Raw genomic sequence first — 54,005 nt, 5'->3', positions numbered from 1 at the left:
GGGTCGTGCGGGCCCGCTCAGGTGCGTCGGTGTCGGCCGACCGGCGGACCGTCGGGCACGGAGTCCAGGCCGTGCCCGCCGTCGAACAGCCCGCCCTCGCCACCAGCACCGGCCCAGCCCTCGTCACCACTCCAGCCCCCAGGGCCAGCGGCCGTCATTCCGCCGCCGTGGGGCGCCGTGCCGCCGGAGAGAGCCATTCCGCTGCCCGGAAACGCCGTGCTGCCGGGGAAAGCCATTCCGCTTCCGGCGGGCGTCACTTCGCTGCCGGTAGGTGTCACCCCACTGCCGGTAGGTGCCACCCTGCTGCCCGTCGGTGCCGCCCCGCTGCCGGTGGATGTCACTCCGCCGCCGCGAGGTGCGAAGCCGTTCCCGCTCGGTGCCACCCCGCCGTGCGGTGTCGCCGGTGCTTCGATGGCCGCAGCCGCCCGGCTCGCAGCCCAGGCGGCACCGCTGCCGGCCGCCCCACCACTGCCCCGCCGGCCCGCGCCGCTGCTACTTTGGCCCGCGCCGCGCCGGGATGTGCGGGAGGACGCGGCCAGTCGGGGAGCCGCCCCGGCGGTGGCTGGACGGCGGCGCAGCCCCAGGACTGCGCCGATCTGGGCGCCGACGATGCTCGCCACGGCCAGCACTGCGGAGACCGCCAGTGGGCGGTTCACCCGATCGGCGGCACCAGCCCCGGCTGCACCGACCGTCACCGCTGGTGGTTGGCCCGCTGACTCCGTACCGCTGGGTGGTGCCGGGGCCACCCGCGGCGGTGCGGCCTGCTCGGGCGCCGGCCGGGGCGCGGGCGGCTTCGGTGCTGCGGGCCTGTCGACGAGTCGACCGGTGGCGTGCTGGCGGGCCCCCTGGTCCGCGGCCTCGGTGGGCAGTCGGAGCAGTTGGCCGGGGCGGATCCGGTCCGGGTCGTCGAGCTTGTTCAGCTTGGCGAGCTGTCGGTAGTCCCCGAACTCGTCCAGGTACCGCTCGGCCACCTCCCCGAGGTAGTCGCCCCGCGCCACCCGGTACACCGGCGCGGCCGTGTCCGGTGTCGTCGCGGCGCGGGTCGGCGCGGCCAGGGTGGTGACGGACGTTGCGCTCGGACTCGCGTACACCGGAGTTCCGTAGACCGCCGCGGCGCTGGCGGCGGCGGGGCTGGCGACCAGGATCAGCGCGACCGAGCCGACCAGCGCGGCGGCGGCCTTCTGCTGGCGGCCCATCCCGGGCAGCTTCGGCGCCGGCCGGTGCAGGGTCTGTGCGCCGAGCTCGACGAGGACGGAGAAGGCGAACGTAGCCCAGCCGAACCAACCGGCCATGGCCAACGCCCGCAGGAAGAGCTGACCGTCGTCCCGGCTGGTCAGCGCGGTGCCCACCTCGCTGATCGTGGGGAGGTGGTCAGGCAGCGGGTTACCGGCGAAGGCGAGCAGCGCGATCGGCGCGCCGACCAGCAGCACCAGTAGCACGGCCAGCGCGCCGATGCCGGTGAGGATCCGTCCGGTCCGCCGTACGACGGACCCACCCGATGCGGGCATGGCTGCCTTCCTTCCTACGGTGTTGCGGTGATGGCACGCGCGGTCGCCTCGCCGGTGACGGTGACCGTCTTCTCCTGGATGAACGGTCCGATCATCGAGCGGTGGTAGGTGATGGAGACGGTCACCCGGATCAGGGTTTCCCCGTCGACCTGGGGGAAGTCCACGGTGTGGCCGGCGGTGTCGACGGCGGCCAGGTAGCTGGCGACCGCATCACGCGCCTCCGGCTCGTCGATCCGCTTCGGCCCGCCCTCGATGGCGGTGGCCCGGTCGATGGCCTGACCACCGGCCCGGGCCGCCTCGGCGGCCAGGTTCTGGGCGTGTTGCAGGGTGCGGAGCTGCCCGGCGCCGTCGAAGGAGAGGCCGATGATGGCCAGTACGCCGACCATCGTCACCGCGAGGAAGATGCTCACCCGGCCGTGCTCATCTCCCGGCGAGGGCAGGGCAGCCGACGTGGTGACCGTCATTGCCGACCCCGGTAACGGTCGAGTGGGGAGGTGAACTGCGCGGAGACCAGCCGTTCACTCTCCATCCCGGGCAGGATGTCGAGGGTGATGTCCTTGAAGGACACGCGGCAGCTGATCGTCACCGTCACCGTGGCGTTCGTACCGACTGCGCTGCTGAAGGCCTCGTCAAAGTTGGACCCGTTGCCGGGCGACCTGCCGGTGAATGTCGGCTTCAGGTCGTTGGCGCAGGCCAGGCCATGCCAGTCCAGCTGGGCCTGGGCGGCCTCCACCGCCTTCTGCCGGGCGGTGTCGGAGTCCCGGGAAATCGAGGCTGCTCGGGCGGCGTCGTGCGCGGCCGCCTGGAGCGCCTCCGCTGCCACGGCGCTGCGCCCGACCACGCCGGCCAGCACCATCAACGCGATGAACGCGGGCGCGAGGACCGCCACCTCGATGGAGACCGAGCCCCGCTCGGCGGTACGGCTCATGGCGGGGTCACCCTCTCCACCGTTCCGTGGGCAGTCTGCTGTATTGCGAAGTCCACGCCCGGCACCACGGACAGGGACCGGCCGCTCACCGTGCAGGTCACGTCGGTCGTGGTGGTCACGCAGGTCGGGCCGGCCTTGTCCCAGCCCACCAGCCAACCGCCGGCTGCCCTCAGGAAGCGGGAGGCGCTGTCCACCCCGGCGCCGTTGCGCGCCTCGTACGTCCGTTGCGCGTTGACGCCACTCTGCGCGGCGTTCAACGCGGTCGAGCGGGCGAGGAAGACGGCCGCGACCTGGATCGAGGCGAAGAGCAGCACCAGGATCAGCGGCATCATCACGGCCAGTTCCACCGGGTTGGCGCCCCGCTCCCGGTCGCCGGCCGCGAGGCGGCGCCGGGTGGCGGTGACCGCCCGGCTCCACCTCGGGTACGCGGCTCGACGCATCCCGGCTACTTCGGGACCGTGTAGTCCGGGATGCCGTCCATCCAACCCTTGGCCTTGGTCAGGGCCAGTGCGGTGATGGCCATGGCGACGGCGACCAGGCCGGCGATGATCACCGCGGTGGGCACCGGGCTGTCGCCCCGTTCACCGTCCCGGCGCAGCTCGGCCAGGCGCGTCGTCACCACGACGTGCAGATAGCTGAGGATGGACATGGCGTTCTCCTTCGAGGGGGAGGGGTCAGACTCGGGCGATGAACGGATAGAGGACGAACCCGAGCAGCACGAAGACGAGCAGCGCGCCCGGGATGTCGAGCTTGCTGGTCACCCCTTCGGCGCGCGTCAGGTTGTCGGTGCGGATCTGGTCGCGCAGCGAGTCGGCCCGGCTGCGCAGCGTCTCGTGCACCTGCGCGCCCTCGCTGCCGGAGGAGCGCATGATGGCGCCGACGTCGCCCAGTTCCGGAATACCGATCTTGTCGGCCAGGTCGCGCAGCTCGTCCCAGGGCGCGTGCATCTGCATCTGGGCGATCCGCAGCGACTCCTGGAGCCGGTCGAACACCCAACCGTCGCAGACCGCCGCCGCCCGCTCCAGCGACTGCACCGGCCCGTGCGCCGCCGAGAGCTGCAACGCCACCAGGTCGAGGTAGGTGCAGACCGCCTGGCGGAACTCGTCGCGGGCGGCGTTGGCCTTGGTCAGCACGGCGCGGTGCGCCAGCAGGCCGGCCAGCAGCGCCAGGCCGAGACTGCCCAGCACCGGCACGACCAGCGGGAACGGGATGCCGAGCACCCACAGCACCACCCCGAGCAGTGTTGGTGTGGCCAACCCGATCAGCGCGGAGAGCAGCACCGACAACGCGTACTGCTCGGAGGTCTGACCGATCAGGGCGAGCTGCATCTGCGGCGGCCGCAACCAGCGGGACATCCCGGTCAGCCAGTCGAGCCGCCGGGACGCGGGCGTGGCCACCCGGCCGGTACCCGGCGGCTGATGCAGTCGGCGCAGCGCGGGCCCGAGCGCCGGTGTCGCCGGCACCAGCTCCCGGACCACCAGGAACACGCCCAGACCGACCCCGGCGCCACCGCAGACCGCGAGGGCGAACTGCCAGTTCACGATCACGGGAGCCGCCTTTCGCTCGCGACTGTGGGGCTCCGCTGCGCTGCACTCCTCGCGCTCACGCGATCACCTCGGCCGGGTTGGGCGCCGGCAGGAACCGGGCCGGCCGCTGCGGCTGGCTCATCGACCGCACCCAGGCCAGCAGGCCGATGAAGGCGGCGCCGAGGGCGGCCATCACCAGCTGACCCACCGGTGTGCCGTACGGCCTGATGTACTCGGTGTTGATCAGCCCGTAAGCCAGGGTTGCCAGCGTCATCCCGGTGAGGAAGCGGACCGCGAACCGGGGCTGGGTGCGCTTGGCCTCGATCTCCCGACGGGTCGCCACCTCCGCGGACGCCGCGCCGGCGATCGAACCGAGCACGTCACCAAGCCGCTCACCCCGGTCCGACAGGTGCAGGATCAGCGCCGCGACCACCTGGTCGCAGACCGGGTCGGCGATCTCGTCGGCGAACGCCAGCAGCGCGGAGCGGGCCATCCAGCCGGCCTGGAGACGGGCGGCGAGCAGCCGTACCTCGTCCTCGACGCCGGGTGGCACGCTGCCGATGGTGCCGATGATCGACTGCTGGAGGCCCTGCCCGGTGCCGGAGACGTCCTTGAGTCGGCGGGTCCACTCGCCGACCGCCTCGATCCGGGCGATCGCCCGCTGCTCGGCCTTGCCCACTCCGAACAGCCACGGGGTGCCGGGCACTGCCACCGCCACCAGCAGGCCCACCACCGGCAACCCGGTCAGCAGGAACGCCAGCGCGCCGCCGACCAGCGCGACGACCAGCAGCGCCTGGTAGCTCCGCTGCTCGGCCGGAGTGCTGCCCGGCCCGCGCCACAGTCGGCTCAGCCCCGGCCCGCTGCCCGGCTGCGGCCCGGGGGGTCGACGGGTGCCCACCAGCGCGACCACGGCCAGCAGCAGCCCGGCCACACAGGCGGCGCCGGAGACCACGGCGATCAACTCCAGGCTGTCGAGCATCAGATCACCGCCGGGCCAGTCGAGTCTGCCGAGGCCGCCGCCAGGCACCGGCACCGGCCTCGACCCACCGGGTCAGCAACCGTGCGTCGTAACCCACCCGCAGCAACTGGTCGCGGACCCGCTCCGGCAGGTGCCGGGGGACCGCACGACCGTCCGGGCCGGGCCCGAAGACAGTGGTGGTGGTGATCCGACCGGCTTCGCCGGCCCCGATCACCTCCTCCACCTGCGAGACGAACCGGTGCTTCCGCCCGCCGATCGCGGTCTCGTCCTCGATGGTGACGTAGACGATCAGGTCGAGCGCGTTGCCTGCCATCCGGCGGGCCTGGTCGACGGTCATCTCGCGGCCGTGCGCCAGGGCAAGCTCGACGATCCGTTCACCCACACCGGCGGCGGTACGGGCGTGGATGGTGCACATCGACCCCCGGCTGGTGGTCATCGCCTGGAGCATCGGCACGATCTCCCGGGACCGCACCTCGCCCACGATGATCCGCAGGACGCCCATCCGCAGCGACAGCGGGATCAGGTCGGCGATGGTCACCTCACCGGCTGGACGCCCGTCGAACCCGCGCTCGCCGTGGCCCTCCCGGGCCTCGAAGCTCATCACCGCCCGGTGCCGCTCCCGGCGGCGGGCCGGGAGCAGCTCCCGACTCTCCTCCAGCAGCACGTACGGCTCATCCTGCGGGATCTCGTTCATCAGTGCCCGGATGACAGTGGTCTTTCCAGCACCGGCCAACCCGGCGACCATGATGTTCAGACCGGCGCGCATCGCCGCGCGGAGGAAGTCGCGCAGCAGCGGGTCGATCATCTCGTCCAGGTCACCTCGGGCACCCGCGAGGTCGTCGAGGCTCACGTCCAGGGTGTTGTGCTTGCGGATCACCGCGTACGGGCGGTGGCTGACCAAAAACACAGCGGCCAGCCGGCTGCCGTCGGGCAGTTGCAGGTCGAGGGTGGGCTTCACTGTGGAGAGGGACCGCTCGGTCGCGCCCGCCCGGCGGGCCGCCGCCTGGAGGATCTCCACCAGCTCGGCGTCGCTGTCGGCGATCGGCTCGGCCCAGTCCACCCCACCGCCGTGCCGGGTGATGCGTACCTGGTCGCAGCCGAGGATGTGCACCTCCTCGATGGTGTCGTCGACCAGCAGCGTCTGTAGCCGGCCGAGCCCGACCAGCTCGGCGGTCACCTGGTCGAGCAGCAGGCGTTCATCGCCGGCGGCCATCGGCGTGCCGGCCCGGCGCACCGAGTCCGCGTACGCGGAGACCACAGTGACGGCGAGTCGGGCCCGCTCGGTGTCCTCCTCGTCGACTGTGAACTCCCGGCCGCGCTGCCAGAGGGTGAGCCGTTCGGTGAGTTCCCGGCGCAGCTCCCGGACCACCTGGAAGTCCATCCGGGCCCGGGGCGGCGCATCCGGCGGCGGGCTGGCCGCGGGCGTCGACTGCGGCAGCGGCCCGGCCTGGTGGTGCCGACCGTTCGGCACGGCCAGGGGCGGCGCGGTGGAGGTCACGCCCGGTGGCTGTTGGCGCGGGTCGGTGGAGACCGGCTCAAACCGCATCCGGCACCCCCTGCTGCACGGGCCACGCCAACCGGGCCCGCCGCCGCTCCAGCAGCGCCCCGACCGGCACCTCCAACGCGGCCGCCGCGCGCATCAGCGGCCGACCGGCCCGCACTGTCCCGCCCAGGGCGAGCACCCCGGCGGTACGCGGATCGTGCGGCAGCCGCGCGATGACCGGCAGTTTCAGGGCCCGGCTGATCTCGGACCGCCCGTGCCCGTCGCCGACCAGCAGCAGCCGCAGGGTGCCCGGGGGCACCCGGTGCTCGGCGAAGTCCCGTTCGATCGTGGTGACCACCGCGCGGGTGCCGGAGAGGTCCGGCAGGTTCGCCCGGGTCACCAACAGCACCACCGAGGCGGCCCGCAGCACCGGCCACGGAGGCCCGGTCACGTGCAGCCGACCGCAGTCGACCAGGACGTCGTAGCCGGGGGTGCCGCGGTCGAGGGCGTCGAAGTAGTCGGCGAAGCGCTGCCAGAGCGGGGTGACGCTGCCGCTCTGGGCCGGGTCGACGAGGCCGGGCAGCAGCAGCCGTTCCCGGCGGGGGGCGTCCAGGTCGACCAACTGGGACCAGAACGCGGTCTCCAGGTTGCCGTCGCGCAACTCGCCGACGGCCAGCTCTCCGATGCCGCGCGGGCCGTCCAGTTGGCCGCCGAGGTATCCGGCGAGGATCGAGCCGCCGGCCGGGTCACATTCGGCGACCACCAGCCGCCGGTGCCAGGCAAGAGCGCAGGCCAGCGCCGAGGTGGTGACGCCGGGCGAACCCTTCGCGGAGACCAGCGCGATGATCGCCATGCTCAGGCCGCTTCGGTCAGCACGACGGCGAGCCGTTCCTGTGCGGCGAGCGCCACCACAGCGGGCACGTCACGGATGAGCAGCGCCAGGTACAGGACCTTGTCGTCGGTGGCCGGGCTGACCATGTCGATGACTGTGGCCGCGAACCGGGTGCCGGCGGCGGCCGTGTCTCCGTCGGCGTTGTTGTCCGGGGTGCTGACCAGCAGCACCTTGTCGCCCGGGTGCAGTTCGCGGGCCGGCACCTGGGCGGTCTTCAGACCGAGCGCGATCTGCTGCTGGCCGGGGCCGAGCAGCGGGTCGTCGGTGACCTGTCCCAGGGTGAGCAGCGTGCCCGGAAGCAGCGCGACCGCAGCCCGTTTGCCGACCACCTCGTCGAGCCGTGCGGCGGGCACCGGGCGCAACCCCTGGCCGCCGGCGACCTGCACGGTGACCAGGTCGGCTGCGCTGATCTCCCGGCCTACCTCCACCGGTCGTGCCACCGCCAGATAGCTGCCGGTGGCCCGTACCGAGGTGACAGCGAAGGCCGCGCCCAGCCCGCCCAGCGCGATCAGGAGGACGGCGAGACCGAGCAGCCCGGGACGGACCCGGCGCTGGCGGACCACCGTGGGCGGGTTGACGGGTGCGTCCACCGGCGGGGTCCCGTTGCGCGTCGCGAGGCTCATCTGGTGACCACCTGGAGTTCGTTGATCTGGATCGGAACGATGCCGCTGTTACGGGTCACCAGGATTTCTCCGCTCTCGCCACCGCCGCGCCAGGTCACCGTCCAATGGGTGGTGGCGGTCACGTCGTAGGTGTCGGCCTCCGAGTAGCCCTCGTCGTAGCCGCAGTCGGGGGACGTGAGGCCGGCGCGACTGCCCTTCGGGTCGTACGGGGTGCCGGGACCGTCGCAGGTGACGTACTCGTCGTTGCCCATGTCCCAGACGATCCGGTCGACCTTCGCCTCGATGGAGACGGTCACGCCCCGGTCTGACGCGGACGCGGTCAGCGGGCCGAAGTAGCTGGGGGTCGGGGTCGCCCACATCCACACCGGCAGACCGACCAGGCCCGGACCGATGTCCTTGCGGGGGGCGACCTTCAGCCGCGCCGGCAGCAGACTGATCGACGCCAGGGCGCGGCGGGCCAACTCCTCCGGGTTGGGCGGCGCGCCGAAGCCGGCCGGCGGGTCGTCCAGCAGCACAACGGTCTGGTTGCCCACGTCGGCGCCGCCGTTGCACGTCTTGACGTACCACTGCTGACCCTCGGGTGCCACGCCCTGCGGCTCGGCCAACTTGTAGTAGCAGCCGTCGCTACTGCTGAACCAGCCCAACACCTCGTCGTAGCAGGGGACGGTTCGCCCGTTCCACCGACAGGTGCCGCTGCCACCCCCGCCGCCACCGTCGTCCCCACCGTCGTCCCCGCCGCCGCCGGGATCGCCCGGGTTGCCGGGTTCGTCGTCCCAGACGCTGCAGTCGGGCTGGGCGGGCGGGCAGCCGGCTCCCGGGTCGGCCCGTCGAGCGGCGGCGGCCGGCAGGGTCGCGCCGACCACCAGCAGGAGCGTGAGGCCGATTCCGGCGATCGCCCGTCGGGTTGTCGCGGCCCGGGTCAGCACGGCTGGTCCCGGTGCGTCGTACCGGAGTTGATCAGCCAGCGGCCGTCGGGGTAGCGGGTCGCGGTGGCGGTGGAGAGGTGTCTGCCGCCGCCACTGCCCGGGACGGGGCGTTTGTTCTTGGCGTAGACCAGCCGGTAACCGGTCGTGTCCAGGCAGTCCTGGATCTCGACGGTGGCCGGCTTCGTGTCCAGGCTGACGGCGGTCACGGTCGGGTCGGACTTCAACGTCCCGGTACGCATGGCGCCGTGCTCCTTTGCGTCGCGAATGGACAATTGGACCCGAGTGAGAAGTGGGTCAGCGAGGAATCGGGACAGTTCCGGCGCGCGCGGATCGCTGCGCAGGCCCGCCGTACGTGAGGCCGCGAGATACCCGGAGTACGCGTCAAGTGCCGCCTTCTCGGCAGCGCGCCGTTCGACGTCGGGATCGATCCGGGGTCCGTCGTCGCGGGCTGCCGTCGGCCGTTCGACCGTTTCCCGTCCGCTGGCGCAGGCGGTGACCGGCATCACCGCCACGACCGCCAGCAGGCAGATTGCCGCTCGTCTGAGCTGCCGTCCGCGCACCGTCGAGCCTCCTCGTGGTCGCCCGGGGCGGTGACGGTTCACCGCCGTCGGGCATGCGGAAGCGCGCCCGGATCAGCACATCCGGAGCCGTTCATTGCGCTTCCGCATTCACCGTTACGGATCTTTTACAAATTCGGGGTCCTGTGTCTTCCGATGGTGAAGGTGAGGCTTGCGTCACACCCAAGGGGCGAGCATAGGCTGACGCTCGCCGATGCAACAGAGGCAATTCAAGCGAACACTCTGTGTGATGACAGGTGGTGGTGATGGGTGTCCGCACCGCATCCCGAGCAATGGTGGAGCGAAAGGTCGTTATTGATGGGGCGTCACCGGCTCGGATGGCCTCACCGAAGTCTCGTCACCGGTCGCGGGAGTGGGACATCGCGGCCTCATCCCGGCATTCGAACGCCGTTGTCGGCCGACCGGCGGCCTCCTCGTTCGACGGGGTGCCCGACTCGGAGGCGGCCAAAGGCATCCTCGCGGGCATGGGTCGGCAGGTCGCTTTCTGCGCCATCCGCTACACCAGAGCGAGTGCTCAGTCACGATCCGTGTTCGCTATGACGGAACCCACCCGACGGGCAGCGCCCGCCCAGCGGGGCGAACGACCATCGGGGCTCGTCTCGGCGCTGGCGCGTACCCGGGTCTCGACGGTGTTCGCGATCCTCGCGATCGGTCCGCTGATGCGGTTGGCCGCGCTGCGCTACGCCGTACCCCCGGGTCTGCCCAGCCGGACCGGCTGCGACGCCTGCGGCGCGCCGGTCGGCCTGACCCACCCCTGGCCGGCGCTGGGCCCGGCGGCCCGGTGCGGTCAGTGCCGCGCCCGGGTCGGCCCACCGCCGGCCACCGTCGAGTTGGCCGTGCTCGCGGCGGCGGTGCTGCTGGCGCTCGCCGGTCCACCGGGCGGGGCGCTGCCGGCGCTGATCTGGTGGCTCGGCTGGACCATCCCGGCGATCCTCGTCGACCTGGCCGTGCACCGGTTGCCGGACCGGCTGACCCTGCCGGCGGCGGCCGGGACCTGGCTGCTGCTCGGCGTGGCCGCGCTCGACGCCGACCCGGGGCACTGGCTGCGGGCCGTCATCGGCGGCGCCGGGCTGGCGCTCTTCTTCGCCAGCACCGCCGTGCTGCTCGGCCGCCGCGGCTTCGGGCTGGGCGACGCCAAGCTGGCGCTCAGCGTCGGCGCGCTGCTCGGCTGGTACGGCTGGCCGGTGCTGCTGTTCGGGCTGGTGCTCACCTTCGGGCTCTCCGCCGTGGTGAGTCTGGGCCTGCTGGCCGCCCGCCGCGCCAACTGGAGCACCCACCTGCCCTTCGGCCCGTTCCTGCTGCTCGGCACAATGGCCGCCCTCCTACTGACGACCTGACCCGCCGCCCCGCCGCCAGGGGGCGTCGGTGGTCAGGGGCGGGAGCGGCTGGCCAGTTTGGGGACCGGGCTGTCGGGACGGTTGGCGCGGCGGCGGAGCACCTCGCTGGTCGGGCGGGCCAGCAACGGGGTGAGCACCACGGCGACCAGGGCGCCGAACAGCACACCCGCGATCACGTCGTGCGGGTAGTGCACACCCACGAAGACCCGGGAGAACGCGCCGAGCGCGGCCAGGGGTAGCGCGACCAGGCCGAGTCGGCGGGAGAGCAGCAACGTGGTGACCGCCAGCGCACCGGCGATGGTGGCGTGGTTGCTGGGGAACGACCAGTCGCCCGGGGGCGGGCAGGCACCCGCGATGATCTCCCGACCGATGGTCCGGCAGGGCCGATCCTGGTCCACCACGGTCTTGAGGAACTCGCTGCCCACGTACGCCAGGAGGGCCGGCACCGGCGCGATCAGGGCGAGTGCCCGGTCGTGCGGGCCGCCGGACCGGCGGCTCAGCGCGGCCATCACCAGCAGCGCGCCGAGTAGCAGGATCACCCCCTCGGTGGCGTGTCCGACGAACCACTGCACCGGCTCTGGGCTGCCGGCGGCGGCGTCGACGACGTCGCTGTACCACTCGGCGCTGATCTCCGGAACGTCCATGCTGCCGTTGTCGAGCATGCATCACCTCACTTCACGTTCATACCCTGTTCACCTTGGGGACACCCTAGGAACGCACCAGAGGGCATCGCTGCTGTCGAAGGTCGGACGGCCCACCCGACCTTCGTCCAGGAATCGCACAGCCGGCTCTGGTTGGCTGTCGCAGGACGTCGACATCGACAGGAGGCCTCGTGCAGACCGGTTCGGCCACCGACCAACAGCAGTCCACCGCCGCTTCGGCGGACGACGAGACCTGGCGGATCCGGCGTACGGAGGCCGACCTGGACCGGCTCGGCGAGACCGAGTCGATCTTCGCGTTGGGCAACGGGTGGATCGGCTGGCGTGGGGTGCTCGACGAGGGTGCCCCGTGCGGGATGCCAGGCAGTTACGTCAGTGGCTTCCACGAGCGGCGCGAGCTGAGCTATCCCGAGGAGGGGTACGCGTTTCCGCCGGCCAGCGACACCGTCATCAGCGCACCGAACGCCGCGCTGATCCGGCTCTGGGTCGACGACGAGCCGTTGGATCTCCGGACCGGGACGCTGCGCAGCCACCAACGGGTGCTCGACCTGCGTACCGGCGTGCTGCGCCGGGAAACCGAGTGGATCTCACCGGCCGGGCGGGGCGTGCGCATCCACAGCACCCGGTTGGTGTCCCTGCCGCGTCGCCCGGTGGCCGCCGTCCGGTACGAGGTCGAGCCGTTGGACACCGCCGTCGAGCTGCGGGTCTGCTCGGATCTGCTGGCCAACGAGACGGTGCCGGAGCGTTCGGACGACCCTCGGGCCGCCTCGGTGCCCACCGACCCACTGACCGCCGAGACGTACCGTGCGACAGGCCTCGACGGCGTGCTGGTCCACCGCACCGAGCGCAGCGCCCAGCGTGTCGCGGTCGCTGTCAGTCACCTGCTGGAGGGGCCGGGCACGGTGACCACCACCGGTGACTGCACCCCGGACCGGGTACGGCTGACAGTGACGGGTCGCCTGCACCCGGGGGAGCGGTTGCGGCTGACGAAGTTCGCCGCCTACGAGTGGGCGGCGGTCGACGCGACGCCCGCCGACGAGTTGGCTGCCCTGGTTGCCGCCGAGGCGGACGCGGCGCGCGCGGACGGCTTCGATGCCCTGCTCACGGACCAGCGTGCCGCCCTGGACGCGGCCTGGCAGGTCGCCGACGTGCAGCTCGACGGCGATCCGGAGCTTCAGCAGGCCGTTCGGTTCGCGATGTTCCACCTGATCCAGGCCGGTCGCCCAGACTCCGACCGGACCATCTCGGCCAAGGGGTTGACCGGCAACGGCTACGACGGGCACGTCCTCTGGGACACCGAGAGTTACGTCCTGCCGGTGCTCACCTACCTGGCCCCGGCGGTGGCCCGCTCGGCGCTGAGTTGGCGGCACGCCCACCTCCCCGAGGCGCGGGAGCGGGCCGCCGAGCTGCGGTTGACCGGCGCGACCTTCCCGTGGCGCACCATCGGCGGCCGGGAAAGCTCCGGCTACTGGCCGGCGGGCACCGCCGCGCTGCACGTCAACGCCGACATCGCCGACGCGGTGTTGCGCTACCTGGCGGCCACCGACGACCAGGGGTTCCTGGCCGGGGCGGGGCTGGAACTGCTGGTGGAGACCGCCCGGCTCTGGCACGGCTTCGGCCACTGGTCGGACGAGGGCGACTTCCACCTGCACGGGGTGACCGGCCCGGACGAGTACGCCGCGCTGGTCGACGACAACGTGTTCACCAACCTGATGGCGAAGCGCAATCTGCGCGGCGCGGCGGACGCCGCCGAGGCGCATCCCGAGCTGGCCGGCCGGCTCGGCGTGGACCGCGACGAGGTGGCCGGCTGGCGGGCCGCCGCCGATGCGATGGCCGTCCCGTACGACCGCGAGCGCGGGGTGCACCAGCAGGCCGCCGGCTTCACCGAACAGCCCGAGTGGGACTTCGCGAACACCGGTGACGACGACTACCCGCTGCTGCTGCACTTCCCATACCTGGAGCTGTACCGCAAGCAGGTGGTCAAGCAGGCCGATCTGGTGCTGGCCATGCAGCTCTGCCCCGGTGAGTTCACCGCCGACGAGAAGGCCCGCAACCTGGCCTACTACCAGGCCCGCACGGTCCGCGACTCGTCGCTGTCGGCGGCACCGCAGGCGGTGCTGGCCGCCGAGGTCGGGCACCTGGATCTGGCGTACGACCTGTTCGCCGAGTCGGTCCTTCAGGACCTGGCCGACCTGGGCGACAAGACCGCCGACGGGCTGCACCTGGCCTCGCTGGCCGGCGCGTGGCTGGCGCTGGTGCAGGGCTTCGGTGGGCTGCGCGACGACCGGAGGATGCTCTCCTTCGACCCCCGGCTGCCGCGCCGGATCGACCGGCTGGCATTCAGCCTGCGCTGGCGCGGCCACCGGCTGCGGGTCACGTTGACTCCGGCCGAGGCCCGCTACGAGCTGCCCGACGCCGCCACGGATGCCGAGGTCGAGCTGTGGCACCACGGCGAGTCGCTGCGGGTCACCGGCGCCGAGCCGGTCACCCGGCCGATGCCGCCGGTGCCCGACCCCGGCCCGGAGCCGCCCTCCCCGCCCGGCCGCCGCCCCACCCGCCGCTCAGCCGACTGAGCCGCACCGACCGGCTCAGGCTGGCGCGGGCTCCGGCTCAGGTCGGGGCGGGACCACCGGCCATCCGCTCGCGGACGGCCTCCAGCGCCTCGAAGGCATACGCCCAGTTGTGGCACTTGAAGCTGCGCAGACCGTCGATCGCTGTGTGACAGTCGGAGCAGCGCACCCCGGCGATGGCATCCGGGATCTCGGTGTTGACGTACTTGCGCTCGCCCAGGATGACCGTGGCGATCATGGCCTTGTCGTGCAGGCCGGAGAGCGCCGACGAGACGATGTCGTACCAGGTGACCCGCCGGCGGCACTTCGGGCAGTCGGGTTCGTCGCCGCTGACCCAGAGCGGGGCGCCGATGCTGCGCGCCGGCATGCCGAGCAGTTTCTCCAGCCGCCGGACGTCCGACTCGGGGGTGGTCCAGCGGTGTCGGCCGGGCAGTGATGCGGGCGAGTCGTACACGGCGCGGAACAGGTCGTGGTCGACCTGCACGGTCTCGCGCTGAGCGGTCATCGGCGTCCCTCCTCGTTGAGTCGGTGCCCCCACCGTGGTCAGCGGTGACCATGGGCGCAGCCGGATCAACGACACGAGGGGTCGGTGGGTCGTCGCCCCCGAGGCGTCGCGCCGCCGCTGACCCCGCTTTCGCCTCCGGTGGCCGGTGTCGGGTGGTACGACGGACGCAGGGCGTGCGCCAGCGGGAGGAGCGCCGATGGCGAGCAGACCCGAACGGCTGCTGCGGGGCGGTGACTCGCCGCTGAGCGCCTCGTTCCTGGAGCTGTTCTTCGATCTGGCGTTCGTGCTCGCCCTCAGTCAGCTGGCCACCCACCTGTTGCACGACCTCAGCGTGGCCGGCGCGCTGCACACCGCAGTGCTGTTGACCGGGGTCTGGTGGATCTGGGTGACCACCACCTGGTTCGCCGACTGGTACGACCCGGAGAGCCCGGCGGTTCGGTGGCTGCTGGTCGGTGCCGCGCTGGGCAGCCTGCTGGCCGGGGTGGCGGTCCCGCAGGCGTTGGACGGGCGGGGCCTGCTCTTCGCCGGCGCGTACGTCTCGGTGCACATCGCCCGGGGTGTGTTCACAGTCCTCGCGCTACGTGGTCACCCGCGGCAGCGCCGGGCGCTGCGCATCCTCTGCTGGTTCTGCGTCTCGGCCGTACCGTGGTTGGCCGGTGGGTTTCTGCCGGAGTGGCGGGTGCCGCTCTGGTTGCTCGCCCTCGCTCTCGATCTCACCGGCCCACGACTCGGCTGGCCCACGCCACTGATGGGCCGGACCGGGCCGCAGGAGTTGCACCTGGCCGGTGAGCACTTCGCCGAGCGGTACCAACAAATCATGATCATTGCGCTCGGCGAACTCGTCCTGGTGGCCGGCCTCTCGTACGCCGACACCGACCTCGTCTTGGCACAGACCGCCGCGTTCCTGCTGGTCTTCGCCACCGCGGTGCTGATCGGTCTGCTCTACGTCACGCCCGCCGGCCAGCGCCTCGGCCCGGCCCTCGAGCGCGCCGACCCGTCCCGACTCGGGGTCACCACCGGATACCTGCACCTGGTGATGATCGCCGGGCTGGTGGTCACCGCCGTCGGCGCCGAGCTGAGCATCGCCCACCCCCTGCGCACCGGTGACACGACTGCGGTCCTGGTCATCCTGACTGGCCCGATGCTGTTCCTCGTCGGGCGGATCCTCTTCTCGGCGGCGATCCACCGGCGACTCTCCTGGCCGCGGGTTGTCGCCCTGCTCGTCCTGGCCGGTGCGGCGGCCGTTCTGCGGCTGCCGCTGTTGGCGGTCAGCGCGGTCGCCACCGGGGTGGTGCTCGTGGTGGTCGTCCTGGACCACGCCGGCATCGGGTCCTACCGGCACCGAGCTGGCGCATAGTCAAGAAGCCTGACTAAAGTCAGGTATATGGACTCGGCTCTCATCGCCGCCGTGCGGCGGTTCAACCGGACGGTCACCCAACGGGTGGGTGCGCTCGACGACGAGTACATGGCCCAGGGGCGCCCGCTGGGGCAGGCCCGGCTGCTCTGGGAGATCGGCCCCGCCGGTGCCGAGGTCGCCGCGCTACGGGCCCGGCTCGGCCTGGACTCCGGATACCTCAGCCGACTCCTGCGCACCCTGGAGAACGACGGCCTCATCGCCGTCGGACCGGCCGACCGGGCCGGCGGCGACGGCCGGGTCCGCGTCGCCACGCTCACCGACGCCGGCCGGACCCAGTGGGCCGACCTCGACCAGCGGTCGGACGATCTCGCCGCCTCGATCCTCGAACCACTCACCGAACACCGTCGCGAACGACTCGTCACCGCGATGGCCGAGGTCGAACGGCTGCTCATCGGGTCGATGGTCGTCGTCGAGCCATGCCCGCCGAGCGACCCGCGGGCCCGCGCGTGTCTGCGGGCCTATGCCCGCGACATCGCGCGACGGTTCGACGACGGGTTCGACCCCGCGCTGAGCAACCCGGTGCACGACGAAGCGCTCGTCCCGCCCAACGGGGTGCTCCTGCTCGCCACCCTCAACAGCGAACCGATCGGCTGCGGCGCTGTCAAACTCCACACCGACGCGCCCGCCGAGATCAAACGCGTGTGGGTGGCCGACACCGTACGCGGGCTCGGCGTCGGGCGGCGGCTGCTGGGCGAGTTGGAACGCTACGCCGCCGAGCGCGGCGCGACAGCGGTCCGGCTGGACACCAACCGCAACCTCACCGAGGCGATCGCCCTGTACCGGTCGACCGGTTACCGGGAGATCGAGGCGTACAACACCGAGCGCTACGCCCACCACTGGTTCGAGAAGCGGCTGGGGCACTGACGGCCGTAAACCGTCCGGTGATCGGGCGCTCCGCTCGCGGGCGGCTACAGCCGCTCGAAGCTCTCCATGCCGGCGAGTTTGAGCACCTCGGTCCGGGTCGCCGGGCATTCCTTGCTGGTCTGGTCGTCGATGTCACGGCCGTTGGGTACGGGGCCCTGCTTCTCGTACCAGGAATAGAGGTTCACTGTGAGGTTGGCCATCGCGCCCGTCTCGGACCCGATCCCCTTGAGCGTCGGCACCTGGCCGTCCAGGTAGGCGCACACGTCCTTCGCCGACACGGGGGAGCCGTCGGCCGGAGCGGATCCGGCCGCGCTGGTCGATCCTGTCGTGTCTGGCGCCGCAGCGGGCTCGGGCGCGTCGGCCTCGGTGCACGCCGTCAGGGCGAGCACGAGGCAGAGGGTTGGTGCGAGCGGTCGGAACGTACTCATTGGATGTTGTCCTCACGGGTTTCGTGGTGGGTAGGGGTTCCGGCGGCGTTCGCGGTGACGAGCCAGAGGCCGGTGGGCAGCCGGTAGCCGACGCCAGGCTCACGGAACCGGCCGAGCAGCCGGGCGACCCCCGTCCGGGCCGAAGCCTGACCAGCCGGCGGCGCCGCCCGGTACGCGGTACCGGCCGGGCCGACCTCGATGAGCCATTCGGCCACCGCGTCGGCGTCGTCCGGAGTCTCCAGAGTTACGTCGCACTGTGTGATCGTGACGGCGGTGAAGCCGGCGGTGGTGAGGATCCGGACGAGCCGCGCCGGGTCGGCTAACGCGAACGGACCGGGCTCGTCACCGACCGGGAGCGGTGGTAACGGTCCGAGGTGTGGTGCGGCACCGAGCATCGCCGCGGACAGCCACGGGTTGACGCCGCTGTCGCGGAAGACGGTAGCGGCGAGGCGTCCTCCCGGGCGCAGTGATCGCCGGATCGTGCGGCAGCCGGCAACCGGGTCCGCCAACAGCATCAGGGTCATTCGTGAGTACGCCGCGTCGAACGGGGCACCAGGCACGACATCGAGAGTCTCGATGTCGGCCACCTGGAACTGGATGCCCGGGTACCCGTCGATGGGGAACCGGCGTCGAGCGGCGGTCACCATCGCCACGTCGATGTCGACACCGATCGCCGCGCCGGTCTCGCCGACCGCGGCGGCGATCTCGGCCGTGGTGCCGCCGCAGCCGCAGCCCACATCGAGGATCCGCTCGGCGGGTCGTGCGGCCAGCCGATCCATGGCCGCCGCTCCCAGCGGCCGACCGGTCTCGTCCTGCCGATCGGCGTGGCGAATCCAGCCAGCTGCCGCGCCCGCCCAGAAGGCGGCGCCGCGGGCCCGCAGGCCTGCGGTGTCGGCCATCAGAACGGCATCTCGGTGCCGTCGACGCTCATCGAGCGGAAGTGAGCCGCCTTCGTCGGGTCGAAGCCGTCCTCCTGTGCCGCCAAGCCAGCAGCCCGGACCAGCCGTTCGGACTGGAACCGGCGGAATGCCGCTTCGTCCTGCCAGACGTTGATGATCCGCCAGCCGTCCTCCGTCGGCCCGGCGACATGGGCGAGGAGGCCCGGTGGCCGGTCCGGTCCGAGGTGGCGTTCCACCTGCCGGTATTCCGCCTCGCTGACGCCGGGCATCTCCTGCAACACACCGAACGGCATGGCCGTCACCTCTCGATAGAGTGAGCCTCTATCCAATAGAGCACTACACTTGAGAGGTGGTTGTCAAGAGACGTTATGACTCTTCCCGCCGACAGGAGCAGGCCCGACAGACCCGGCGAGCGATCCTCGAAGCGGCTGGCCGGCTGTTCGTCGACCCGGGCTACGCGGCCACACCGCTGACCGCTGTCGCCGTGGAAGCCGGCGTCGCGGTCCAGACCCTGTACGCGGTGTTCGGCAGCAAGCGGCAACTGCTCTCCCAGTTGGTCGACGTCACCCTGGCCGGCGACGACGAACCGGTGGCCCTGCCGGATCGGCCCTTCGTCGCCGAGATCCGCGCCCTCACCGACCCCCGGGCCAAGCTCGCCCGCTACGCCCGTCACCTGGCCGAGGTCAACGCCCGGCAGGCCCAGGTGATGCTCGCGCTGGCCGGCGCGGCCACTGCCGATCCGGACGCCGCCGAGATCTGGCGCAAGAACGTCGACGACCGCCGCCGCGGCATGGCCATGTTCGCCGCCGAACTCGTCGGCACGGGAGGCGTACGGCCCGACCTGGGCGTCGATCAGGTGGCCGACATCCTCTGGTTGGCCCAGGACGTCCGCAACTTCGACTGGCTCGTCCGGCAACGCGGATGGGCGATCGAGCAGTACCAGCGGTGGTATGTGGACACGGTCAGCGGCGCGATCATCGCCGGCGCCGAATAGCGGAGAGCGCCGGTAATGGGCAGGCTGATGGACGTCGTCGCCGAACAGCATTCGGCAGACTGAACGAGGAGATCGTCGTGCGCAAGCTCGTGTATTACATCGCCGCCACAGTGGACGGCTTCATCGCCGGCCCCGACGGCGCCGACCCGACCGGCCCCGGCGGGTTCTGGCCCATCCCGGACGACTACCTTCACCACCTCGTCAGCGAATATCCGGAGACGCTCCCCGGTCCGGCCCGGCAGGCGTTCGGCATCACCGACCAGGGCAGCCGGTTCGACACCGTGCTGGAAGGGCGCCACTCGTACGAGGTGGGCCTGAAGGCCGGCGTGACCGACGCCTACCCGCACCTGCGCCACCTGGTGTTCTCCCGGACGCTGGGCAGCAGCCCGGACCCGGCCGTCGAGGTCGTCGGCCAAGACCCGATTGCCACCGTACGAGAGCTGAAGCGGCACGACGGCAAGGACGTCTGGGTGATCGGCGGCGGCGCGCTGGCCGGTGCCCTCTACCCCGAGATCGACCAGCTGATCATCAAGCTTGCCCCGTTGACCATTGGTGCCGGCATTCCGCTCTTCGGCCGTGACGCCGTCTTCGCACCACGTACCTGGCGCCTGACCGACCACACCGTTCTGGACAGTGGCGCTCTCTTCCTCACCTACGCGCGCGCACAGACCGTGAGTGGTGGCGCGTAGACACGTTGGGCCAGAACGGCGAGCCCGTCGGGCTCGTCGTTCCGGCCCGCACGCCTACCACCCGGTGATCGAGCGGGTCATCAACATGGCCTGGTAGCGAGCGATCGGCTGCCCCAATCAGCCCTTCACCGCGCCCGCGGTGAGCCCTTCGGTCAGGAAGCGCTGCCCGAGGGCGTACATGATCACCACGGGGATGCTGACCAGCAGCGACGCCGCAGCGAGCTGTCCTTGCGGTACGACGTCCCCGGCGATCATCGATTGCATTCCCACCGGGAGCGTCTTGTACTCGTCCTTCGTGATGAACACGAAGGCGAAGAGGAACTCGTTCCAGGCGTTGGTCAGGGTGAAGAGCGCGACCGCCAGCAGCCCTGGCTTGGCCAGCGGCAGCACCACCCGGCCGAACGCCTGGATGCGGCTGCAACCGTCGACCAGTGCGGCCTCCTCCAACTCGATGGGGATCGACGAGAAGTAGCCCACGAGCAGCCAGGTGGCGAACGGCAGCGTGAAGGTCGGGTACGTCACCACCAGGGACCACAACGAGTCGGTGAGGCGGACGCCGATGAGCATCTGGTACAGCGGGATGAACAGCAGCGCGCCAGGCATCACGTAGGTGAGCAGCACCGTGACGGTGAAGCCCTGCGCCCCGCGGAACCGCAGCCGGGCCAGCGCGTAGCCAGCCAGGGCGGCGCAGACCAGTGCCACCGCTGTCGACGCCGCGGACACCAGCAGGGTGTTGAGATACCAGCGGCCGAACGGCTGGTTGTCGAACAGGGCGCCGAACTGCTCAAGCGTCCACGGCGTCGGCCACAGGTCGTCGGTGCGCATGACGACCTGGCCCTCGGACTTGAAGGCCGTGACGGCGATCCAGTACAGCGGGCCCAGCACGAAGAAGAGCAAGCCGGCCAGCGCGGCCCAGGAACCCAGTCCCGACACCACTGACGACGAACGGCGACCACCTCGGGACTGGAGGGTCGAGACCACTCGGCCGACCCCCGCCGCGATCAGCAGAATCACACCGAGGACCACCGCCGCCTTCCAGAAGATCTTCGGTGACGCCCAGGCCAGCAGACCGGTGACCAGCGCGGCGACGACCCACGGCAGCGCCTTCCGCGCCTTCCCGGCCCACCGCTGTGTCCCGGTCCACAACGCTGTCCGGCGTCGCCGGGGCAGCTTGATGTTGGTGTCCTGGCGCAACAACCGGACCAGGACGAACACCAGCCCACCGATGATCGGCAGCATGACGAGCGTGACCGCCGCGCCCGCGCCGTACTGGAGCTGCAGGATGGCCTTCGAGTAGGCGATGAGCACGTACGGCGCGGTCACGTCGCCCGGGCCGCCCTGCGTCAGCAACCAGACCAGGTCGAAGTTGTTGAACGTCCAGATCGACGACAGGGTCACCGTCACGGTGATCACGTGACGCAGTCCGGGCAGCGTCACGCTTCTGAATCGCTGCCACGCCGAGGCGCCGTCGATGGTCGCCGCCTCGTAGAGGTCCGCCGGGATGGCCTTCAACCCCGCGAGGAAACACACGGTGAAGAACGGCACTCCCTTCCAGACGTTGACGAGGATCACCGACGGCATGGCCAGCGACGGGTCGGACAGCCAGCCCGCGGGCCAGCTGTCGACCAGGTGCGCGCTGGCCAGCAGCGGCCCGATCCCGGTGGCGGTGAGCAGCGTGTTGACGCTGCCGAAGATCGGGTCGAGCAGCGCGCGCCAGCTGAACGCCGTCACCACCGTCGGCACCACCCACGGCACCAGGAGCAGCCCGGCCAGCACGGCCCGCCCACGGCGGCGATGGTGCAGCAGCAGGGCCGCGGCCAACCCCAGCACGACCTTGAAAACCTCGGCGTACGCGGTGAAGACGAACGAGTTCACCACGCCGGTGTGGAACTGATCGTCGCCGACGAGCGCGAGATAGTTGTCCAGGCCGACGAAGACGGTGTCCTGCCCGTGTCGTTCGGTGGTGCTGGTGATGATCGACCGGGCGATCGGCACGAGAACGAGCCCGCCGACCAGCACGGCCATCGGCGCCAGGAACAGGGCCGCGAGTCGCCAGTCGCGACCCAGCCGCCGCTGGACCGCGGTGAGGGAGCCGGGCCCCGACGGCGGGGATTTCCTCGCCGCCGGGACCCGCGCAGGACGGACCGATTTCACTGCGGCAGCCCCTGCTGGTTGAAGATCTGCACCATCTTCGCGTGGGCAGCCGTCACGGCCTGCGCCGGCGCTGTGCCCTGAACGACCTGCTGCATCATGTCGGTGAGGACGTAGGCCGACCCCACCGCCTGCTGGCCCGCGCTGGCCTTCTGCGGGAAGGCCAGGCCGTTCTTCGTGTTCAGCGGCAGCTTCAATTCCGTGATCTTGCGCAGCATGGGGAACGCCGGGTCCCCGCTGGTGAAGAACGGGTCGGCGTCCCAGACCTTCTCCCAGGCGGGCATCACCAGGCCGGGTGCTTCCTTCGCCACCCCGAGCAGCGCGGGCGCGCTGACCAGGTACTGCGCCAGGAGCTTGGCGAGCGCCGGGTTCTTGGCGCCCTTGAAGACGACGAAGCCCTGCGACTGGCCGAGCAGCAGCGGATTGTCGGTCGCCGGCCCGATGCAGTCGGAGAACACGTGGGTGTTCGCGTGCACCGGGTTCTTCTTGGTCCTGGAGTCCGCGTAGACGCTGAACTGGTTGCGGGTATAACCGAGGATCCCGGCGAGCCAGTTCTCGTTGTTGCTGGTGTCGGTCCAGCTCGCGATCCCCGGTGGCAGCATCGGCTTGTACTTGGGGTTGGTGTAGATGTCGCCGAGGAACGTCACCGCCTGCACGGTCTCCGGCGTGTTGAAGGTGACCTTCCGGCCGTCGTTGGCGGCGATCGACCCGCCGTAGGCGTTGATCAGCGCCTCGATCATTCCGTTGCCGTCACCGGACCGGTTCACCGTCATGCCCCAGCCGAACCGGCGCTTGCTCGGATCGGAGATCTCCAGACACAGGTCCCGCAGCTCCTCCCAGCTGTAGATGTCCTTGGGGGAGATGCCCTTGTCCTGCATCCAGTCCTTGCGCAGGAACGACCCGATCCCGATGAAGTGGTACGGGATGGCGAACCACTTGCCGTCGAAGACGCAGAAGTTCTTGGCCTCGGCGCAGGGCTCGCCGTACTTGGCGGTCAGCGCCGTGACGACGTCCGTCACGTCCTCCAGGTCGCCCAGCGCCTGGAACTGCGCGACGAACCGCGAGTCGGTCATGAACGCCAGGTCGCGGGCCACCCCACCCTTGACCTCGGCGTCGATCTTGGCCACCACGTCACCGGCGTCGGCCTGGACCAGACTGTTCTCGATCTTCGTTCCGGTGCTGTCGGCGAACTTCTTGATCGAGCTGTCGAGGGCTTCGTTCGCCGCCGTCGAGTACAGCTTCTGCGACAGCATGCCCATCGAGGAGCCCTTCATCGCCGCCGCGGCGTCGATCAGCTCCTGCGGAACCTCCGGCTGCACCCTGGTGGGCGATTCGGAGCCGTCCCCACAGGCGGCCAGACCGGCCGCGCCGAGCACCCCCACTCCCATCCCCAGAAAGCCGCGCCGCGACCACCCCGACTTGTCCTCCATGGACACCCGCCTCCTTCTTCTCCCCGCGCACGGCTGCACGCCGAAGGTCTTACTGGCGAACACCGCGATGCTTGTGTTGCAGTTGGTTTCTGCCGGCGACCACCGAGGGGCGCCCGTCGAGATCAATTCGTTCGTGGGTTCCTACGGTGGTGAGCGGGCCCGCCCGTCACCGTGGGACGTCCGCTCACGCGCGCTTCGTCGGAGCCACCCGAGACATGTCGGGTGGCGCTCTCCGGGTAGCGCGACGAGGTTGAGGCGATCGGCGACCGGGCCGAGGCAATAGCGCTGACGTTCCAGTTCGGTCGGGTCACAGGACCACCGCCGTTCGAGATTTCGAACTAGGTTCGATATACCGTATCGAGTGGTCGCGACGCTAGGGCAGCGCGGTGAGCGATGTCAATGTTTCGATGTTGTTTCGAACCGAAAGCGGGAGGTTGCCTACCGAGATTGCGCCCGGTAGCCCATGCGGGCCGACAACACAGCCGCGCCCTCGCGAACCAGCCCGGTCCACTCCACCTGCACCTGAGGTGTCCAACGAATGCTCGGCGCGGACAGACTCATCCCAGCGATGATGGCACCGGTATGGTCCCGGATCCCCGCAGCGACACAGCGCATCGCGGTGTCCGACTCGCCGATGTCGACCGCGACACCCTCCGCCCGGACACGGTTCAGATGCTCACGAAGAAGATCCGGGTCGGTGATGCTGTCCGGCGTCATGCCCGGCAGGGGGTCCTTCAGCAGGACGGCGTCCAGGTCCGCCTGATCGAGAGCCGACAGCAGTACCTTGCCAACGGCCGTGCAGTGCGCGGGCAGCCGCAGCCCGACCCCGGAAACCATCCGGACGGGGTGCGTGCTGTCGAACTTCACCAGGTAGATGACATCGGCGCGGTCGAGCACCGCCACATGAACCGCCTCGTCGCACGCGGCAGCCACGTCCCGCGCCACGCCCTGCGCCTCGCGGACCAGATCAAGCCGGCCGGCGAACGCCGCACCCAGCTGGAACAGCGGCATGCCGAGCCGATAGTGCACCGGCTGACCCGGTACGGAGATCAGGTACGCGCGAGCCTCAAGCGTCACCAGCAACTCGTGGACGGTCGTGCGGGGCAGATCGAGCCGCTCCATCACCTGGCGGGCCGACAACTGGGGGCAGTCCAGGAACAGTTCGAGGACGTCGAGCGCGCGGTTGACCGCCGGTACCACACGGGGCATGTCGATAGTCCCTTCGCAGCGCCGGACCCATGTCAACGATCTCCACACGGGCCAGCACCTGAAGAGGATATCTACGTCAGCCTCCGGCGCCAGGTGTCATCATCACCGCCCCCACCGGCGGAGCCGCTGCTGTCTGTCCGGATCGCCGCCCGCCCGAAACATCTCGGGCGGGCGGCGAGGGGCTCAGCTCTGGCTGACCAGGCCGGCGTCGACCACGTACTCCGCGCCATGCACGGCCTGGAATTCGGCGCTGGCGACGAGCAGGGTCGGCTCGAACTGGTACGACCTCACGATGTCCGAGTCCGTGGCGTCGTCACCCACGTCTGCGACAGTCCGGCCGTACGTGGCGGCTGCCTCCAGCCGGACCTCGTACAGCAGCTCGGTGCGGGCGGTGATCGACCAGGTTCCGTCCGGGTTGACGGTGGCCGAGCCACCGCCAATTGCCTGTCGCTGCGGACTCGACAGACTCACCTCCAACACGCCGTCCGGGCCACCGGCGATGGCCGGCTCATCCGCCTCGCGCTGCCCATCCCGGTCAAGGTCGTGCCACACACTGCCGCGGATGACGCACGTGCCCGAGATCGCCACCGTGACGGATTCGGTGTTGTTGTCGGTGTTCGCCTCGCGGCGTTGCGGGGTGATGCTCGTGGTGATGGGCACCCTGCTGCCCGGTGTCGCGCCGGCCACGACGAACGGCACGAACAGCCGGCTCGCCCGACCACCGGCCGCCAATTGCGGATACGAGCACGTGTAGCTCGTCGTGCTCACTGCCGTGCAGGTCCAGGCAGGGTCACCGACCGACGGGGTCGTGGTCCTGAGCCCGGCGGGCACCGCGACCGTGACGCTGATCGGGTCCGACGCTCCGGTGCCGTAGTTCCGGATGTCGATCTCGGCGGAGAAGGTCTCGCCCTCCGCCGGATTCAGCACGTCGGTCATCATCAGATCGACGACCAGATCGGGCTGGAGTCGCCCGGCCGCCACCGCGTCGGCCGGAGCGAGGGCCGCCGTGCCCCCGACGAGGGCGAGGGTGGCCAGCGAGGTTGCGAAGGTACGTCGGATCGAGCGGGAAAGGGAACGAGGGCGCATAGGTTCCTCACGTCGCAGGTGACGGCCCTCCCAGGAGGGTGAAGGCCGTATTGGAGATCAAGATCTCCACTCATCAGGCGTCGTCGATCAGCCCGGCGTTACACGGAGCCGGTGTCAGTGGTGCCTGTCCCCTATGCTGCGCCAGGCAGTTGGTGTGAGCAGTCCATTTAGGGGGCGCGGAGCCGCATGGCCGACGAGATCATGTACGAGTACAAGACCGTACGGCCAGTTCGCGGCACCGACGGCTGGGTCATCTCGAAGATGCAGAAGGATGGCTGGGAGCTCGTGCAACAGGCCCCAGGCACGCTTCGCTCCACCGTCGACTTCCGTCGGCCGAAGAAGCCGCAGCCGTGGCTCCTGATCGGCGCGGCAGCCGCCGTCCTCGTGATCCTCGCTGTCGTCATCGGCGCCGCCTCTGCCCTCAGCGGCGGAGACGAAAAGAAGGACGAGTCAGACAAGTCGACGGCTGCTGTGAGTGAGAAACCGTCTGCTACGCCGGCTCCGACCGCTGTCGAGTCGGCTGCCACTGAGGTGATCACGCCGCAGAACAATCCGGAGTTCGCCGCGCTGCTGAAGGCGGACAGTTGCGACGACGCGAACCTGGCCTTCGCGACCAGGCACGAGGGCAAGACGGTCGCGTTCAACGGCTCGATCGTGAACATGGTGCCCCACGGTGACTACGACACTCGCTACGACTTCCTCCTGGGCCCAGGCGACAAGGGCCCGAACACGGCAGTCGGCCCGGCCTTCAAGTACGAGGACGTCAACATCCTCGACCTGAAACTAACCGGCAAGCAGATCCCCGCCACCGTCGGCGAAGGCGACACGTTCCGCTTCGTCGCCGAGGTAGGCGAGTTCAAACCCGCCCAGTGCCTCTTCTTCCTCGACCCGGTCTCGACGGAAGTCCGGTAGTCAAGATGGGCAGCCGCATCATCACTGACCAGCTTGCCCGGTGATCACCTAGGCGGACACGTCACGGCCGCGCCGTGACCCGCCGGGCTGCAGCGGAGAAGAAGAGCTGTAGCCGCTTACCGGTCCAGCGTGCGCGCTTCTCGGCCTGGTTCGGCTGGCACGGTCGCTGTACTTCGCTGCGGTATTGCTGGCGTCAAACGAGGCGCTGGATGCGCACCTTCGGGCGCTCGTTCCTCAGGTGGCCGTGCTTGTGTTGGCGGACCTGCTCGTCCCAGACCTCCTGGTCGTAGTCGGGGTCCGGCGGGATCCACTTGTGGGAGCCGTCGCTGTAGTGGAACTTCTCGTCGCCGGGTCGCAGGATGCTCATTGGGTCCAGCCGAGGAATCGATAGTGCAGGTGGCCGGCGGGGACGTGGGCCAAGTCCTGGGCGGCCTCGACGAGCTGGGCTGCCAGGTACAGGGCGAGTGACACCGGGGCTCGGTCGTACTCCGCTCGCAGCTCTCGCCGGCGGGTGTGACAGGGCCAGTCGGCACCACAGCCGCTGCACGTCCAAACCGGCGTGACCGGGAGGTGGGTTGTCATTGCGGGCCGTCCTGACTCGGCCAGTGACCGCGGTTGATTGGGATGAGGTGGAGGCTTCTGCATGGCAGGTCGGCTCCGCAGTGGCAGACGCGTCGCCAGTGCCGCCAGGACCACATCGGCCGATGGCGTCGGGCCAGGGTGAGTGCCACTGCGATGACGTACTCGTCGTAGGCCACCCGCCGCCGAGTGCTCTCCAACCTTCGCTGCCAATGTCCGGAATCCCGGGTCGCACGGCCGGCACCGGTGTCTGAGGCAGTTGCATCGTTTGGTCTGGTCACCGTGCCTCCGGCCGACGCTTGGGGGGTTCCGTGGGCACCCGGTCAGCCGTGTCCGGAGACAGGGCACCCACGGCGGGGCAACCCGGCCGCCAAGCTGGGTAACCCCACAAGCAACGTAGGACGCAATGTGCGCATAGTCAACGACTGATAACACATAGCGTTGTAAGTCGAGCTTGAGTTGTGGTCTGCTTGCACCAGCCGCCAAGCTGGGAGCACCACCTATGTCTGAAGCTGCGTACCTACAGGTCGCCCGAGATATCCGCGAGCAGATCAGCTCCGGCCAGTTGAACCCGGGCGACAAGCTGCCGTCCTTCGCTGCCTTGTGCGAGCACTACGAAGTCAGCAACACGGTGATCCGCGCTTCCATGCTCGTGCTCAAAGCTGAGGGCTTGATCGACGGGCGCCAGGGCAAGGGCGTCTACGTCGCCAACCCACTTCCCCGATAGTCCCCGGTGCCTTCGCCGAGCTAGGACGTCTCGCTTACAGGCTCTGTGCACGTCGTCCGGGAACGGCCGCACGCTCGGAGCTTCGTCTATGCCCGGACTCGTCAGCGTGCCGCCGTCCGGCGCGGCTGCTGTCAGCGCTGCTGTCGAAAGCCATTCTGCCGACGAATCGTGCCGACCCCCGTCGGGTGGATGCGGTCTCAAGGTGTTGGTCGCTGCCATCCGGTTGGAGAGATTCTCGGCCCGCCACGTCAAGACGGCCTTGACGCACGGTCGGACGCTGGCGGGTCGGGCGGTGGCCTGCTCGGCTTACCCGGGTCGATGGCAGGCGGGATGGCCTACCGCAACCACCCACGGCCCGGCACCCGCCGACGGACCCCCGAACATCCTGGAGCCCGAGCGCCCCGCCGGAGGCGAAGTAACCGCAACCCCGCTACCCGCCGCCAGTTCGCCGACGCAGCCGGCGTGCGCTGCACTATGCCGCGCGGGCTCGTGACCGCGCGGCCCGGCCGGCTGCCGGCCCCATGGGCTGACCGCTTCCGCGCCAGCCGCCGGGCGTGTTGCGTGGCCGGAGTCGGAGCGACGGACGCGCGCCCAGGCGGCGGCGCGTGCGGCACGTCCAGGCCCGCCTTGATAGATGTGAGGAAAGTCCTCCCACGTCGCCCGGCGGCCGGCCTACCTGCGCGATATCAGGAGTGGCGTCTACTGGCAGAGGCGATTGGGATCAGCCTGGCTGCTACGTCCTCGAAGTCGCCGAAGCCACTGACGGTTTGCCACAGGCCATGGGCCCGGTAATAGGCGCGCAACGGCTCGACCTGCTCTCGGTAGGTCTCCTGTGAATGCGAGTACATCAGCAAGAGTTCCTGGCGTCGCTCGGCTTGCTGAGAGTCCAGGTCTATCTGACGTTCCACCCGGCCCTGCGCGGCGAGGCGGAGTTGGTCCTCCGTAAGGACAACTTCGATCACTGTGTCGGGGACATGGCCGCTCTGCGTCTGCAACTCAGCTTGGCGGATGTTGCGAGGGAAGTTGTACAGCACCCAGCCACCGTCGGCGTTGGTTAGGGCGTCAGCGATGGCTTTGACCATTAGCTCATCCGGGACAAGATGTCCGGCCTGCATATACCGGCTCGCCTCTTTGCCCAGCGAAGTCTGCTGCTGCACGTGACCGCGGAAGACGTTACCTGCGCTGACAACCTGTAGGCCGATGGCGTCTGCCATAGCCCACGCAGCGGAAGCCAGGTCGACTACCGGCCCGGCGATGAGGACCACGTTGGGCATGTGTACTCCATGTGGATGGCGCCGAAGCGCCAAGCTAGCCACCCGCAACGCGCTCAAGCGGCTCGGCAGAGCACTGGACCGGTGGAGCGCTACTGCTGTACTTCGCTGCTGTACGAGTCGTGCTGACAAAGACAGCGGCCCTACAAAGGGCCGCTGAGCTGGAACGGAGTGGGCCGCCAGGGACTCGAACCCTGAACCTATGGATTAAAAGTCCACAGCTCTGCCATTGAGCTAGCGGCCCGCGCGCTCAGGTTACCCGACGGTCTGCGCCCCGGCTGATGTCCGCCCCCGGGCCAGAGGAGCGATGCTGATCTACGCCCACGACGGTGTGGGCGTTGGGACTGCCGCCGTTGCTGGTGCAAGGCCGAGCGGCCCGCCGGGATGACCAACTGGCGAGGTGGCTCGCGTCCGCAGCCGGCCTCGACGCCTCCGGCAAACTTCTGCATTGCTTCGTCACCGGTATAGCTTCATCACCGATATATTGGCGTCATGGCCACACCCACGCCACTGCGGGAACCCACCTTCTTGATCCTGACTGCCCTTGCGCGGGAATCCATGCACGGCTACGGCATCATCAGCGACGTCGCGGCCCTCTCCGATGGGCGGCTGGCGCTGCGGCCCGGCACCCTCTACGGCGCACTCGACCGCCTCACCGACGAAGGGCTGGTCGAGCGTGCCCACGAGGAGGTCGTCGAGGGACGGTTACGCCGCTACTACCGGCTCACCGAAGCGGGCCGGTCCGTGCTCACCGCCGAGACCGAACGACTGCGCCGCAACGTCGAGGCCGCCACGCAGCGGTTACGTGCCCGACCTGCGGGCACCCGCACCGTCGACGGCATCTCACGCGGCCCTCTCACCATCCCCGGAACGGCCGCCCACCCCGTCCTTCGACCGACCGGAGGCCCGGCATGAACCAGCCCAATCCCGCGCAGGAACAGGCCGGGTCGCCGCTGGAGTCCCGCTACCGGCGGCTGCTGTGGGCCTACCCGGGTGACTACCAGGCTGAGCGGGGCGACGAGATCGTCGGGACGTACCTCGACACCGTCGATCCGGGCCGGCGCTGGCCATCCCCACACGACGCCGTCGATCTGCTCGGCGCCGGGCTCCGGGAGCGACTGCGCGGGTACGGCGCTCTCGGGCTGGTTGCGGCTCTTCCACTGGCCGCGACCGCCGCGCTGAACACCCTGGTCGCGGTCTCCGCCTTCCTGCTCCTGCAGGTCGAGTTCGAAGATCCGCGTTTCGCTCGGCTGGACCCGGTTGGTCCGTTCCAGACCCTCGGCGCAGTGATCTGGCTTGGCTGGCTGCTCGTCGGCCTCGCCGCCACGGCGCTGCCCGGGGCCTGGGCTCGAACCGTCGCGGCCGGTGGTCTCCTACTGACTGTCGCCGTGCCGCCAGTGGCCGCCGTCACCGGCCAACCTGGGCCGCCGCTGTTCGTGCTGGTCCCCGCCGTCGCGCTCGGCCTGGCCACGCTTGCGCTGCCCTCCCATCCCGGTTGGGTCGTGCGTAGCCTGCCGCCGTTCACGGCCGGTTGTGTGACGGCCGTATCGGTGGCATTCAGCGCCGCCGAGAACGGCGGCAACATGTTCACCTCGTACGGCTCGACCCCCGAACTGCTGGCGATGGCCGGGGGGTCGATGTTCGTACTGGTCCTGCTCGTCGGCCTCGGTCGCGCCCTGCGAGCCGATGACGCAGGCCTCTGGGCGACCCTGCTGCTCGCCACCCCGGCCGGCCTGTTCAGCGCCGACCAACTCAGCCAGGCGACCTGGGGTACCAGCGGCGGCGGGCCCGCCCCGACGGCCTATGCCGTCACAGCCGGGTCGATCCTTCTTGTCGGCGCGGCACTGCTGGCAGCGGCTCTCGCCGGCCAGGCCGCCCGACACCAGACCGTACGTCGACGAGTGCTCGACGACGTCTGTCCGACCTGCGGGCACCGCTCGACTGCGATGACAGGGGCCTGACTTCGGCAGGATCAGCGATGTGGCGGGGTCGGTGAGCTGGGGTGAATCGAGCGACCTCGTTCGGCGGCGCATGGGTGGGGGCCGATGGGGAACCAGGACCGGCATGGGATCGAGCCGCTTGCCGGCCGTGGCGGCCTCCGGGGAGGAGGTCGGGCGCGATGGCGTACGCCAGCCGGGTGGGGAGGTGCACGCCTGGTTGCCCGGCCAGAACCAGACGGTCTGTGGCCTGGCGCTGAGCCGGACCCGGCTGCGTCGCTTCCCGCACGTGCCCTTCGACTACTCGGGTACCGACGTGCTCACCGAGGCGGACGCGGTGGGCTGGATCTGCCCACGCTGCCTGGCCGCCACTGCCGGTAGGCGGGGCAAGGAGAAGCACAGCTGGGTACGGGAGTCCCCTCGCCCTTGATCGACTCGGGATCCCGGAAGTCGGGGTGTACTGCGCGCTCGGACACCCCGACTTTCAGGAAGTCGAGTGGATCGAGCCGCGCGCGCCGCAGGCCCCCCGCCGCGCTGATGGGTGGTTGAGCTGCTGCTGGGCGGGTACGGGGTCGGGCATGCGGATCGTGGTGGTGGGGGCCAGCGGCAACGTCGGTACGGCGCTGCTGCGCCGGCTGCGCCGGGAGCGGGGCGTGGAGCTGGCCGGGGTCGTTCGACGGTTGCCCGGCCCGGACGCCGGCGAGCCGTACGACCAGGTGGAGTGGCACTCCTGCGACATCGGCGCGCCGGGCGCGGTCGGGCAGCTCGCCGAGGTGTTCGCGGGTGCTGACGCGGTGGTGCACCTGGCCTGGCAGATCCAGCCCAGCCACGACCAGCGGGTGCTGCGCCGGACCAACGTCGAGGGCAGCCGGGCGGTGATCAACGCGGTGGTCCAGGCCGGAGTTCCGGCCCTGGTGTACGCCTCGTCGGTCGGCACCTACGCGCCCGGCCCGAAGGATCACCCGATCAGTGAGCGGTGGCCGGCCACCGGTGTGCCCGGTTCGTCTTACAGCGAGCACAAGGCGGAGGTCGAGGCTCTGCTGAACGAGGTCGAACGGGATCAGCCGACGCTGCGGGTGGTGCGGATGCGACCCGGGTTGATCTTCCAGCGGGCCGCCGGTGCGGAGATCACGCGTTACTTCCTCGGCCCGTTGGCGCCGGTGCGGCTGCTGCGCTTCGGCCGGATTCCGCTGGTGCCGACGAACCGCCGGTTGCGGATGCAGGCGGTGCACGCCGATGACGTGGCCGACGCGTACGCCCGGGCGGTGTTGGGTGATGCGCGCGGCGCCTTCAATGTCGCCGCGGACCCGGTGCTCACTCCGGAGCTGGTGGCCCGGCACTTCCATGGTTGGACGGTGCCGGTCGCCGCGCCGGTGCTGCGGGCGGCGGCGGCGCTGACCTGGCGGGCGCGGCTGCAACCGGTCGACGCGGGCTGGGTGGAGCTGGGTCTGAACGCCCCGCTGATGTCCAGCGAGCGCGCGGAGACCGAGCTGGGCTGGCAGCCCAAGATCAGTGCGCTGACGACGCTCAAGGAACTCTTCGCCGGAATGGCCGACGGCGACCACACGCCGAGCCCACCGATGTCCGGCGCACGGGACCTGCCCGGCCGCCCGGCCGCCCTCCTCCACGCCCGCCCCCCAGGCGAAGGAAACCCCTACTGACCCCCACCCCAGCTCGGTGATCAAGAGCTTTCGGTCAGAAAAAGCCGCCCCGATGACCGAAACCTCTTGATCACCGGCGCGGGCGCGGGGACCCTCGGCGGGTGTGGGGGCCCCGGCGGGGCTGGGCTGCCGTGGGTTAGGAGAGCTTGGCGTTGGTGAGCGTGGGGTTGCGGGCGCCCAGGAAGAAGATGCCGGGGAAGCCGCGGGTCTCGAACTTGGCGCTGGGGTTGCGGCGCAGGGTCGAGTTTTCGATCCTCATGGTGCCGGTGCGGTTGTTGCTCACGAAGAAGATCGCGCCGCCACCCTCGTTGGCAGTGTTGTTCTCGATGATCGTGCCGGCGATCCGGACGGTGAACTCGTTACCGTCGCAGTAGATCGCGCCGCCGCTGCCGCCGCCGGGCGTACCGGACTTGGCCGGGTTGGCGCCGCTGCCGATCGCCTCGTTGTTCCTGAGCAGGCTGTTCAGCACCACCCACGACACGCCGATGCTGCTCAGCGCCCCTCCGTTGGAGCAGGAGCCGCCGTCGAATGTGCTGCCCACCACGTACACCGGCTTGTTCTCGTACTGGCTCAGCACCCGGACGGCCGCGCCACCCAGGTCGGGGCCGGTGCGGTCGCAGCGGTTGCGGACGAAGCGCGAGTTGACCACCTTCAGCCGCCCGCCGCGGACGAAGATCGCCCCACCGCCGCCGCCCTCGGCCTTCTCGCCGGTGGAGTTGCCGTCGGCGAAGGTCAGGTTCTGCACGGTGAGCTGCGGGTGATCCTGGTTCTGGCAGTGCGAGGTGGTGAAGCCCTGGGCCTCGTCGCAGGTGTTCATGTAGAGGATGCGGCGCTGCCCCTGGCCGCTCAGCGTGACAGTGCCGCCGCCGTCCAGCACGATCTTCGGGCCGTTGGCGTTGCGGACCTTCGCGGTGGCGGCCATCTTGATCGTCACCGGGGCCGGTCCACAGTTGAACGTGATGACACCGCCGGCCGCGACGGCCTTGACGACCGCCGCGGAGGTGCAGCTCGCCGGGGTGCCGGTGCCGATGGTCCGGGTCGGCTTGGAGGTGTCCACCGCCCGCGCCTCGGCCGGCACCGTGGCCCTGCCGTTCGGGTTGCCGGCGGCGAGCACCTTGTTGGCGGGCTTCGGGCTGGCGCTGGCCCCCGGGCCGCCGAGGCCGTCCCGCGCACCCGGCGCTTCGCTCTGACCGCCGGTGGGCAGCGCCGTCGGGGAGGCGGTCGAGCCGGCCTCGAAGGCGGGGGCCGGGTCGTTGGGCGCGCAGGCGGGCAGGGTCGCGGTGGCGACACCGAGGACGAGGAGAGCGGCAAGCGACGTCATGCGCACCCCGTGATGCTAGGAGCCGCGACGGCCTCGCGACGAATCCGCCGAGCCGGTTTAATGCCCCGCTAAGCCACGCCCGCCGCCCGCCGCCCGCCGCCCGCCGCCCGCCGGCTGCGGCGCGGTGGGTCCCCGGCGGCAAACCGGGCTCAGAAGTCGGCGAAGAGGTACGGCACCCGGCGGGGGAAGAGGCCGCGCAGCTCCGTGGCGGCGTCCATCGGCACCTCGCCCAGACCGCGTAGCGGCAGCTCGGCCGGGTCCAGCACCCCGTACGCGAGGGCGGAGAGCCCGGCGGCGGTGAGCGTGGCGGTCGGGGCGCGGCCGGTGGTGTCGTCGACCAGTTCCAGCGCCCCGGTGGTGCCGTCGAGCAGGTGGGTGCCGGCCAGCCAGCGGTCCCCGGTCAGCTCGATCCGCACCCGGCCCGGTCCGGCGGGCAGCCCGCTCAACGCGTCCAGCGACAGCAGCCGGGCCATCGGCGCGGACGAACCCGGCACTGCCGTACGGGCCTCGACGTGCACGTCCAGGTCGGTCAGCCACAGCTCGGGCAGCTCGTCCGGCGGAACCTGAACGGTGACCCGCTCGATCTGGTCGACGTGCCGGGCGAAGAACTGCAACAGCAGCGTCCGTGCGAGCGGGTCGGTGACCAGCAGTTCGTTGCCGTGCAGCGTGCCGCCGTGTTCGTCGATCCGGTACGTCACCGCGCCGGTGACCTCCCCGCCGACCCGGGCGGTGAGCAGCCAGTACTCGTCACGGTCACGCATTCCGACCGCCCGGTAGTCCGGGAAGATCGCGAAGCCGTGTCGTTCCTGGAGGTTGCGTTCGGTGAACGCCCGCCACGCCGGATAGCCGGCGGCGACGCGTTCCCAGCCGACCTCGCCGGGCAGGTCCACCCGGAGCAGCGAACCCAGGTTGGCCGGAGTGAAGGTGACACGGCGCGGCTTGGGCAGCCCGACGTAGCCGAACCGGGCGTAGAAGCTGGGCCGGAACGGATAGAGCGCGCTGAGCAGATGGCCCTCGTCGCGCATCTCGTCGAGGAGTCGGTGCAGCAACGTCCGGACATGCCCCTGCCGGCGGGCCAGCGGATGGGTCGCCACCCCGGCGACACCGGCCATCGGCAGCACCACCCCGCGCAGGTTCTGTCGCATCGGGATGGCCGAGACGGCGGCCAACGTGGTGCCGTCCTCCTCGGCGATCAGCGTCCGGTTGCCCTGGTTGTAGGGCAGGTAGTCGCGGAACTCGGCGGCGCGGGCAGCACTGAGCGGCGAGGACTCGAAGGCGTACGCGGCCAGCGGAAAGCTGGTGGTGAGACGGTCGTCGTCGGTCACCCGGCGGATGGTCATTCGCCCATCTCAACCCGCCGCGCGGGTCGTAGCAACCGGATTGGCCCGATCCGTGGCCGGCGCGGCGGTCAGCCGACCGGCAGGTGCCGCAGGTGGCGACGGCGGCGCAGGCGGACGCTGGCCACCGCGGCCACGCCCAGGGCCAGCAGTGCGGTGACGACGAGCCCGTGCAGCAGGCCACGGGAGAGGTAGCCCTGGTCGGTGTTGTCGACAGCCCAGGTGGCGATCTCACGGCTCGACCAGAACGGTGTCAACCTCGCCCCGGACCCGGCCGGGTCGATCAGCATCTGCACGGTCACCACTGTGAGCAGCAGCAGCGTGCCCTCCAACTCGCGGGGCAGCAGCGCACCGATCAGCATCCCGAACGGCGCCGCCACCGCGACGGAACAGAGCAACGCCGCCGCCAGGCCGCCGTACCGCAGGTCCGCGCCGTCGATCATCGGGAGCAGGAAGAAGGGTACGGAGATGACCAGCCCCACGGTCCACAGGCCGAGCATCCGACCGAGGTAGAGGTGGTGTGGGCGGTAGCCGGCCAGCCGCAGCCTCGGCTCCAACTCGCGGGCCGCGGTCGTGGCGAACAGCGCGGCGGTGCTCACCGCCCAGCCCACGCCGAGCAGCAGCGAGCGAACCGACTGCCCGAGGTAGGCGTCCCGCCGGATCAGGTAGAAGGTCAACGGCATCAACAACAACAGCAGGAGTACGCCTCGACGCCGCAGCAGCTCCCGCAGGGTCATCTCGGCGACGGTCACGAGCCGGTTCACGGGCGGCCTCCCTGGATGCCGGGCGCGTGCCACAGGGTCTCGTGTGCCGGGGTCAGGTCGAGCACGATGTCCACCCGGTCGAGTTGGTTGAGCAGGTGGGTCACCACGACGATGGCAGTGCCGGCGTCGCGCAACCTGCTGAGCTGGTCCCAGAAGTTGACGTACGTGCCCTGGTCGAAGCCCTGGTACGGCTCGTCGAGCAGCAGCACGTCGGGGGCGCTGAGCGTGGACATGGTCAGGTTGAGCTTCTGTCGGGTGCCGCCGGAGAGGTGGCGGGCCTGCACGTCGCCGCCCGCTTCCCAGCCGAGCTGCCGGGCCGCCGCCCGACCGGCGCGGCGGGCCGGACCCCGGGCCACGCCCTGACCGGCGCCGACCAGCACGAAGTGCTCGTCGGCGAGCAGGAAGTCGGCGGTGCCGCCGGACTGCGGGCAGTAGCCGAGCCGCCCGGAGACGGTCACCTCACCGGCGTCCGGTGACATGAGTCCGGCGCAGATCCGGAGGAAGGTGCTCTTGCCGCAGCCGTTCGCGCCGACGACGGCGGCGATCTGTCCGGCCCGGACGGTCAGCGTGGCGTCGCGCAGCACGGTTCGCCGTCCGTACCGCTTGGTGATGCCTGCCGCGTGCAGCCGGACCGGGCCGGGGCGGGGTCCGGGCGCGGTGCCGATGCTCTCCACGACAGCACCCGCGTACTGCTGGGGTGGGCTGAAGACGACCCAGGGGTCGCCGCCGCCCTCGCGTAGGTGCGTGGCGGCCTCGGCGACCACGTGCCGTGCGGCGTCCGCCGCGACCCGGCGCTGGTGCAGCTCGGCCGTGAGCGTACGCAGCCAATCGTCGGCGTTCACCGGGTGACCCCCTTCGTGACGATGTCGTTCACCGGCTGGACGAAGGTGAGCCAGGCGCTGCCGCCGGTGCGGAGCGCCGCGTGCCCGTCGTCGGTGAGCCGGTAGTACTTGCGGGCCGGCCCGGCGCTGCCCTCCCGCCACTGCGCGGTCACCAGGCCGGTCTTCTGTAGGCGCAGCAGCACGGGGTAGAGCGTGCCGCCCTGGATCGGCCCGACGCCCGCCGCGTCGAGCGCCTGGGCGAGCTGGTAGCCGTAGGACTCGCCTTTGGACAGCAGGGCCAGGACGCAGATGTCGAGCACCCCCCGCAGCCACTGCCCGCGCCGGTCGGAATCCACGCGTCGGACAGTAGCGGTGCTAGCTAGATGGCACAACCACCTACTGGGGCAGCGGAACCCGAACCAGTCGGTTCGGGTGAGCCGCCGAGTGAGCGGTACGGGTCAGCGGGCGACGACGTCGGAGACCACGACTGTGACGTTGTCCGGGGCGCCGGCGTGGTGGGCCAGCTTCACCAACTGCTCACCGCACTGCTGGCGGTCGGCGTACATGCCCAGGGCCGCGGCGATGGCCTCGTCCTCGACGTAGTCGGAGAGCCCGTCGCTGCACAGCAGCAGCCGGTCACCGGGGACCACTGTGAGCACCCCGACCGCGGGTGGGGTGTCGGCGCCCTGCACGGCCCGGGTCACCAGGGACCGCTGCGGGTGGTGGCGGGCCTGCTCGGGAGAGAGGGTGCCCTGATCGACAAGCGCCTGCACGAACGTGTCGTCCCGGGTGAGCTGGGTCAGCTCCCCCTCGCGCAGCAGGTAGCAACGGGAGTCGCCCACCTGGGCCAGCACCAGTGTCTCCCCGGCCAGCAGCGCCGCGGTGAGCGTCGTACCCATGCCGTCCCGGCTCGGGTCGACGGTGATGGCGGCGTGGATGCGCTGGTTGGCGGTGCTGACCACGGCACGCAGCGCGTCGGCGGCGCCGTCAGGGTCGGTGGGCGGAGCCAGCTCGTCCAGAATCCGGATCACGATCTCGCTCGCCACCTCGCCCGCAGGCAGCCCACCCATGCCGTCGGCGACGGCGATCAGGCGGTCACCGGCGAGGGCGGAGTCCTCGTTGTTGGTGCGCACCAAGCCGATGTCGTTGAGGATGACCGAGCGGAGGATCAGCGTCATGGGGTCAAGCTTGCCAAGAACAACCCGCATTCGTCTCTACGCCTCCTACCTAGGTCGAGAAATGATTGCGATTTTCGTCGACGGAGCCGACGGTCCGTGACCGATCGGCGGGGTCTCAGCGGCGCGGATAGCGCAGGAGCAGGCTCGCGGCGACCTCCTCGTCACCCACCGCCGCGTAGCTGTGTGGCACGTCCGACACCCAGCGGAGGTGGCCACCGGCCGGGGCGGTCAGCGGTGCGTCGGCCGGCCCGGCGCGCAACACCCCGGCGAAGACGGTGACGTGCTCGGTGACTCCCGCCGGGTGGGCGGGGGAGAGCTGGCCGGGGCCGGGCGCGACCCGCATCCGGTACAGCTCGTAGGTCGCGTCGGTGTCGGTGAAGACCTCCAGCAGGGTCGCGGTGACCGCGGTGCCGTGCACTGTGGGCCCGGCGGCCGGCTCCGCCAGCACCGCCGTCAGCGGTACGCCGAGCTGCGCGGTGACCGCCCAGAGCGTCTCCAGGGTCGGGTTGCGGGTGCCGTGCTCCAAGCCGGAGAGGGTGGCCTTTCCGACACCGGCGAGCCGGGCGAGTGTGGACAGCGAGATCCCCTGCTCCTCGCGCAGGGCACGGACCCGGCGCCCGACGACGGCGGGATCCACGTCGAGGCCGGGGCGCGGGACTGGTGGTGGGTGCGGCACCCGGCTATCGTGCTACACGCTTCCGTTCCGTAAACGGAACAGTCGGGAGGGTGGGGTGGCTGGACGCGTGCAACCGGTGCTGGCGGGGGTGGTGACAGCGCTGGTGGGCTTCGCCAGCTCGTTCACAGTCGTGCTGGCCGGGCTCCGAGCGGCGGGCGCGTCGGACGCACAGGCCGCCTCCGGCCTGCTCGCGCTCTGCGTGGCGAGTGGGTTCGTCGCCGTCTGGCTGGGCTGGCGGTACCGGATACCGATGAGCGTGGCCTGGTCCACGCCGGGCGCGGCGCTGCTGGTGGCGACCGGGCCACCGCCGGGCGGATGGCCGGTGGCGGTGGGCGCCTTCCTCGTCTCCGGTGTGCTGATCGTCGCGGCCGGGTTGTTCCCGCCGCTCGGCCGTGCGGTGGCCGCCATCCCCAAGCCGGTAGCCGGCGCGATGCTCGCCGGGGTGCTGCTGCCGCTGTGTACCGCCCCGGTCCGCGCGCTTGTCGAGCTGCCGGTGGTGGCCGGATCGGTGGTGGTCGGTTGGCTGCTGCTGCACCGGTTCGCCCGACGCTGGGCGGTACCCGGTGCGCTGGTGGTGGCGGTGGCGGCGATCGCACTGACCGCACCGCCGACCGGCCTGACCGGTGCCGCGCTGATCCCGTCGGTCACGCTGACCGCGCCGGCGTGGAACGCGTCAGCGCTGGTCGGGTTGGCCCTGCCGCTGTTCCTGGTCACCATGGCCGCGCAGAACGTACCCGGCATGGCGGTGCTGGTCGGCTACGGCTACCGGCCGCCGTTCGGCGCGGCGCTGCGGACCACCGGTCTGGCCAGTCTGCTCGCCGCCCCGGCCGGCGGGCACGCGGTGAACCTCGCGGCGATCACCGCCGCGCTGGCCGCCGGCCCCGACGCGCACCCCGACCCGGAGCGCCGGTGGATCGCCTCGGTCACCGCGGGCGCCGGGCTGGCAGTGCTCGGCCTGGGCGCCGGCGTAGCCACCACGCTGGTGGCGGTCGCCCCACCGATCCTCATCGAGGCGGTCGCCGGGCTGGCGCTCCTGGGCGCCCTCGCCACCGCGCTCGCCTCGGCGGTGACCGACCCGGCGACGCGGGAGGCCGCCGTGGTCACCTTCGTGGTGACCGCGTCCGGGGTGACGCTGATCGGCGTGGGCGGCGCGTTCTGGGGCCTGGTCGCGGGCTGCCTGATGCTGCTGATCTTCCACCGCCGCCAGCCCGCCGCGCCGGATCAGCCCGCCGCGCCGGATCAGCCCGCCCCCGCCGCGCCCGACCAACCCGCCCCTTCGGCGCCGAGAAGATCCACTCGGGTTTCATGATGTCGGGCTGTCCCGAGGCTCCGGACACCCCGAATGCCGTGGACCCGAGTCGGTCAGGGAGGTTGGGTCACTCCTCGGGCGGCAGGTCGGCCACCCCGACGGCCAGGAGGACCCGGCCGTCGGCCACCGCACCGATCCGGTCGGCCGGTACGTAGACCGCGCCGGTGCGGGTCAGGTCGGTCGAGACCTTCAGATAGCCGCTGTGCAGCAGCCGCGCCGCCAGATCGGCCGGCACGTCCGGCTCCTCGACCGCGGTCGCCTCGATCAGTTCGTCCAGGCTGCTGCCCGGGTCGGCGGTCGGTGTCTGGACGGTCACCGCGTTCGGGTCACCCCGCTGGACGAGGTCCACGGTGCCGACCTCGGTGCCAGCTGAGTCGATCACCGGCATCCCGGTGGTGATCCGCGAGATGGTCGCCTGCTGCTCGTCCTGCTGGTCCATCCCGCTGCGGTTCCCAGGGCGGCGCGCCGCTAAACGCCGCCGCCCGCCCACTCGCCCGACGCTCAGCAACTGCGGCAGCGACCTGGAGGCGGCGGGCTTTGAGACGGCGGGCCTGGAGGCGATGGCCCGGAGAGCGTTATGACTCTGAGTCATATTGATGCCTCAGAGTCATCACCGTCGAAAGCAATACCGCCTCCACGGCCAGGCCACTCAGCTGTTCGGGAGGGTCCAGCCGCCGGGCGGTCGGGGGGACAGCTCCCGCCAGGTGTCCGGGCCGTCGAGCAGCGCCCGGACGGTGTCCTCGGCCTCGTCCGCACTGCCGTACTCGTAGAAGCGGGAGATGCCCTCGGCGCCGCCGGCCCGCTGCTCGACGTGCCACCGGTCGGCGTCCACTCGCAGGAAGACGTCCCGCCGGGCCAGCCGCCCCCACTTCCCGTTCCACCAGTGCTTTCGCTGCTCCATGGCGGGACTCTATCGAACACACGTACGAGAAGGTGCGGCCCCTGCGGGAATCCCACAGGGGCCGATGTGCATCCGTTCGGGTCAGCGCTGCGTCGGCGGCTCCGGGCGGCGGCCCAGCACGTCGTCCAGCGCCCCACGCTGCTGGCCGGGGGTGGTGTGGCCGGCGGAGACCAGGGCGTCCCGGATCTCGGTGAGCAGCTTGACCTCCTCGCTCGGCGCCGAGGGCGGCGGCTCCTCGCCCCGCTTGCGCCGCTCGGCCAGCTTGTTCATCGGGAACACCACGAAGAAGTAGAGCACCGCCGCGGTGAGCAGGAAGGTGATCAGGGCGTTGATGAACCCCGCCCAGTCCATGTAGTTGCCCTTGGTGATCTCCCACCGCCCGGCCGACAGGCCAGTGCCACCGCCGAGTGCCTTGATCAGTGGTTCGAGGAACGACTTGGTGAGTTGTGTGACCACGCCGGTGAACGCGGCGCCGATCACGATGCCGACCGCCAGGTCGACGACGTTGCCGCGCATGATGAAGTCTTTGAAGCCCTTGAGCATTCGTACTCCCGAGGTGTCCGCTTTTCTGTCGGGCACAACCTATGCCCGTTCGGCGGGTTCCAGAAAAGCGCCGGCTTCGAGCGCCGCCCGGCCGGGATCGCCGGCCCGGATCGCCTCGACCAGCCGGGTGTGGTCGACGTAGCGCTCAGGGGTGAGCTCCCCGCCCATGGCCTGGGCGACAGTGCTGCGCAGGGCGGTGCCCACCGAGGCGTACAGCTCGGCGAGCATGGCGTTGTGCGCGGCGGCGACCACCGCCGTGTGCAGTGCCGCGTCGGCCTCGACGAACGCGTCGACCCGGCCGCCGTGCCAGGCGGCCTCGCGCTGGGCGAGCGCGCCGTCGAGCGCCGCCAGGTCCTCCGGGGTACGCCGCAACGCGGCGAGCCGGGCGGCCTCCACCTCGAAGGCGCGGCGTACCTCGATGACCTCGGTCATCCGGTCGTCGCCGAGTCGGCGGGCGACCACAGGTGCCAGTTCGTCGGTGGACACCACGTAGGTGCCGGAGCCCTGCCGGCACTCCAGCACCCCGGCGTGGACCAGGGCGCGGACCGCCTCGCGGACCGTGTTGCGCCCGACGCCCAGCGCGGCGACCAGTTGTGGCTCGGTGGGGATGCGCCCGCCGACGGGCCATTCGCCGCCGAGGATCCGGGCGCGGAGTTGCTCGGTGGTCTGCCGGACCCGGTGGCCGCGGGGCGGCACGGCGGGCTGGCTGTGGGGCGGCACGGCTGGCTGGCCGCCGGGCGGCACCGGCGGCGCGGAGGGGAATTCAACCGACGGTGGCACTGGTTACATCACCGGTCCCAAATTCATCCCATGATTGTAGGTTAGCGGTCATGACCCCGCCACCAACCGCCGCTCCGGCGCTGCCCGCCCCCGTCGCCGTCGACCCTCGCCCGACGCGGGACCCCGGCACCGGCCGGCGGACGCACCCGGCGACCGGTGGCGCGCTGGTGCTGGTCGGGATGCTGCTGGTCGCGCTCAACCTGCGCGCCGTGGTGACGAGCCTCGGCGCGCTGCTCGACGAGGTCCGCGACGGGCTGGGCCTCTCCGGCGTCACCGCCGGTCTGGTCACCACCCTGCCGACCATCGCGTTCGCCGGCCTCGGCGCGCTCACCCCGTGGCTGGTCCGCCGGGTGGCGCCGGCCCGGGTGCTGGTGGTCGCCATGCTCGCCCTCGCCGTGGGCCAGGTGCTCCGGGTCGTCACCGACTCGGCCTTGATCTTCGTGCTCACCAGCGCGCTGGCGCTGTCCGGCATCGCGGTCGCCAACATCCTGCTGCCGATGCTCGTCAAGCAGCACTTCCCGCACCGCACCGGCCTGGTCACCGGGGCGTACACGATGGCGTTGACAGTGGGCACGACGGTGGCCGCCGCCTCCGCGGTGCCGATCGCGCACGCCTTCGGGTCGTGGCGGGCCGGGCTCGGCGTCTGGGCCGCGATGGCCGCGGTGGCCGTACTCCCGTGGGTGCCGCTGGCGCTGCGGACCCGCGCCGCGGCGCGGCGGGCGACCCCGACGGCGGTCGCCGCCACGCCGGTGCGGGTCCGGCCGGCGCGGACCCGGCTCGGCTGGGCGATGGCTGTCTACTTCGGGGCGCAGTCGCTCAGCGGGTACGCGATCATGGGCTGGCTGGCCCAACTGTTCCGCGACGCCGGTTACCAGCCGGAGTCGGCCGGGCTGCTGCTCGCCGGGGTGACCGCGCTCGGCGTGCCGATCGCGCTGTTGATGCCCACCCTGGCCGGTCGGCTCGGCAGCCTGCGCCCGCTGGTGCTCGGGCTGACCACCGCGTCGGCACTGGCCTACCTGGGGTTGGCGTTCGCACCGCACGGTGCCGCGCTGCTCTGGGTCGCCCTGCTGGCGATCGGTCAGGGCGCGTTCCCGATGATCCTGACCGCCATCGGCCTACGCGCCCGCACGGCCGAGGGCACTGTCGCGCTCTCCGCGTTCGCGCAGAGCACCGGGTACGTGATCGCCGCCCTCGGTCCGCTGATGGTCGGCATCCTCTACGAGGCCACCGGTGGCTGGACCGCACCGATCGGGTTCCTGCTGGGCGCCCTGGCCGTGCAGACGACGGCGGGCATGGCTATCGCTCGTCCCCGTTACGTCGAGGACGAGTGACACGCGGACGGTCAGGAGGAAGCCGGCGTCGATTCGCCGGCGACTGCCTCATCCACCGTCGGGTAGGTGTGCAGCACCTCGACCAGCCCGCTCACCTCGAGGATGCGCAGCACGCCGCGCTGCGGAGCGGCCAGCCGGACCACGCCGCCCGCCTCGTCGCAGCTGTTCTTGGCGCGGACGAAGACCGACAGGCCGGTCGAGTCGCAGAAAGAGACGTCCGCCAGGTCGAACACCAGCCGGTTGCGGCCCTTGTCGAGCAGGTCGGTGATCTGGTCCTGCAGCTGCGGTGCGGTGGCCATGTCAAGCTCGCCCGCGACCGCCACGACGACCACGTCGCCGCGTTGTTCCGTGTGCACCGTCAACGACATTCGCCAGACCTCCTGTTATCGGGGGAACGGTATCCCACGACCATGGTCGGAGGTAGCACGGGAGCGGTGATCCGGTGGCCATCGTCATTCCGTTGCTACGGGGCAAGTAGTTGATCAGACCCCGGTGATAGAGTCCGCCCGGTCCAGGTCAAGGGGGTTCGAAATGGCGTTGAGCACCGAAGAAAGTGGTCGGCTCGCCGCGCTGCTGAGCGGGCAGGACGAACGGGTCACGACTCGGTGGACCGAGATCGTCACCAGTTCGTTGCGAGGCCGGCTGAGCCAGGCGGAGCTGCGCCGACAGGTCCAGGACCTGCACCGTGCCATCATCACCACCGGCGAGCAGGGCACCATCGACCTGTCCGCCGAGAGCGCCGGCGAACTGCGTGCCGCGCTCTCCGAGCTGTCTCGTGGCCGGGCCCGGCAGGGCTTCTCCGCCACCGAGACCACGGTCAGCATCTTCGCGCTGAAGGACGTGCTGGCCGAGCTGGTGCAGGAGACCGGCGGCCCGAACGCACTGCAGGACTTCGTCGCCTTCTCGAAGCTGGTCGACGAGATGGGCCTGTTCACGTTCGAGAGCTTCGTCCGCACCCGGGAGAGTCTGATCGCCGATCAGGCCGAGCAGCTGCTCGAACTCTCCACGCCGGTGGTCAAGCTCTGGGAGGGCGTCGTCGCCGTGCCGCTGGTCGGCACCCTGGACTCGGCCCGGGCCCAGGTCGTCATGGAGCGGCTGCTGCAGACCCTCGTCGACACCAGCTCGCCGTACGCGATCATCGACATCACCGGCGTACCGGCGGTGGACACCCAGGTCGCCCAGCACATCCTGAAGACCGTGGTGGCCGCCCGACTGATGGGCGCTGACTGCATCATCTCCGGCATCCGCCCGCAGATCGCGCAGACCATCGTGGCGCTCGGCATCGAGTTCGGCGACATCGCCACCAAGGCGAGCCTCGCCGACGCGCTGCGCCACGTGCTGCGGCTCAACGGGGTGGAGACCGCTCGCCGCCAGCCGCGTCGGGACGCCTGATGGAGAGGGTTCCGATCCTCAAGATCGGGGACATTCTTCTCGTCTCCATCCAGCTCGACATGTCCGACCAGACGGCTGTCGCGCTCCAGGAGGATCTGGCCGAGCGGATCGTCGCCACCGGCTGCCACGGCGTCATCATCGACATCACCGCACTGGACATCGTCGACTCCTTCGTCGGGCGGATGCTCTCCACCATCGCGTCGATCTCCAAGGTGCTCGACGCGGAGACGGTGGTGGTCGGGATGCGTCCGGCCGTCGCCATCACCCTCGTCGAACTCGGGCTGTCGCTGAACGGCATCCGTACCGCGCTGAACGTGGAGCGGGGCATGGAGCTGATCGCGGCGGCCCACGCCGACGAGCTCGACTACCAGCTCGACGACGATCCGGACGCCGAGACGGCCAGGCCGTGACCGCGGGCATCGACCTGGGCCAGCCACAGGCACAGTCGGTCCGCAGCGACGAGGACGTGGTGCGCGTCCGGCAGCTGGTCCGCGCCGTGGCGGTGGCCGTCAAGCTGTCCCTCGTCGACCAGACCAAGGTGGTCACCGCAGCGAGCGAGTTGGCCCGCAACACCCTGGTGTACGGCGGCGGCGGTTCGGTCGAGGTGACGGTCGTGGACAACGGCCGACGCAAGGGCGTGCAGATCGTGTTCGCCGATTCCGGGCCGGGCATCGCCGACCTCGATCTGGCCATGACCGACGGCTACACCAGCGGCGGGGGCCTCGGCCTCGGGCTCAGTGGGTCGCGACGCCTGGTCGACGAGTTCCAGATCGAGACGTCGACGGAGACCGGCACCCGGATCACGGTCACCAAGTGGTCCAGGTGAACGCCGACGCTGTCACCGACAGTGGCATCTGGTTCCGGGTGGAGGCCAGCAGCGCCGCGAGTGCCGTCCGGCGTGCCGCCGAACGTCTCGGCGCGCAGGTGGAGATGGGTGCGGCGCGCATCGCCGACCTGGCCATCGTCGCCGCCGAGCTGACCAGCAACCTGGTCAAGCACGCCGACGACGGTGTCCTGCTGCTCCGGCCGGTACGCCGCGCCGGGCAGGCCGGGGTGGAGATGGTGGCCATCGACTCCGGGCCCGGCATGGCCGACCTGACCGTCTCGTCCCAGGACGGGCACTCCACCACCGGCACACTCGGCATCGGTCTGGGTGCCATCGTCCGGCAGGCCAGCTGGTTCGACGGATACTCGCTGCCCGGCCGGGGCACCGTCCTCGCCGTGCAGGTCTGGCCGGCCGAGGCGGCCCGGCCGTCCTGGGCCGGGGCTCTCACCCGACCACTGACCGGCGAGACGATCAGCGGCGACGGCTACGCCGTGCGGGTCGTCGACGGGCGGCACCAGGTGCTGGTGAGTGACGGGTTGGGGCACGGCCCGCTGGCCGGGGCCGCCACCGACGCCGCGCTGGCCGCGTTCCGCGACGCCCCGGCCGGCCCACCGGCGATGGTGGTCGGTCACCTGCACCGGAGCATGTCGCACACCCGGGGCGCCGCGCTCGCCGTCGGCGAACTGATGCCGGACGCCGGCGTGCTGCACTACGCCGGCCTGGGCAACATCGCCGGCGTGGTCGTCGAGGGTGACGGCCGCCGTCGAGGGCTGGTGTCGCTGCCCGGCATCGCCGGCCACCAACGACCGACGATCCGGGAGTACGACTACCCGTTCGGACCCGGCGCCCGGCTGGTGATGCACAGCGACGGGGTGGTCGACCGGTGGCGGATGACCGACTACCCGGGCCTGGCGGAGCGATCCCCGCTGGTCATGGCGGCGACCCTGCTCCGTGACGCCGGTCTGCGACGTGACGACGCCTGCGTACTGGTCGCGAGGTCGTGGGCGTGAGCGGGGAGCCGGCCGGGCTGCCACTGCTCCAGATGGCGCTGCGGGTCGAGCAGGACATCTTCGTGATCCGTCAGCGGGGACGCGAGGTGGCCGCCGTGGTCGGCCTCGAACACCAGGACCAGGTACGGATCGCCACAGCGCTCAGCGAGGTCGCTCGGGATCTGCTGCGGACGGCCAGCGGAGCGGACGTCTCCTTCCACGTCGACGCGGGCGCCGACGGCCGGTTCCACCTGCGCGCCGACCTGGCCCCGGTGTCCCCGCTGCCGGACGATCGCTACCAACCGCAGTCCGGCGCGGTGTCCCGACTGGTCGACACACTGAGCGTGTCGACCGTCGACGGGGTTACGGTCGTACGGATGTCCCGACGAGTCCCGGCCAACGCGCCGACGCCGACCCCGGAGCGGCTCGCCGAGTTCCGTACCGAACTCGGCCGCACCGCGCCGGCCAGTGCGCTGGACGAGTTGACAGTGCAGAACGGGCAGCTCATCGCCGCACTGGACGAGGTGCGCAGTCAGCGCGACGAGCTGGCCGTGCTGAACGAGGAGCTGGCCGAGACCAACCGCGGAGTGCTGGCGCTCTACAACCAGCTCACCGAGGAGTTGGAGGAGACCAACAGGGGCGTCGTCGCCCTCTACGCCGAGCTGGACGAGAAGTCGGCCCAGCTCCGTGCGGCGAGTGAGTCGAAGAGCCGGTTCCTGGCCAACGTGAGCCACGAGCTGCGCGCCCCGGTCACCGCGATCATCGGCCTGGGGCGGCTGCTCACCGACTCCGCCTCCGACCCGCTCACCGACGAGCAGGGCCGCCAGGTCGATCTGATCCGCTCCTCGGCTGCGGATCTGCTCAACCTGGTCAACGAACTCCTCGACCTGGCCAAAGCCGAGTCCGGTCGGATCGAGCCGGACCTGACCGAGGTCGACCTGCGTCCGGTCTTCGGCCAACTACGCGGCACCCTGCGCGCGCTCGCCACCCGCCCCGGGGTGGAGCTGGTCGTGGAGGAGCCCACCGGGCCGGCCCTGCTGCGCACCGACGAGGTGCTGCTCGGCCAGGTGCTGCGCAACCTGCTGCACAACGGGTTGAAGTTCACCGAGCGTGGCGAGGTGCGCCTGCGGGCCAGCCAACACGGCGACCGCTGGCAGTTCGAGGTCCGCGACACCGGGCCGGGCATCGCTCCCGAGCTGCACGACCGGATCTTCGAGGAGTTCTACCAGATCCCCGGAGCCACCCGGGTCGGCGGCACCGGCCTCGGTCTGCCGTACGCCCGGCGGTTGGTGACGCTGCTCGGCGGGTCGCTCGAGCTGGCCAGCGCGCCGGGCGAAGGCAGCACGTTCACCGTCTCCCTGCCCACCGGCGGGGCGTGACGGCGTGGACGGCATGCCGACAACCATCCTGGTGGTCGACGACAGTCGTACCAAGCGTTACCTGCTGGTCAGCTGGCTGACCCGGGCCGGGTTCACAGTGCTGGAGGCCGAGAACGGCGCCGAGGCGTTGGCTCGGGTCGAGGTGGACCGGATCGACCTGGTGGTCCTCGACGTCCGGCTGCCCGACCTGAGCGGCTACGAGGTCTGCGAACAGATCAAGGCGCGGCACCCGGCGATGCCGGTGATCCACGTTTCGGCGCACGCCGTGGACGTGGCCGACCGCGCCCAGGGGCTGACCCGGGGCGCTGACGCGTACCTGACCGAGCCGATCGAGCCCGAGGAGCTGATCGCCACCACCCGCGCGGTGCTGCGCTACTACCAGGCCCGGCAGCGCGCCGAACTGCTCGCCGAGCGGCTGCTCGGGTTGGCCGACACGACAGTCGCGGTGTACGCGGCGCCGACCTTCGCGCGCCTGCTGGAGGCCGCCGCCGAGGGTGCCGCCCAGATCTTCAAGAGCCCGGCCGCGGTGATCGCCGAAACCTTCGACGGCGACTGCCTCGCGGGTGTCTGCGCCGGTCCCGGCGCGGTGGCCGCCGTGGTGCCGTGGGTCGTCGACGACACCGGGGTGCCCACCGGCGCCACAGTGCGGGTGGAGGCCCCGTCGAACTGGGCGCTCGTCGACTGGCCGGCGGACGACACGGTGACCGTCGCCGCCGCCCGACTGCGCGAGGACCGGGCCCCGCTGTACGTGGTGGTCCCGACCGCCACCCAGACCGCGCGGACCCCGGTGCTCAAGCAGCTGGCTCAGGCGGTGGCGGCGGCCGTGGAGGGGCAGCGCTCGTTCGACGAGGAGCACCGGATCGCTGTCACCCTCCAACGCAGCCTGCTCCCGCGTGGGCTGCCCACCGTGGCCGGCCTCGACCTCGCGGTGCGCTACGAGCCGGCCAGCGCGCAGACCGAGGTGGGCGGCGACTTCTACGAGCTGGTGATGCTCGACGGTCACCTGCTGCTCGCGATCGGGGACGTCGCCGGCCACTCGCTACACGCGGCGACCGTGATGGCCGAGCTGCGGCACGCGGTGCGGGCGTACGCGGTCGAGGGCCATCAGCCCGGCGAGATCCTGCACCGGGTCAACGAGCTGATGCGGACACTGCTGCCGAACGAGGTGGCGACGCTCTGTGTGCTGCTGATGCACCCGCCGACCGGACGGGTCCGGCTGGCCAGTGCCGGGCACTTTCCACCGTTGATGATCATGAACGGCAAGGTCGAGTTCGTGCAGCATTCCGCGCCGCTGCTCGGCGTCCGCGCCCCGCGCCCCGCCGACCTGGAGTTCGTGGTGCCGGCCGGGGCCACGCTGGTCTTCTACACCGACGGGCTGATCGAGCGACGGGACGCCGCCATCGACGAGGGGCTGGCCGCACTGGCTGCGGTCGCCGCGACTGTCGACGGTGACCTGGACCAGTTCTGCGCCCGACTGCTTGTGGAACTGGCCCCACCGGAGATCCAGGACGACGTCGCCGTGGTCGTCCTGCGGCGTCGCTGATCTGTCAGCTCTGTCAAGCTCTGTCAGCTCCTCGGCTTCCTCAGCTCACCGAGCGGGCGTACGCGGCGGGGGACACCCCGGCCACGGCGGTGAAGTCACGGACCAGGTGGGCCTGGTCGCTGTAGCCGAGGTCGGCGGCGAGATCGGCCCAGCTCAGCGGGCCACCGGCGGCCTGTTCGACCGCCTCCTGGAGCCGGTAGCGGCGGATCACCCACTTCGGCCCGACCCCCACGTACTCCATGAAGAGCCGCTGCAACCGGCGGACCGGAACGTCGTGCCGCGCGGCGAAGTCGTCGACGCGCAGCACCGTCCGGTCGGTACGGATCGCCTCGGCCAGCCGGACGGCCTCCTCGGCCACCGGGTCCGGCTCCGGCTGCCAGTCGGTGAGGATGGCGTCCAGCGCCCGGCAGCGCTCGTCGTCGCCGGCCGCCGAGGTGGGTGCTCCCGGAGACGCGCCCACCGGGACGTCCGGGTGGGTCAGCCGGCCGAAGGGCAGCAGCACCCTACGGCCGGTCAGCTCACTGACCGCGCGCCGCCAGAACGGGTGGAAGCCGCCGGGGCGGAACTGCACCCCGGACACCCGGCCGGCGCCGTTGAGCGTGATCCGGAACAGGTCGCGCCCCACCCCGGCCACCTCGCCGGACTCGGGCCCGTCGTCGTCCCGTCGGAACACCACGTTCACCGCCGGGTGCGGCACGACCCGCTGCTCGAACGGCGCGCTCAACGCCCAGTCGATCAACCAGTAGTGCTCGACCCACTGGCGCAGTGACTCCGCCGGCAGGTGTCGGCGGAAGCGCATCTCGCGCAGCAGGCGCCCGGGGTCGAGAATTCCCCGGCTGTCGCCACGCGGTCGCTGTCGCATTTGTTCAAGACCACCCTCATACGCTGGCCCTATGTCCACTCAGACTAGCGAGCTGCTGGCGGCCGCCGCGCCGCGAACCGTCGATGTCGTACGGGGTATCTCCGACGACCAGCTGGACCTGCCCACCCCGTGCAGCGACTACCTGGTCCGTGATCTGCTCAACCACCTCTTCCAGGTGGTGGTCAACTTTCAGGACCTGGCCGAGAAGCGACAGGTGGAGTGGGCCGAGAAGCCCGACCACCTGGGCGACGGCTGGCGGGACCGCTTCGAGGTGGAGACCGGCCGGTTGGTGACCGCCTGGTCGGACCCGTCCGCGGTGGAGGGCATGTCACCGCGTATGCCCATGCCGCAGACCGCCATCGGCGGGATGGCCCTGCTGGACCTGACTGTGCACGGCTGGGATCTCGCGGTCGCCACCGGCCAGCCGTACCACCCGGCCCCGGAGGCGGTGGCCCAGCTGCACGAGCTGGTGGAGCAGTTGGGCCCCACCGCCCGCAAGATGGGCGTCTTCGCCGACCCACTACCCACCCCCACCCCCACCCCCGACCCGACCCCCGACCTGGCCCACCTCCTGACCCAAACCGGCCGCACCCCCACCTGGCCCCAAACCCCCTGACCCACCTCCCGGCCTGCCCACCCGCCCCCCACCCCCCCACCCCCCCCACCCGCCCCCCCACCCGCCCGCCCCCCCACCCGCCCGCGCCCACCCGCCCCGCCCTCGGTGATCAAGAGGTTTGAGTCAAGTTTCGGCGTGCTGGTGACGCAAACCTCTTGATCAACGGTGTGGGTCGGGGTCGGGGTCGGGGGCGGGGGCGGGGTCGGGTGGGGGGGTGGGGTGGGGTGGGGTGGGGTGGGTTGTTGACTTGGGTATTCGCTGGGTGAATAGTGGGCGGGGTGTCCACGCCGCATGTTCTGCTCGGGTTGCTCGCTGGGGGCAGCCGGCACGGATATGAGCTGAAGCGTGCGCACGACGAGCGGCTGCCGCGTGCTCGGCCGCTGGCCTTCGGGCAGGTCTACGCCACTCTCGGCCGCCTCGAACGCGACGGGCTGGTGGCTGCCGCCGGCCAGGACCGGGTGGGCGGGCCGGATCGCACCGCGTACGCGCTGACCGACCAGGGGCGGAACACGCTGGACCAATGGCTGTCCGCTGTGGAAGCACCCATGCCGTACGTGGCCAGCACGCTCTTCACCAAGGTCGTGGTGGCACTCCTGGTCGCCGATGTCGATCGGGCCCGGTCGTACCTGATCGCCCAGCGGGCCGCGCACACCGCACGGCTGCGGGAGCTGACTACGGTCAAGGCCGATCCGGCCGCCACCCTCAGCGACGTGGTCGCTGCCGATTTCGCGATCGCCCACCTCGACGCGGATCTGCGGTGGCTGCACGCCACCCTGGGCCGGGTCGCCGACTGGCACCGGGAGGTGCATCCGTGACGCAACTCCAGGCTCGCGGCGTGGTTCGGGCGTACGGCCCGACGCCCGCGCTGCGCGGCGTGACGCTCGACGTGGCCGAGGGCGAGATCGTCGCCGTCACCGGGCCGAGTGGCTGCGGCAAGTCGACCCTGCTGCACTGCCTGGCCGGGATCCTCCGGCCGGACGTCGGCGAGGTCACCTGGCGTGGGCACCGCATCGACACCTGGTCGGAGGCGGCCCGGTCCCGACTGCGGCGCACGGAGTTCGGGGTGCTGTTCCAGTTCGGTCAGCTGGTGGCCGAGTTGACCGCCGCCGAGAACGTCGCCCTGCCCCTGCTCCTCGCCGGCACGGGGCGGCGAGAAGCACGGACGGCGGCGCTCACCTGGCTGGAACGGTTCGGGGTGGCCGAGGTGGCCGACGTTCGGCCGGGTGAGATGTCCGGGGGTCAGCAGCAGCGCTGCGCCACGGCGCGGGCGCTGGTGACCGAGCCTCGGGTGCTCTTCGCTGACGAGCCGACCGGCGCACTGGACACGCTCACCGGCGAGCAGGTCCTCACCCAGCTGGTCCGGCTCGCCCGCGAGCAGCGCACCGCCGTCGTGCTTGTCACCCACGAGCCGCGGATCGCCGCGTACGCGGATCGGGAGATCGTGCTGCGTGACGGCCTGGTGGACCACACCGGCCTGGGGCTCGACGTGCCGCTGACCGGCGGCGCCCGGTGAGACCGGCGACGCTGCTCCGCCTCGCGCTCGCCGGCACCCGTACCGACACCGCCCGGGTGGTGCTCACCGCGCTCAGCGCCCTGCTGGCGACACTGGCCGGGCTCGCGGCGCTCACCGTGTTGGCCATCCCGACCCCCGCGGCGACGGACGAGAATCAGGACAGGTGGTCGGAGCAGTATCACAACGCTCTGCTGGTGGAGCCCGGGTTGCGCGGCGGTACGGCGTTCGCGCTGCTGATGCTGATGATCCCGGTACTGGCGCTGGCCGGTCAGTGCGCCCGGCTCGGCGCGCCGGCACGGGACCGCCGGTTGGCGGCGCTCCGGTTGGCCGGCGCAACTCCCGGGCAGGTCACCCGGCTGGTGGTGCTGGAGACCGGCGTGGCCGCTTTGCTCGGCACGCTCGTCGGGCTGGGTGTCTATCTGGTCGGCCGCGATCTGCTGCACCGCCCGGACGCGCAGGGTCAACTGGCCCTGCCCACCGACGTGCTGCCGTCGACCGGCGCGTTGGCCGGCTTGGTGCTCGGTCTGCCGGTCGTGGCGGCGCTGGCCACCGCCCTGATGGTGCGAACGGTCACCACCAGCCCGCTCGGGGTGAGCCGCAAGGCGGCTCGCGAGCGTGGTCCGGGTCCGTGGGCGGGGCTCCTGATCGGGTTCGGCGTCGCCTCGTTCGCGGTGATCCGCCCGGTGGTCCACCGGTTCGCCGACGACGCCGAGTTGATGGCCTGGCTGGTGCCGGTGTTGTTCGCGGTGGGCGCGCTCGCGGCGATGATCGGGGTGGTGATCGGCACCGGCTGGCTGTCGTACCACTGCGGGCGGTTGTTGCGTCGGCACGCCCGAGGTCCGGCTGCCCTCCTCGCGGCGGGCCGTCTGATGGCCGACCCGTGGGCGGGTAGCCGCACGTTCGCGGCGCTGCTCGCCGCCCTGATCTTCGGCGGGGGCGCGGCCGCCCAGCGGGCCTACTTCGGGACCACGGACCAGCTTGAGCGGGAGCAGAGCCGGTTCGCCGGGTTGGATGGCGGCACCAACCCGTTCTATCTGTCCACTATGGATTACGTCGATGGCGCGATCGCCGTGGCCATCCTGATCGCGACGGGCGGGCTTGTCGTCGCGCTGGTCGAGGGGATCGTCGCTCGCCGACGTGCCTACGCGGCGTTGGT

Annotated in this window: 60 protein-coding genes, 1 tRNA gene and 1 pseudogene (1 of these 62 only partly in view); 24 read left to right on the top strand and 38 right to left on the bottom strand. The window is 71.1% G+C overall.

Features of this window, described 5'->3' with window-relative positions; translation table 11 throughout:
- Window positions 1–476: 476 nt before the first annotated feature.
- The 12 genes and pseudogenes from PSH03_RS12885 to PSH03_RS12830 all read right to left on the bottom strand — a co-directional run.
- Window positions 477–1,508: pseudogene (locus tag PSH03_RS12885) on the bottom strand (LysM peptidoglycan-binding domain-containing protein); the annotation flags it as partial.
- A gap of 14 nt (window positions 1,509–1,522) precedes the next feature.
- Entirely contained in the window at window positions 1,523–1,972 is a 450-nt protein-coding gene (locus PSH03_RS12880; protein ID WP_238689239.1) for a pilus assembly protein TadG-related protein, read from the bottom strand.
- Window positions 1,969–2,436: a TadE/TadG family type IV pilus assembly protein gene (locus PSH03_RS12875; RefSeq protein ID WP_210784181.1), complete on the bottom strand. Its 468-nt coding sequence runs from the start codon at window positions 2,434–2,436 to the stop codon at window positions 1,969–1,971. The genes PSH03_RS12880 and PSH03_RS12875 overlap by 4 nt, the downstream gene beginning before the upstream one ends.
- Entirely contained in the window at window positions 2,433–2,876 is a 444-nt protein-coding gene (locus PSH03_RS12870; protein ID WP_210784182.1) for a TadE family protein, read from the bottom strand. The genes PSH03_RS12875 and PSH03_RS12870 overlap by 4 nt, the downstream gene beginning before the upstream one ends.
- Before the next feature lie 5 nt (window positions 2,877–2,881).
- The gene (locus PSH03_RS12865) at window positions 2,882–3,085 is read right to left on the bottom strand and encodes a hypothetical protein (RefSeq protein WP_210784183.1); all 204 of its coding nucleotides are present in this window, start codon (window positions 3,083–3,085) and stop codon (window positions 2,882–2,884) included.
- Window positions 3,086–3,110: 25 nt separating this feature from the next.
- Entirely contained in the window at window positions 3,111–3,983 is an 873-nt protein-coding gene (locus PSH03_RS12860; RefSeq protein WP_210784184.1) for a type II secretion system F family protein, read from the bottom strand.
- 55 nt (window positions 3,984–4,038) lie between these two features.
- Window positions 4,039–4,941, bottom strand: a complete 903-nt coding sequence (locus tag PSH03_RS12855; RefSeq protein WP_238689238.1) for a type II secretion system F family protein — start codon at window positions 4,939–4,941, stop codon at window positions 4,039–4,041.
- 4 nt (window positions 4,942–4,945) lie between these two features.
- Complete coding sequence (locus tag PSH03_RS12850; protein WP_238689237.1) at window positions 4,946–6,487, bottom strand: TadA family conjugal transfer-associated ATPase; 1,542 nt, start codon at window positions 6,485–6,487, stop codon at window positions 4,946–4,948.
- Entirely contained in the window at window positions 6,477–7,277 is an 801-nt protein-coding gene (locus PSH03_RS12845; protein ID WP_210784187.1) for a CpaE/TadZ family protein, read from the bottom strand. Before PSH03_RS12845 ends, PSH03_RS12850 begins: the two co-directional genes overlap by 11 nt.
- A gap of 2 nt (window positions 7,278–7,279) precedes the next feature.
- On the bottom strand, window positions 7,280–7,939 hold the full coding sequence (locus PSH03_RS12840) for an SAF domain-containing protein (RefSeq protein WP_210784188.1): 660 nt from the start codon (window positions 7,937–7,939) through the stop codon (window positions 7,280–7,282).
- The gene (locus PSH03_RS12835; protein WP_372494752.1) at window positions 7,936–8,865 is read right to left on the bottom strand and encodes a hypothetical protein; all 930 of its coding nucleotides are present in this window, start codon (window positions 8,863–8,865) and stop codon (window positions 7,936–7,938) included. The genes PSH03_RS12840 and PSH03_RS12835 overlap by 4 nt, the downstream gene beginning before the upstream one ends.
- Entirely contained in the window at window positions 8,859–9,425 is a 567-nt protein-coding gene (locus tag PSH03_RS12830; RefSeq protein WP_238689236.1) for a hypothetical protein, read from the bottom strand. The genes PSH03_RS12835 and PSH03_RS12830 overlap by 7 nt, the downstream gene beginning before the upstream one ends.
- A 554-nt stretch (window positions 9,426–9,979) precedes the next feature.
- Between PSH03_RS12830 and PSH03_RS12825 the strand changes: the two genes are divergently transcribed.
- Window positions 9,980–10,780: a prepilin peptidase gene (locus PSH03_RS12825; RefSeq protein WP_372494750.1), complete on the top strand. Its 801-nt coding sequence runs from the start codon at window positions 9,980–9,982 to the stop codon at window positions 10,778–10,780.
- A gap of 32 nt (window positions 10,781–10,812) precedes the next feature.
- Here PSH03_RS12825 and PSH03_RS12820 read toward each other — a convergent pair whose 3' ends face one another.
- Window positions 10,813–11,442 carry a phosphatase PAP2 family protein gene (locus PSH03_RS12820; protein WP_210784192.1) on the bottom strand — a complete coding sequence of 210 codons (630 nt, stop codon included), beginning with the start codon at window positions 11,440–11,442 and terminating at the stop codon, window positions 10,813–10,815.
- 170 nt (window positions 11,443–11,612) lie between these two features.
- On the opposite strand from PSH03_RS12820, the gene PSH03_RS12815 reads away from it, so the two are divergent.
- Entirely contained in the window at window positions 11,613–14,012 is a 2,400-nt protein-coding gene (locus PSH03_RS12815) for a glycoside hydrolase family 65 protein (RefSeq protein ID WP_238689235.1), read from the top strand.
- Between the two features lie 37 nt (window positions 14,013–14,049).
- Here the strand turns inward: PSH03_RS12815 and PSH03_RS12810 are convergent, their stop codons facing one another.
- Window positions 14,050–14,514, bottom strand: a complete 465-nt coding sequence (locus tag PSH03_RS12810; RefSeq protein ID WP_112586282.1) for a DUF8243 domain-containing protein — start codon at window positions 14,512–14,514, stop codon at window positions 14,050–14,052.
- A 196-nt stretch (window positions 14,515–14,710) separates the two neighbouring features.
- Between PSH03_RS12810 and PSH03_RS12805 the strand changes: the two genes are divergently transcribed.
- Window positions 14,711–15,871: a low temperature requirement protein A gene (locus PSH03_RS12805; RefSeq protein WP_238689234.1), complete on the top strand. Its 1,161-nt coding sequence runs from the start codon at window positions 14,711–14,713 to the stop codon at window positions 15,869–15,871.
- A gap of 27 nt (window positions 15,872–15,898) precedes the next feature.
- Window positions 15,899–16,795, top strand: a complete 897-nt coding sequence (locus tag PSH03_RS12800) for a helix-turn-helix domain-containing GNAT family N-acetyltransferase (protein WP_238689233.1) — start codon at window positions 15,899–15,901, stop codon at window positions 16,793–16,795.
- A 44-nt stretch (window positions 16,796–16,839) separates the two neighbouring features.
- Here PSH03_RS12800 and PSH03_RS12795 read toward each other — a convergent pair whose 3' ends face one another.
- From PSH03_RS12795 to PSH03_RS12785, 3 genes are read right to left on the bottom strand one after another with little or no spacing between them, the layout of a single operon-like run.
- Window positions 16,840–17,223 (bottom strand): hypothetical protein, encoded by a 384-nt coding sequence (locus PSH03_RS12795; RefSeq protein ID WP_210784196.1) that lies wholly within the window; start codon window positions 17,221–17,223, stop codon window positions 16,840–16,842.
- On the bottom strand, window positions 17,220–18,122 hold the full coding sequence (locus tag PSH03_RS12790) for a class I SAM-dependent methyltransferase (protein ID WP_238689232.1): 903 nt from the start codon (window positions 18,120–18,122) through the stop codon (window positions 17,220–17,222). The genes PSH03_RS12795 and PSH03_RS12790 overlap by 4 nt, the downstream gene beginning before the upstream one ends.
- A complete protein-coding gene (locus PSH03_RS12785; RefSeq protein WP_210784198.1) occupies window positions 18,122–18,415 on the bottom strand; it encodes a hypothetical protein in 294 nt (97 codons plus the stop codon). Before PSH03_RS12785 ends, PSH03_RS12790 begins: the two co-directional genes overlap by 1 nt.
- Window positions 18,416–18,471: 56 nt before the next feature.
- Between PSH03_RS12785 and PSH03_RS12780 the strand changes: the two genes are divergently transcribed.
- Together PSH03_RS12780 and PSH03_RS12775 are read left to right on the top strand one after the other, a co-directional pair.
- The gene (locus tag PSH03_RS12780) at window positions 18,472–19,116 is read left to right on the top strand and encodes a TetR/AcrR family transcriptional regulator (RefSeq protein WP_238689231.1); all 645 of its coding nucleotides are present in this window, start codon (window positions 18,472–18,474) and stop codon (window positions 19,114–19,116) included.
- Window positions 19,117–19,193: 77 nt separating this feature from the next.
- Window positions 19,194–19,805, top strand: a complete 612-nt coding sequence (locus tag PSH03_RS12775; RefSeq protein WP_238689230.1) for a dihydrofolate reductase family protein — start codon at window positions 19,194–19,196, stop codon at window positions 19,803–19,805.
- Window positions 19,806–19,922: 117 nt separating this feature from the next.
- Here the strand turns inward: PSH03_RS12775 and PSH03_RS12770 are convergent, their stop codons facing one another.
- From PSH03_RS12770 to PSH03_RS12755, 4 genes are all read right to left on the bottom strand, one after another.
- Complete coding sequence (locus tag PSH03_RS12770) at window positions 19,923–21,830, bottom strand: ABC transporter permease (RefSeq protein WP_238689229.1); 1,908 nt, start codon at window positions 21,828–21,830, stop codon at window positions 19,923–19,925.
- Between the two features lie 125 nt (window positions 21,831–21,955).
- The gene (locus PSH03_RS12765) at window positions 21,956–23,386 is read right to left on the bottom strand and encodes an extracellular solute-binding protein (RefSeq protein WP_238689228.1); all 1,431 of its coding nucleotides are present in this window, start codon (window positions 23,384–23,386) and stop codon (window positions 21,956–21,958) included.
- Between the two features lie 438 nt (window positions 23,387–23,824).
- Window positions 23,825–24,631 carry an IclR family transcriptional regulator gene (locus PSH03_RS12760; protein ID WP_238689227.1) on the bottom strand — a complete coding sequence of 269 codons (807 nt, stop codon included), beginning with the start codon at window positions 24,629–24,631 and terminating at the stop codon, window positions 23,825–23,827.
- A 147-nt stretch (window positions 24,632–24,778) separates the two neighbouring features.
- Entirely contained in the window at window positions 24,779–25,681 is a 903-nt protein-coding gene (locus PSH03_RS12755) for an SdrD B-like domain-containing protein (protein WP_210784202.1), read from the bottom strand.
- Window positions 25,682–25,867: 186 nt separating this feature from the next.
- Here PSH03_RS12755 and PSH03_RS12750 point away from each other — a divergent pair, with 186 nt between their 5' ends.
- Entirely contained in the window at window positions 25,868–26,593 is a 726-nt protein-coding gene (locus PSH03_RS12750; RefSeq protein ID WP_238689226.1) for a DUF4839 domain-containing protein, read from the top strand.
- 193 nt (window positions 26,594–26,786) lie between these two features.
- Here the strand turns inward: PSH03_RS12750 and PSH03_RS12745 are convergent, their stop codons facing one another.
- Together PSH03_RS12745 and PSH03_RS32835 are read right to left on the bottom strand one after the other, a co-directional pair.
- Complete coding sequence (locus tag PSH03_RS12745) at window positions 26,787–26,960, bottom strand: hypothetical protein (protein WP_167362340.1); 174 nt, start codon at window positions 26,958–26,960, stop codon at window positions 26,787–26,789.
- Entirely contained in the window at window positions 26,957–27,175 is a 219-nt protein-coding gene (locus PSH03_RS32835) for a flavin reductase (protein WP_308194375.1), read from the bottom strand. The genes PSH03_RS12745 and PSH03_RS32835 overlap by 4 nt, the downstream gene beginning before the upstream one ends.
- Window positions 27,176–27,674: 499 nt before the next feature.
- Here PSH03_RS32835 and PSH03_RS12740 point away from each other — a divergent pair, with 499 nt between their 5' ends.
- On the top strand, window positions 27,675–27,899 hold the full coding sequence (locus PSH03_RS12740) for a winged helix-turn-helix domain-containing protein (RefSeq protein WP_238689225.1): 225 nt from the start codon (window positions 27,675–27,677) through the stop codon (window positions 27,897–27,899).
- Window positions 27,900–28,585: 686 nt separating this feature from the next.
- Here the strand turns inward: PSH03_RS12740 and PSH03_RS12735 are convergent.
- Both PSH03_RS12735 and PSH03_RS12730 read right to left on the bottom strand, forming a co-directional pair.
- Complete coding sequence (locus PSH03_RS12735) at window positions 28,586–29,173, bottom strand: nucleoside monophosphate kinase (RefSeq protein WP_210784205.1); 588 nt, start codon at window positions 29,171–29,173, stop codon at window positions 28,586–28,588.
- Window positions 29,174–29,342: 169 nt separating this feature from the next.
- Window positions 29,343–29,414, bottom strand: a tRNA-Lys gene (locus PSH03_RS12730).
- A 248-nt stretch (window positions 29,415–29,662) separates the two neighbouring features.
- On the opposite strand from PSH03_RS12730, the gene PSH03_RS12725 reads away from it, so the two are divergent.
- From PSH03_RS12725 to PSH03_RS12710, 4 genes are all read left to right on the top strand, one after another.
- Window positions 29,663–30,085 carry a PadR family transcriptional regulator gene (locus tag PSH03_RS12725; RefSeq protein WP_210784206.1) on the top strand — a complete coding sequence of 141 codons (423 nt, stop codon included), beginning with the start codon at window positions 29,663–29,665 and terminating at the stop codon, window positions 30,083–30,085.
- On the top strand, window positions 30,082–31,131 hold the full coding sequence (locus tag PSH03_RS12720) for a GlsB/YeaQ/YmgE family stress response membrane protein (protein WP_238689224.1): 1,050 nt from the start codon (window positions 30,082–30,084) through the stop codon (window positions 31,129–31,131). Before PSH03_RS12725 ends, PSH03_RS12720 begins: the two co-directional genes overlap by 4 nt.
- Window positions 31,132–31,234: 103 nt before the next feature.
- A complete protein-coding gene (locus tag PSH03_RS12715; RefSeq protein ID WP_238689223.1) occupies window positions 31,235–31,537 on the top strand; it encodes a hypothetical protein in 303 nt (100 codons plus the stop codon).
- Between the two features lie 148 nt (window positions 31,538–31,685).
- The gene (locus tag PSH03_RS12710; protein ID WP_238689222.1) at window positions 31,686–32,768 is read left to right on the top strand and encodes an NAD-dependent epimerase/dehydratase family protein; all 1,083 of its coding nucleotides are present in this window, start codon (window positions 31,686–31,688) and stop codon (window positions 32,766–32,768) included.
- A gap of 136 nt (window positions 32,769–32,904) precedes the next feature.
- On the opposite strand, the gene PSH03_RS12705 is transcribed toward PSH03_RS12710, so the two are convergent.
- From PSH03_RS12705 to PSH03_RS12675, 7 genes are all read right to left on the bottom strand, one after another.
- Window positions 32,905–34,089, bottom strand: coding sequence for an alanine and proline-rich secreted protein Apa (locus tag PSH03_RS12705; RefSeq protein WP_238689272.1), 1,185 nt, complete (start codon window positions 34,087–34,089; stop codon window positions 32,905–32,907).
- Window positions 34,090–34,238: 149 nt separating this feature from the next.
- Window positions 34,239–35,429: a GNAT family N-acetyltransferase gene (locus tag PSH03_RS12700; RefSeq protein WP_238689221.1), complete on the bottom strand. Its 1,191-nt coding sequence runs from the start codon at window positions 35,427–35,429 to the stop codon at window positions 34,239–34,241.
- Between the two features lie 68 nt (window positions 35,430–35,497).
- Window positions 35,498–36,190, bottom strand: a complete 693-nt coding sequence (locus PSH03_RS12695; protein WP_210786884.1) for a hypothetical protein — start codon at window positions 36,188–36,190, stop codon at window positions 35,498–35,500.
- Window positions 36,187–37,032 carry an ABC transporter ATP-binding protein gene (locus PSH03_RS12690; protein ID WP_238689220.1) on the bottom strand — a complete coding sequence of 282 codons (846 nt, stop codon included), beginning with the start codon at window positions 37,030–37,032 and terminating at the stop codon, window positions 36,187–36,189. Before PSH03_RS12690 ends, PSH03_RS12695 begins: the two co-directional genes overlap by 4 nt.
- A complete protein-coding gene (locus PSH03_RS12685) occupies window positions 37,029–37,367 on the bottom strand; it encodes a PadR family transcriptional regulator (RefSeq protein WP_238689219.1) in 339 nt (112 codons plus the stop codon). Before PSH03_RS12685 ends, PSH03_RS12690 begins: the two co-directional genes overlap by 4 nt.
- 102 nt (window positions 37,368–37,469) lie before the next feature.
- Window positions 37,470–38,189 (bottom strand): PP2C family protein-serine/threonine phosphatase, encoded by a 720-nt coding sequence (locus PSH03_RS12680; protein ID WP_112586332.1) that lies wholly within the window; start codon window positions 38,187–38,189, stop codon window positions 37,470–37,472.
- A 115-nt stretch (window positions 38,190–38,304) separates the two neighbouring features.
- Window positions 38,305–38,865 (bottom strand): XRE family transcriptional regulator, encoded by a 561-nt coding sequence (locus PSH03_RS12675; protein WP_238689218.1) that lies wholly within the window; start codon window positions 38,863–38,865, stop codon window positions 38,305–38,307.
- Between the two features lie 55 nt (window positions 38,866–38,920).
- Between PSH03_RS12675 and PSH03_RS12670 the strand changes: the two genes are divergently transcribed.
- Window positions 38,921–40,174 carry a benzoate/H(+) symporter BenE family transporter gene (locus PSH03_RS12670; protein ID WP_238689217.1) on the top strand — a complete coding sequence of 418 codons (1,254 nt, stop codon included), beginning with the start codon at window positions 38,921–38,923 and terminating at the stop codon, window positions 40,172–40,174.
- A 67-nt stretch (window positions 40,175–40,241) separates the two neighbouring features.
- On the opposite strand, the gene PSH03_RS12665 is transcribed toward PSH03_RS12670, so the two are convergent.
- From PSH03_RS12665 to PSH03_RS12650, 4 genes are all read right to left on the bottom strand, one after another.
- Entirely contained in the window at window positions 40,242–40,613 is a 372-nt protein-coding gene (locus PSH03_RS12665) for a hypothetical protein (RefSeq protein ID WP_210786876.1), read from the bottom strand.
- Window positions 40,614–40,823: 210 nt separating this feature from the next.
- The gene (locus tag PSH03_RS12660; protein ID WP_030486188.1) at window positions 40,824–41,075 is read right to left on the bottom strand and encodes a hypothetical protein; all 252 of its coding nucleotides are present in this window, start codon (window positions 41,073–41,075) and stop codon (window positions 40,824–40,826) included.
- Between the two features lie 81 nt (window positions 41,076–41,156).
- Complete coding sequence (gene mscL, locus PSH03_RS12655) at window positions 41,157–41,618, bottom strand: large conductance mechanosensitive channel protein MscL (protein ID WP_238689216.1); 462 nt, start codon at window positions 41,616–41,618, stop codon at window positions 41,157–41,159.
- 39 nt (window positions 41,619–41,657) lie between these two features.
- Complete coding sequence (locus PSH03_RS12650; RefSeq protein WP_210786897.1) at window positions 41,658–42,338, bottom strand: FadR/GntR family transcriptional regulator; 681 nt, start codon at window positions 42,336–42,338, stop codon at window positions 41,658–41,660.
- A gap of 110 nt (window positions 42,339–42,448) precedes the next feature.
- Between PSH03_RS12650 and PSH03_RS12645 the strand changes: the two genes are divergently transcribed.
- Window positions 42,449–43,729 (top strand): MFS transporter, encoded by a 1,281-nt coding sequence (locus tag PSH03_RS12645; RefSeq protein ID WP_372494749.1) that lies wholly within the window; start codon window positions 42,449–42,451, stop codon window positions 43,727–43,729.
- 11 nt (window positions 43,730–43,740) lie between these two features.
- On the opposite strand, the gene PSH03_RS12640 is transcribed toward PSH03_RS12645, so the two are convergent.
- Window positions 43,741–44,097 carry an STAS domain-containing protein gene (locus PSH03_RS12640; RefSeq protein WP_091395791.1) on the bottom strand — a complete coding sequence of 119 codons (357 nt, stop codon included), beginning with the start codon at window positions 44,095–44,097 and terminating at the stop codon, window positions 43,741–43,743.
- 163 nt (window positions 44,098–44,260) lie between these two features.
- Here PSH03_RS12640 and PSH03_RS12635 point away from each other — a divergent pair, with 163 nt between their 5' ends.
- From PSH03_RS12635 to PSH03_RS12610, 6 genes are read left to right on the top strand one after another with little or no spacing between them, the layout of a single operon-like run.
- Window positions 44,261–45,121 carry an STAS domain-containing protein gene (locus PSH03_RS12635; protein WP_210786870.1) on the top strand — a complete coding sequence of 287 codons (861 nt, stop codon included), beginning with the start codon at window positions 44,261–44,263 and terminating at the stop codon, window positions 45,119–45,121.
- On the top strand, window positions 45,121–45,531 hold the full coding sequence (locus PSH03_RS12630) for an STAS domain-containing protein (protein ID WP_210786869.1): 411 nt from the start codon (window positions 45,121–45,123) through the stop codon (window positions 45,529–45,531). The genes PSH03_RS12635 and PSH03_RS12630 overlap by 1 nt, the downstream gene beginning before the upstream one ends.
- The gene (locus PSH03_RS12625) at window positions 45,528–45,947 is read left to right on the top strand and encodes an anti-sigma regulatory factor (protein WP_145796443.1); all 420 of its coding nucleotides are present in this window, start codon (window positions 45,528–45,530) and stop codon (window positions 45,945–45,947) included. The genes PSH03_RS12630 and PSH03_RS12625 overlap by 4 nt, the downstream gene beginning before the upstream one ends.
- Complete coding sequence (locus PSH03_RS12620; RefSeq protein WP_210786895.1) at window positions 45,944–46,957, top strand: SpoIIE family protein phosphatase; 1,014 nt, start codon at window positions 45,944–45,946, stop codon at window positions 46,955–46,957. Before PSH03_RS12625 ends, PSH03_RS12620 begins: the two co-directional genes overlap by 4 nt.
- A gap of 32 nt (window positions 46,958–46,989) precedes the next feature.
- Window positions 46,990–48,315 carry a sensor histidine kinase gene (locus PSH03_RS12615; RefSeq protein ID WP_210786888.1) on the top strand — a complete coding sequence of 442 codons (1,326 nt, stop codon included), beginning with the start codon at window positions 46,990–46,992 and terminating at the stop codon, window positions 48,313–48,315.
- A gap of 13 nt (window positions 48,316–48,328) precedes the next feature.
- Entirely contained in the window at window positions 48,329–49,858 is a 1,530-nt protein-coding gene (locus PSH03_RS12610; RefSeq protein WP_238689215.1) for a SpoIIE family protein phosphatase, read from the top strand.
- Between the two features lie 40 nt (window positions 49,859–49,898).
- Here the strand turns inward: PSH03_RS12610 and PSH03_RS12605 are convergent, their stop codons facing one another.
- Window positions 49,899–50,720, bottom strand: a complete 822-nt coding sequence (locus PSH03_RS12605) for a helix-turn-helix domain-containing protein (protein ID WP_238689214.1) — start codon at window positions 50,718–50,720, stop codon at window positions 49,899–49,901.
- Between the two features lie 31 nt (window positions 50,721–50,751).
- On the opposite strand from PSH03_RS12605, the gene PSH03_RS12600 reads away from it, so the two are divergent.
- From PSH03_RS12600 to PSH03_RS12585, 4 genes are all read left to right on the top strand, one after another.
- Window positions 50,752–51,336, top strand: coding sequence for a TIGR03086 family metal-binding protein (locus PSH03_RS12600; protein ID WP_238689213.1), 585 nt, complete (start codon window positions 50,752–50,754; stop codon window positions 51,334–51,336).
- Window positions 51,337–51,614: 278 nt separating this feature from the next.
- Window positions 51,615–52,151, top strand: coding sequence for a PadR family transcriptional regulator (locus PSH03_RS12595; protein ID WP_238689212.1), 537 nt, complete (start codon window positions 51,615–51,617; stop codon window positions 52,149–52,151).
- Window positions 52,148–52,849, top strand: coding sequence for an ABC transporter ATP-binding protein (locus PSH03_RS12590; RefSeq protein WP_238689211.1), 702 nt, complete (start codon window positions 52,148–52,150; stop codon window positions 52,847–52,849). The genes PSH03_RS12595 and PSH03_RS12590 overlap by 4 nt, the downstream gene beginning before the upstream one ends.
- Window positions 52,846–54,005, top strand: the 5' portion of a protein-coding gene (locus PSH03_RS12585) for an ABC transporter permease (protein ID WP_238689210.1). 382 nt of this gene lie beyond the right edge of the window; only the first 1,160 of its 1,542 coding nucleotides appear in the window; it begins with the start codon at window positions 52,846–52,848; its stop codon lies beyond the right edge, outside the window. Before PSH03_RS12590 ends, PSH03_RS12585 begins: the two co-directional genes overlap by 4 nt.

This window comes from Micromonospora salmantinae (assembly GCF_022230905.1).
Classification (GTDB): Bacteria; Actinomycetota; Actinomycetes; order Mycobacteriales; family Micromonosporaceae; genus Micromonospora; species Micromonospora salmantinae.
The sequence above is the reverse complement of the archived record's forward strand: the minus strand, read 5'-3'. Positions and strand labels throughout refer to the sequence as shown.

Coding starts and splice junctions, on each gene's coding strand:
- PSH03_RS12880 (WP_238689239.1), bottom strand. CDS start 1,972: ATGACGGTCACCACGTCGGCTGCCCTGCCCTCGCCGGGAGATGAGCAC.
- PSH03_RS12875 (WP_210784181.1), bottom strand. CDS start 2,436: ATGAGCCGTACCGCCGAGCGGGGCTCGGTCTCCATCGAGGTGGCGGTC.
- PSH03_RS12870 (WP_210784182.1), bottom strand. CDS start 2,876: ATGCGTCGAGCCGCGTACCCGAGGTGGAGCCGGGCGGTCACCGCCACC.
- PSH03_RS12865 (WP_210784183.1), bottom strand. CDS start 3,085: ATGTCCATCCTCAGCTATCTGCACGTCGTGGTGACGACGCGCCTGGCC.
- PSH03_RS12855 (WP_238689238.1), bottom strand. CDS start 4,941: ATGCTCGACAGCCTGGAGTTGATCGCCGTGGTCTCCGGCGCCGCCTGT.
- PSH03_RS12850 (WP_238689237.1), bottom strand. CDS start 6,487: ATGCGGTTTGAGCCGGTCTCCACCGACCCGCGCCAACAGCCACCGGGC.
- PSH03_RS12845 (WP_210784187.1), bottom strand. CDS start 7,277: ATGGCGATCATCGCGCTGGTCTCCGCGAAGGGTTCGCCCGGCGTCACC.
- PSH03_RS12840 (WP_210784188.1), bottom strand. CDS start 7,939: ATGAGCCTCGCGACGCGCAACGGGACCCCGCCGGTGGACGCACCCGTC.
- PSH03_RS12825 (WP_372494750.1), top strand. CDS start 9,980: ATGACGGAACCCACCCGACGGGCAGCGCCCGCCCAGCGGGGCGAACGA.
- PSH03_RS12820 (WP_210784192.1), bottom strand. CDS start 11,442: ATGCTCGACAACGGCAGCATGGACGTTCCGGAGATCAGCGCCGAGTGG.
- PSH03_RS12810 (WP_112586282.1), bottom strand. CDS start 14,514: ATGACCGCTCAGCGCGAGACCGTGCAGGTCGACCACGACCTGTTCCGC.
- PSH03_RS12805 (WP_238689234.1), top strand. CDS start 14,711: ATGGCGAGCAGACCCGAACGGCTGCTGCGGGGCGGTGACTCGCCGCTG.
- PSH03_RS12800 (WP_238689233.1), top strand. CDS start 15,899: ATGGACTCGGCTCTCATCGCCGCCGTGCGGCGGTTCAACCGGACGGTC.
- PSH03_RS12795 (WP_210784196.1), bottom strand. CDS start 17,223: ATGAGTACGTTCCGACCGCTCGCACCAACCCTCTGCCTCGTGCTCGCC.
- PSH03_RS12790 (WP_238689232.1), bottom strand. CDS start 18,122: ATGGCCGACACCGCAGGCCTGCGGGCCCGCGGCGCCGCCTTCTGGGCG.
- PSH03_RS12785 (WP_210784198.1), bottom strand. CDS start 18,415: ATGCCGTTCGGTGTGTTGCAGGAGATGCCCGGCGTCAGCGAGGCGGAA.
- PSH03_RS12770 (WP_238689229.1), bottom strand. CDS start 21,830: ATGGCCGTGCTGGTCGGCGGGCTCGTTCTCGTGCCGATCGCCCGGTCG.
- PSH03_RS12765 (WP_238689228.1), bottom strand. CDS start 23,386: ATGGAGGACAAGTCGGGGTGGTCGCGGCGCGGCTTTCTGGGGATGGGA.
- PSH03_RS12755 (WP_210784202.1), bottom strand. CDS start 25,681: ATGCGCCCTCGTTCCCTTTCCCGCTCGATCCGACGTACCTTCGCAACC.
- PSH03_RS12750 (WP_238689226.1), top strand. CDS start 25,868: ATGGCCGACGAGATCATGTACGAGTACAAGACCGTACGGCCAGTTCGC.
- PSH03_RS12745 (WP_167362340.1), bottom strand. CDS start 26,960: ATGAGCATCCTGCGACCCGGCGACGAGAAGTTCCACTACAGCGACGGC.
- PSH03_RS32835 (WP_308194375.1), bottom strand. CDS start 27,175: ATGACAACCCACCTCCCGGTCACGCCGGTTTGGACGTGCAGCGGCTGT.
- PSH03_RS12740 (WP_238689225.1), top strand. CDS start 27,675: ATGTCTGAAGCTGCGTACCTACAGGTCGCCCGAGATATCCGCGAGCAG.
- PSH03_RS12735 (WP_210784205.1), bottom strand. CDS start 29,173: ATGCCCAACGTGGTCCTCATCGCCGGGCCGGTAGTCGACCTGGCTTCC.
- PSH03_RS12725 (WP_210784206.1), top strand. CDS start 29,663: ATGGCCACACCCACGCCACTGCGGGAACCCACCTTCTTGATCCTGACT.
- PSH03_RS12720 (WP_238689224.1), top strand. CDS start 30,082: ATGAACCAGCCCAATCCCGCGCAGGAACAGGCCGGGTCGCCGCTGGAG.
- PSH03_RS12715 (WP_238689223.1), top strand. CDS start 31,235: ATGGGATCGAGCCGCTTGCCGGCCGTGGCGGCCTCCGGGGAGGAGGTC.
- PSH03_RS12710 (WP_238689222.1), top strand. CDS start 31,686: ATGCGGATCGTGGTGGTGGGGGCCAGCGGCAACGTCGGTACGGCGCTG.
- PSH03_RS12705 (WP_238689272.1), bottom strand. CDS start 34,089: ATGACGTCGCTTGCCGCTCTCCTCGTCCTCGGTGTCGCCACCGCGACC.
- PSH03_RS12700 (WP_238689221.1), bottom strand. CDS start 35,429: ATGACCATCCGCCGGGTGACCGACGACGACCGTCTCACCACCAGCTTT.
- PSH03_RS12680 (WP_112586332.1), bottom strand. CDS start 38,189: ATGACGCTGATCCTCCGCTCGGTCATCCTCAACGACATCGGCTTGGTG.
- PSH03_RS12665 (WP_210786876.1), bottom strand. CDS start 40,613: ATGGACCAGCAGGACGAGCAGCAGGCGACCATCTCGCGGATCACCACC.
- PSH03_RS12660 (WP_030486188.1), bottom strand. CDS start 41,075: ATGGAGCAGCGAAAGCACTGGTGGAACGGGAAGTGGGGGCGGCTGGCC.
- mscL (WP_238689216.1), bottom strand. CDS start 41,618: ATGCTCAAGGGCTTCAAAGACTTCATCATGCGCGGCAACGTCGTCGAC.
- PSH03_RS12645 (WP_372494749.1), top strand. CDS start 42,449: ATGACCCCGCCACCAACCGCCGCTCCGGCGCTGCCCGCCCCCGTCGCC.
- PSH03_RS12640 (WP_091395791.1), bottom strand. CDS start 44,097: ATGTCGTTGACGGTGCACACGGAACAACGCGGCGACGTGGTCGTCGTG.
- PSH03_RS12635 (WP_210786870.1), top strand. CDS start 44,261: ATGGCGTTGAGCACCGAAGAAAGTGGTCGGCTCGCCGCGCTGCTGAGC.
- PSH03_RS12630 (WP_210786869.1), top strand. CDS start 45,121: ATGGAGAGGGTTCCGATCCTCAAGATCGGGGACATTCTTCTCGTCTCC.
- PSH03_RS12615 (WP_210786888.1), top strand. CDS start 46,990: ATGGCGCTGCGGGTCGAGCAGGACATCTTCGTGATCCGTCAGCGGGGA.
- PSH03_RS12610 (WP_238689215.1), top strand. CDS start 48,329: ATGCCGACAACCATCCTGGTGGTCGACGACAGTCGTACCAAGCGTTAC.
- PSH03_RS12605 (WP_238689214.1), bottom strand. CDS start 50,720: ATGCGACAGCGACCGCGTGGCGACAGCCGGGGAATTCTCGACCCCGGG.
- PSH03_RS12600 (WP_238689213.1), top strand. CDS start 50,752: ATGTCCACTCAGACTAGCGAGCTGCTGGCGGCCGCCGCGCCGCGAACC.